Here is a 57,671-nt window from a genome sequence, read left to right as displayed (position 1 = left end):
CTCCTCAAAGCTTCCGTAGCATCTTTCCTGAGGAAGGAATAGTGCTTCCCCCGATCTTTTAGATTTTTCGGGAGTACTGCTGAAGGCTCCACAGACCAATTCGATCATTCCATCGATGGAAGCCGCCTTGCGGTGCACATCGCCTATAAAAGAGCCGATACCGCCACCGACCATGCCCATTCTTAGTTTTCTCATTTTTAAGTATTGAGTAGTGAGACCTTAGTAATGAGTATAAAGTTACGCTTTGTACTCGACTTTTTCGTTCTTAAACAATAAGGCAAATAACAGCATCACACCAACAGCGAATACCGCGGGATACAACCATATCTTGTCCCAAAGATGGGTGCCGTCTGGGCGGGTAAACTCATCGGTGATCTTTCCCGCCACCCAAAATCCGATAAGCATCCCAACTCCGTAGGTTGCCAATGTAATGAGTCCTTGGGCAGCACTCTTGTATTTCTCCCCGGCTTTGCTATCTGTATATATCTGCCCAGACACAAAGAAGAAATCATAACAGATTCCGTGAAGCGCGATTCCAAGGATGAGCATGTAGGCAAGCTCTCCGGCATTTCCATAGGCAAAAAGTACATATCTTAATGCCCAAGCGATCATTCCAACGAGCAAGGTCATCTTGAAACCAAACCTTTTGAAAAAGAAGGGTAGGAGAAGCATAAAGCCTACTTCAGAAAATTGACCTATGGACATTTTAGCGGCAGGTTTTGAGACTCCTATTTCACCCAAAAACTGTCCGGCGTGTTGATAATAAAACGCCAATGGAATACAAATGAGGACAGAAGCCAAAAAGAAAATCAAGAAATTTCTATTTTTTAACAATCCTAAGGCATCTAACCCTAAAATATCCGAAATAGTGACCTTTTCTCCTTTTTTGGGAGGGGTCTTTGGCAAGGTAAAGCTAAATATCCCCAGCACGGCAGAAGCAACAGCGGTCATCAAAAATGTATTTCTTAAAAGTCCACTAGCTATTCCTTCTTCGGAGTCCCATGCAAAGACCAGACTAATTACAAGTCCGGCTACGATCCAACCTCCTGTGCCCCATACCCTGATAAAGGGAAACTGTTTCGAGGGGTCTGATAATTGATTGAAGCTTACCGAATTTACTAAGGCCAAGGTTGGCATGTAGGCGATCATATAGCCCAACACATAGGGGTAGAAAACTGTAAAATTTTCAGCATTCGCCAACTGATACATCAAAAAAGCCCCTATTATATGTAATACGCCCAAAATTCGTTCGGCATTAAAAAATCGATCTGCAATGAGACCAATAATAAAAGGAGCGATGATGGCTCCCCATGATTGTGTAGAATAGGCCATGGCAATTTCCCCTCCATCGGAATTCAACGAATTCGGTAAATAGATTCCCATAGTAACAAACCAACCTCCCCAAATAAAGAATTGCAAAAACATCATTAGGGAAAGTTGTAAATAAGTGGTGGTTTTCATGTAGTTCGTTTGTTGGTTAGTTATGAAATATCTTCTGCTGCTTTCAGCAATAAATTTTTGGTCGCCAGTATTCCTTGCTCTTCGTTCAATTGGTCTCCTTCATATTCTACTCCGATATAGCCATCGTACCCGGCATCCTTCACCATTTGGAGCATTCTGGCATAGTCGATCGTGGTCTCGTTTCCAGATTCATCAAAATCATAGGACTTCGCACTGATGGCTTTGGCGTATGGTAATATCTCCTTCATGCCCTGATAACGGTCATACTCTTCCTCACATTCGCCCCATCGTGCTCCATCCTTTCTTTTCACACAGAAATTTCCAAAATCTGGTAATGTGCCACAATTTTGCATGTTGATCTCTTCCATTACCTCGGCCAGCAATTTCCCGTTAGATGACAACCACCCATGGTTTTCGACCAATACATTTACACCTAAAGGAGCGGCATAGGCTGAAAGCTTTTTTAAAGAATCTACCGAATATTGCTTCCAAGTTTCTGGGTCGGTAACCCCAAAAAGATTTACCCTGATCGAATGACATCCCAAATCCTTCGCGGCTTTTACCCATTTCTTATGTTTCTCAACCGCTAGGTTACGTTCCAAATCATCCGCAACAGCAAAATCACCTTCGCCGTCCACCATGATGATAAGGTTTTTCAATTCGTATTTGTCACTTTCAGCTTTTAATTTGGCAACCAAGGCATCCATTCCTTCGGCTTCGTTCTCATATCCTTCAAGAAACTTGGAATACAGTTGACTCACATACTCTAACCCTCCAAACCCCCATTGCTTTGCTTTTTTGGCAAAGTCAAACGGATCGAGACCCTCTTCCATGATCATTTTATGGATCGACCACTGCGCTAGTGATAATTGGAAGAAAGGTTCTATTTTTTCTTGTGTCTTGGGTTGTTGCTTTTCACTTTTTTTTGAGTCGGCACAAGAAAATATTCCAAATGCGGATACTGCCAACCCAAATTGAGCTGTGTTCTGAATGAAATTTCTGCGGTTCATAGTTGGTTTGGTTAAAATTTTAACAATTCTTTAATAACGAAAACGGTTTCGAAAGGAATTCTTAAAAAATGACTTGTTTAAATGTAGAAAATTAATTTTAGATTTTATAAATTCATACAAATTCAACCAAATTCCTAATGAAATCGATCAATTATAAAACTTCATCCGAAAATTACGACGCAATCGTTGTAGGAACTGGGGTCAGCGGCGGTTGGGCTGCAAAAGAGCTATGTGAAAAAGGACTGAAGACCTTGGTTCTAGAACGCGGTCGTATGATCAAACATATTGAAGACTATAAAAACATGCATGCCGACCCGTGGGATCTGCCGAATGGAGGAGAACCGACGCTTGAAGATATCAAAAGGCAAGAGAAGCAGCATAGAACAGGCTATACGACAAACAAAGCGCACAGTCATTATTTTGTAGATGACATCGAACATCCGTACAACGAAGAAAAACGTTTCGACTGGATGCGTGGCTATCATGTGGGTGGCCGGTCTTTGATGTGGGGACGTCAAAGTTATCGATTGGGAGATATCGATTTTGAAGCAAATGCCAAAGAGGGTATCGCTGTCGACTGGCCCATCCGCTATAAAGACCTGGCGCCATGGTATGACTACGTTGAAGAGTATATTGGTGTCAGTGGTGAAAATCTAGGATTACCACAACTTCCAGATGGGAAGTTCTTAAAACCCATGGAACTCAATTGTGTCGAAGATCATTTAAAGAAGAACATCGCTAAGAATTATAATGATCGATTACTTACGATCGGACGAACGGCACATATCACTGAGGGTACCAAACCTGGCATGGGCCGAAGTACCTGTCAATACCGTAATCGCTGTATGCGTGGCTGTCCGTTTGGGGCCTATTTTAGCAGCAATTCCTCTACACTTCCTGCCGCAGAAGCTACTGGAAATATGACCTTACGCCCCAACTCTATTGTATATGAAGTTACCTATGATAAAGATAAGAAGCGAGCAACAGGTGTAAAGATTATCGATGCAGAGACGAACGAGACCTATGAATTCAAAGCAAAGGTGATCTTCCTTTGTGCGTCTGCAATCGCCTCCACCAGTATTCTGCTGCAATCGAAAAGCGACCGTTTTCCAAACGGGATGGGCAACGACTCGGGAGAGCTGGGACATAATATAATGGACCATCATTTTAAGGCAGGTGCCTTTGCAAAGTTTGACGGTCACAATGATAAATACTACACAGGTAGAAGACCCAACGGCATCTATATCCCACGCTTTAGGAATCTCGGTGGCGATACCGACCAGAAAGATTTCCTAAGAGGTTATGGTTATCAAGGTGGTGCCAGCAGGCAGGATTGGACCGAAATGATACGTGAGTTAGGATACGGAAAAGAGCTGAAGAAGGCCATTTTAGAGCCTGGTGGTTGGCAAATAGGCCTTATGGGATTTGGGGAAACCTTACCTTATCATGAAAATCGAATGTTCTTGGATTACGACAAGAAGGATAAATGGGGGTTACCAACAGTTACTTTTGATGCGGAATTCAAGCAGAATGAACTGAACATGCGGAAGGATATGGTAGCACAAGCAATGCAAATGCTAGATAAAGCAGGGTTTAAAGACATTCAACCATGGGATGATATCGGGGCGCCAGGGCTTGGTATTCACGAAATGGGAACAGCGCGCATGGGCCGCGACCCCAAAACATCAGTACTTAACAAGCACAATCAATTACACTCGGTGCCCAATGTGTATGTTACCGATGGCGCCGCCATGACCTCGGCAGCATGTCAAAATCCATCACTGACCTATATGGCACTCACCGCGAGAGCAGCAAACCATGCTGTAGAAGAACTAAAAAAAATGAACCTATAATTTTTAAGTTATGAAGAGAAGAGATGCATTGAGAAATATAGGTCTTTCATTTGGGGCCTTGGTCGCCACTCCCACAGCATTCAGCATTTTGCAAAGCTGTAAGACCGAGCCCATTTGGTCGCCACAATTCTTTAGCGAGGCTGAAGGCAGTGTCGTTAAAAAGGTTATGGATATCATCATCCCCAGCTCGGAGGAGTTGCCAGGCGCCTTGGACCTGAACATTCATATGTTCGTGGACCAATTTATATTAGAGGTCGTAGAACCTGAAGAAAAAGAAATTGGCAAAGCAGGACTGGACGCCTTCATAAAAAAATTACTGGCCTCCTCTCAAAAAACCGAGATCGAAAAACTAAGATCGGAAGATATTGAACCCGTACTTGCTGAGGCTCTGAAGAAAACGAAAGAAGAGGAAATCGCACAATTTATTGCCATTGGCAACTATATAGAAGCTACCAAAAAGGGAGAAACCGCCGTCCTAGACGAAGACACTTCTATCTTTTCATTTTTGAATAGCTTACGTAGTCTCACCATCTGGGGATATAAATCCAGTGAATATATCGGTGAAAATGTGCTAGCCTACACCTCGATCCCTGGGCAACAGAAAGGATGTGTGAGCGTTGAAGAGGCTACCGGAGGCAAAGCTTGGGCTTTATAGATAAACATGAACAGAAGACAGTTCATAGAAAAAACAGCGTTTTCCGGTGCCTTCGCATTGGGAAGCGCTTCTTTGTTTAGTTTTAGCAATTTCAATGTTCCGCTAAAGAACATCTTCAAGCTAAAATATGCCCCTCATATCGGAATGTTTAGGCATCATGCAGGAGAAAATGTCATAGATCAATTGCATTTTATTGCCGATCAGGGATTCGCTGCTTTTGAAGATAACGAAATGAAAGCGCGTCCTGTAGCCCTTCAAAAAGAAATGGCAGCAGTTATGGAAAAACGAGGACTTCAAATGGGAGTTTTTGTAGCGCATAAGATCTACTGGAAGGAGCCAAACCTAGCGAGTGGAAAACAAGATTGGCGTGAGGAATTCCTTCAGCATATCAAAGAATCTGTCGAGGTTGCGAAACGTATCAATGCCAAATGGATGACAGTCGTTCCGGGTCATGTTGACCCTCGCAAGGACATGGGATACCAAATGGCCAATGTGATCGAATGCCTGAAGCAAGCCTCGGCCATTTTAGAGCCTCACGATTTGGTGATGGTCCTGGAGCCTTTGAACTTCAGGGATCATCCTGGCCTATTCCTCACAAAAGCTGCACAGGCATATGAGATCTGCAAAGCTGTGGATTCGCCGTCTTGCAAGATATTGTTTGACATCTATCATCAACAGATTCAAGAAGGAAATTTGATCCCAAATATCGAAACTTGCTGGAAAGAGATCGCCTATTTCCAGATCGGAGATAATCCTGGGCGTAACGAGCCCACTACAGGGGAGATCAATTATAAAAATATCTTCGAATACATCCACCAAAGAGGTTTTGATGGAATACTAGGCATGGAACACGGTAATTCAGGTGAAGGTAAAAAAGGCGAATTGGCGGTAATCAAAGCCTATAAAAATGTTGATGTACTTTGAGTTTTTATCATCTTAAAATTTTCAGTATTTATTAAGACCGCACCTAGTGTGGTTTGTTTATTTTAGCGATTAAATTCATTCCTAATGAAAATCATCTCCTATAACGTAAATGGCATTCGTGCAGCTTTAAATAAAGGATTCATCGACTGGCTACAAAGTGCCAACCCTGATATTATCTGCCTTCAAGAGACCAAAGCCCATAAAGAGCAATTGGAGCTTTTGATATTTGAAGAAGCTGGGTACCCATTTCATTATTGGTATAGCGCACAGAAAAAAGGCTATTCTGGTGTTGCCATACTTTGTAAAGAACAACCCGACTATATCGAATACGGCACGGGCATCGACTACATGGACAACGAGGGTCGCAACCTTCGTGTCGACTTTGGAGATCTCTCGGTGATGAGCATGTATCTACCCTCTGGCACCAATTTGGACCGACTAGAGTTCAAACTCACCTATATGGCGGATATGCAAAAATATGCCGATGAGTTGCGAAAGACGCGTCCCAATCTCATTATTTGTGGAGATTACAATATTTGCCACAAGGCCATTGACATTCACGATCCCGTCAGAAATAAAAATGTCTCAGGATTCCTCCCTGTAGAGCGCGAGTGGATCGGTAATTTTATCGATAGCGGCTTTATCGATTCGTTCAGGCATTTTAACAAAGAGCCGCATAATTATTCTTGGTGGAGCTATCGTGCTAACGCTAGGGCCAATAACAAAGGATGGCGCTTGGATTATGCGATGGTAGCAGATTCTTTACAAGAAAAATTAAAAAGAGGCGTTATCCTATCGGAGGCTAAACACAGTGATCACTGTCCGATCATGGTAGAGCTTGACGTTTAGTTTTCCGACCGATCAAAAACAACGAACGTACATAATAATAACAACACTAAAGCACTTGAACATGATCAAAAAAGCATTGGCAGCAGGACTTGTCCTTACCTTAGCAACCTCTTGCGTATCCTCTAAAGTTTATAAGGACCTTGAAGATCGATATGCCCAAGTAAAAAAGGAGCGAAATGACCTTCGAGATGAAAACGATGCCTTGAGTAGTGCCAAAGAAAAGCTAGAAAGCGATTTAGCAAACCTTCAGCAGCAATATGATGAAGCAGTTGCCGCCAGGGACAAATACCAACGCGATTATGATGCGGCGAAGAAGAATCTCGAAAATCTTCAAGCGTCCTACAATGCCCTAGAAAAGAACAGCAGCGCCGCTATTGCAGCCAATTCTAAGAAGAATAGAGAACTGCTGGCCCAGCTTGAAGCAAAACAAGAAGCCTTGAAAGCTGAAAACGCTCGTTTGGCGCAACTTCAAAGAGAATTGGACGCACGTTCCAAACGTGTAAATGAGTTGGAAGGTGCCTTGGCTGCTAAAGAAGCTGCTATGAAAAAATTGAAGGATGCCATCTCTAAAGCATTGCTAGATTTTGAAGGCAAAGGACTTACGGTTGAACAGCGCGACGGAAAGGTCTATGTCTCCATGGAAAATAAATTGCTCTTCGAATCTGGAAGCTGGTACGTTGGCGCCGAAGGAAGGAAAGCCGTGATGCAGTTGGGAAAGGTCTTGGCACAGAATCCAGATATCGCTGTACTGATCGAAGGACATACCGATGATGACCCATACAAGGGAAGTGATCAACTCACTGGGAATTGGGACCTTTCGGCAAAACGCGCTACGGCCATCGTAAACATTTTGATGGAGAATCCTAATATCAAACCCAACAATTTAACGGCTGCAGGTAGAAGCGAGTACGAACCTGTGAGCACCAATGAGACCAAGGAGGGTAAAGCCAGAAATCGCCGTATAGAGGTGATCCTTACCCCAAAACTGGATGAGGTTACCAAGATCTTGAATCAGATATAAAGCCCTCACCCCCAGCCCCTCTCCCAGAAGGAGATGGTAGCTTTCGTCTTGCCCATGACAACGCAAAAAATCGTATCTTTATAAACCTCGTAAGCATATAAAAAAGCTTACGAGGTTTTTATTGCCTAACTAAAAAATTGCAAAAAAAAAGAAACCAACACACACATGAAGTACACTACGTTACCACATACCGATATTAAGGTGAGTAAGATATGCCTGGGCACCATGACCTGGGGGGAGCAGAATACCGAAGCTGAGGGTCATGAGCAGATGGACTATGCCGTAGACCAAGGCATCAATTTCTTTGACACTGCAGAATTGTATTCGGTACCCGCAAGACCTGAGACCTCTGGGTCTACCGAGACCATCATCGGTAATTGGTTTAAGAAGACTGGAAAACGCGACCAGATCGTTTTGGCGACCAAGATCGCAGGTCCTGGACCGTATACAGCGCATATCCGAACCGATGGATATGCAAAACATGAGATCGAGGACGCTATCGATAAGAGTTTGAAGCGGCTTCAAACCGATTATATTGATCTCTACCAATTGCATTGGCCGGAGCGCAATACCAATTATTTTGGGAAGCGTGATTATCAACATGACAAAAGCGAACAATGGGAAGACAATTTCAACGAAGTGCTTCGCACATTGGACGAAGCCGTAAAAAGCGGAAAAATCCGTCATGTAGGCTTATCTAACGAAGTGCCATGGGGCGTGATGCGCTTTTTAGAGGAGAGCAAAAATCACAACCTGCCACGAATGATCACCATTCAAAATCCATATTCCTTGCTTAATCGCACTTTTGAGGGAGGCAATGCCGAGGTTTCCATGCGTGAAGGCATTGGCCTCTTGCCCTATTCACCACTTGGTGGCGGCACCTTAAGCGGAAAATATTTGGGTGGAAAGAAGCCCCCAAAAGCTAGAGGTACATTGTTCCCTAATTTTATTGCACGTTACAAAAGCGATGCAACTGTTTTGGCCATTGAGCGCTATGCTGCATTGGCCTCAACGCATGGGTTGTCCCTTGCTCAAATGGCCTTGGCCTTTGTCAATGACCGTCCCTTCACGACCAGTAATATCATTGGTGCGACCACCATGGAACAGCTAAAGGAGAATATCGACAGCATCAATATAACACTGAGCGAGGAAGTGATGAAAGGCATTGAGAAGATACATTCGGAGATCCCGAATCCTGCACCTTGATTCGGTTGTCAGTTATCCGTTTTTGATTTAAAGTTTAATATTTTATCGACGGTTGTCACTTCGAGTGTTTTCTTTCGATAGAATTGAAAAAGAAAATGTATCGAGAAGCGACATGACGCTCGAACTGGTTTCCTGATCAGAACTACAGGAAAACCGCAGTATGGTTTTAGGGAAATAATGGTATTTTCGGCGAAATGATTCGATCGACCAGCAGAAAGGTATAAAGTGGATTTAAAAAATGGAAAAAACCAAACTTTGGAAATTATCTGAGTCGAGATCTGATAAGATCATAGCACTCAAGGACAATTATATTTATAAAGGGACGCCTAAAAACGATCGGCAACTGAATATTACAGAAGAGACCGATTTCAATACAGTTGAAGGATTATTCCCGATACCGTATTCTTATATCAAAAAAGTCATCAATCAAGAGGGGATTCGTCACATAAAGATCCTTTTCGGCAATGATTCGGAGGAAGAGCTAAACATCGAAAATGAAGTTCTCAAAAATGAGATATTTGAATCTCTTCAGGACGAACTCCCAAATCTGAATTATAAATCGGAAGTGCCAAGTATTTTTAAATATGCGAAGCCTCAAATTTTTGCACTGCTGATTACCACGGGAATTTTTTTATGGGCATTATACTATGCTGTTCAGATCTCCGACGGAGCTAGGTATGAATTAGTTGGCGGACGCCCTGGATTGGCAGGAATCGTTTTGAGTATCGCTAGTGTTGGAATGCCCAAGTTGATTATCGGATATTGTGTCATGGCAGGAGTCACGGCTATAGCACTCGTAAGAAGACTAAAAACAAGAACAGCAATGCAAATCCTTTATCGATAAGTAAAATAAAAGCTGGCATTGAATCCAAAACAACTCTTTTTAATCGACGGTTTGGGAGCGCTGCTCTCCGCTTTTCTATTGGGGGTGGTGTTGGTTCGCTATGAAGAATTCTTTGGGATTCCGCATCAAACACTTTATTTCTTGGCGCTCTTTCCGTGTCTTTTCGCTCTCTACGATCTTTACTGCTACCGAGGCAAAAGGAAAGATTTAGGACCATTTTTACGAGGGATAGGAATAGCCAATATTTTATATTGCGGACTGTCTCTTGGACTTGCCTTTTATCACGGTGAAGCACTAACTTATTTCGGTTGGACTTATATTATCATTGAAATTATGGTCGTTATTACACTGGCTGTTTTAGAACTCAAGGTGGCGCGTAAAGCGATTCGATCAATCTAATTCAAAGCCCTTGCCTAATTGAAAAGGAGCAATCGCACGCTAAATCGGTTACTATACTCGTTATAAGTTATCTTAGTCATTTTCCATTGTTACCTTCGTGATGAACCACTAATACTGAAGAAATGAAAAGAGCTCTGTTACTAGTCTTGTTATTAGGTTTCTCATACAGTTTTGCCGAAACCTATCCTATTTCACCAAGACCTCTGCGAAAACTGATCAAAGAATCCGAATACATTGTCATCGCGAAAGTCTCAGAGATCAGCAGTGTTGAAGAAAGCGATATTTGGGCCAGCGCCAATGCTCATCTGAAAATTTCTGAAACGCTTCAAGGAACTATCGATTCGGAAATCATCCAAGTATCCTTTAATCCAGGTCTGGTGTGTCCAGCGCCAGCAAACTATCCCAAAGGGAAGACTGTAATCGCCTTTCTCGATAAGGATAAAGAAGGTGGATATACCACACATGCCCTAAGCTATGGGACAAAGGTCGTGGACGAAACTGGGATTGCCATATATAGGGCAAGAATACTCGAAATGCAAGAGATTCAAAAAATTAAGAACAAAAGAATGCGCCGCGAAGCAACGCTAGATTGGTTGGTTTCTTGTATTGTTGAACCTGTAACGCGTTGGGAAGGAACCTATGAGCTCTCACCGGAAAGTGACTTCATGTCTTTTTATGACAGAAGTAAAGATGATGGGGAAATATTTTATCTGCTCAGTAAAGACCAACAAAAGAAGATAAAAAAAGCCCTCTACGAGACCGAAGTACTAGAATATTCGGACATTGGGCTTATCGATATGGTAATGACACAGCAAGATGAAGAATTGGACCGATTCTTGGTGACCAAATTTAAAGCGATGTTTGAAAAGAATGACGATAGCGATCAGATCTGGATGGCGGGATTCTTTATGTATCGCATCGCATACCTGAAGGATGATTCAAACCTTGAAAAAATCGCGGAAGAATTTGAAGAATATGGGGGTGTCGATTATAAGAAAGATCAGAAAAGAAAAAGAAAGCTATTAGAAGACTTTTTGTCGCACTTATAGATTTGGAATTACGACCAAGTCTAAGGCTTATAAATATGGATACTACCCAAATAAATAACTCACCAGATCCTCGATCTTGGCTATTTTTTGAACGGTGATGCCGGTATTCTTTAAAGAGATCTTGTTGTATTTGGAGACCAGGATCGTGGAAAATCCTAACTTCTCGGCTTCTAGGATGCGCTGGTCGATACGATTCACAGGACGGATCTCCCCAGAGAGCCCTACTTCCCCCGCAAAACAAAAATCCTTTTCCACAGGGATGTCCCCATTGCTCGATAAGATGGCCGCCACCACCGCCAGATCTATCGCCGTATCATCTACCGAAATTCCGCCAGTGATATTCAAAAAGACATCCTTGGCTCCTAAACGAAATCCTGCACGCTTTTCAAGCACGGCCAAGAGCATGTTCAACCGTTTGGCGTTGTAGCCCGTAGTACTGCGCTGTGGTGTTCCATAAACTGCCGTACTTACCAACGCCTGTACCTCGATCATCAAAGGTCGCATTCCTTCGAGGGTAGCACCGATGGCATTGCCGCTAAGTTCTTCATCCTTTTTGGAGATCAATATCTCGCTTGGATTGCTTACTTCTCTTAAACCGCTGCCCTGCATTTCATAAATACCCAATTCGGCTGTTGAGCCAAAACGGTTCTTTTGTGCGCGAAGGATGCGATAGACATGGTTACGGTCACCTTCAAACTGAAGGACGGTATCTACCATATGCTCCATGATCTTTGGTCCAGCAATATTACCGTCTTTGGTGATATGACCGATCAACATCACAGGTGTATTCGTTTCTTTGGCAAATTTGATCAGCTCGGTGGTGCACTCCCGAATCTGTGAGATGCTTCCAGCACTGCTTTCTATATGATCGGAATGTAAGGTTTGAATGGAATCGATGATCACCATATCGGGCTCCAAGGCCTCGATCTGCTTAAAGATATGCTGCGTTTTGGTCTCTGTAAGGATATAGCAGTTATTCTCATTAGGACTGATGCGCTCTGCACGCATCTTTATCTGTTTCTGACTTTCTTCTCCCGAAACATAGAGTACTTTATAAGGCAACTTCAAACTTATTTGAAGCAGTAACGTACTTTTTCCAATTCCGGGCTCTCCTCCGAGCAAGGTCAGAGACCCGGGCACAATACCTCCTCCAAGGACACGGTCCAGCTCCCCATCCAAGGTCTTCATCCGTGTCTCCTGGGCACTGTCGATCTCTTGGATCTTTAATGGTTTGGCCACTTTTTTGGCGCCTCCCTTTTCCGAGGCCCATGGCTTTTTCTCTTCCTTCTGAATGACCTCTTCTACAATGGTGTTCCATGCTTTGCAGGACGAACATTGCCCTTGCCATTTGGCAAACTGACTGCCACAATTTTGACAGAAAAAAGAAGTCTTGGTCTTCGCCATTATAATTCGTAGAAGTTTTAGATTGAAGTCATAAAAATAGGCATTAACTAATTAGATAGCTAATGCCTATTCGTATTAAAATTCTTTAATTTTTACCAGCCGAAGTCCGCCTTTAGGGCATCCATTCGCTGTAGCGCGAGGTCTTTGGTAATGAAGTCGATCTCTTTGAAGTTGAACGCCTTCTCATATGCTTTGAGCGCTTGTTTAGGTTCTCCAGACAATTCCAAGAACTCTGCCATAAAGAAGAATCCAAGCATGGTCTCTGGATATTCCTTCTTTCCTAAATTTCCTAAAAATTCTAAAGCCTCTAGATCATCCTTCTTTTTTGCTGCGGCATAGATCGCCATGATATCGTTGAGATTGTAAGGTTTTCTAAAACCAAAAAGTTGCTCGATCGTATTATACTTTTCAACCAGATACTCGTGTACAGGACCTTCTTGAGGCAATACTTTTTCCTTGAACTCAGCTGGGCTGATCAGTTTGTAGACATCAAAGATGTTATCAAACGCCTTGGGAATTGCATAGGAAGGCATCGAATTGTGATCGGCGCCTTCGAAAATATCAAATTTATAGACAACGTTCTCGTTCTCTACCGCACTTGCCAATTTGTTCAATTCCTTGGCGCGCTTCTTATTGTCTCTATCATCGTTTTCGGCCGTGGCCAAATAGTAGAACGTTTTGGTATCCGCCAGTTTTAACATTTCCGCTACGCGTTCTTCCATATAGGGCGCCATATCCGGGCTCAATGAGATCACACTGCTAAATACCGGTTTCTCATAGAACATGTAGTAGTTGGCGAAGTTTCCTGTAAAACCGTGCCCGATGAGCATCTTAAAAGAAGCGATCTTATATTGCTGCGCCATATAGTTCACCAATTCTTCCCCAACAAACTCAAAGAAGTCAGATCCCTTTTCGTGCGGAAGACCGTCTTCATCACTATAGTCACAGTCATCGAAACGCTCGTCTTTTGCATTTTGGTCGATCCCTACCACAATGGCATTTGGCATCTTCTTCCAATAGCTATAATACTTGACCGCTGAAACTACCGGGTCAAATAGATATTCGGCATCCATGACCACGATAAGTGGATAAGGAGTTGGTTCTTCATCAGAATAATCCTCGGGAATGTAAATACGAAGTTGACGCTCTTCGGTAAGTTTGTAGGACTCGAAAGATTCGGTGCGAACTTGGGCAATTAGGCCTGTGACCATGAAGCAGCCCAAAAGAAATAATACTCTTTTCATTTTTAGCAGTTTAGTAGGGTGATTTGGAGTGGCAATATAGAAAAATATTTAATGTGTCCATTCATAAACACACGTTAAAGTAACAGTCAACCCGTGCGATTATTGTGTTCTTATGCCTTTTTTCTATTGTATATTGGTAAAAAGAAGAACGCTAAGGCCCCAAAGACTATGACCATGGCTGTTTGAGCGGTCCACATGATCCAACCAAAGGCATCCGCTGAATCTGCATTGACCCCAAAAGCAACGAAAATACCTGAAACGGCAATTGGATAGACCCCAATTCCACCGTTGGTGGTTGTCATGGCAAATGCCCCTGCGATAAAGCCGCAGAGTATCGTTCCAATGGATAATTCGTCGATGCCGCTGATAGAAAATTTGATCACATAGAACATGGCGATATACATGGACCAAATGAAGAGCGTATGAAAAACGAAGGCACTTCGCTTTTTCATTTTAACAATGCTAGACAGACCATCGAGCAAACCGCTCAGAAACCCGCGGATCTTAATGACAATAGATGAGGTAGATCTTCTTATCAATCGTACAAATATGGCCAAGCCGGCGATACCGGCAATTAAGAAGATAATGAGATAGGTTGGGTTGAAGTTGTTTTCCTTTAGAATTTCAAGGAGTATCTCGGCTTGAAATAAAAATGCCAATGCCACAACGAGCAATAACATGATAAGGTCGATGACGCGCTCTACGACAATGGTTCCGAAGGCCTTTTCAAAAGGAATATCTTCATAGGCGGAGATCGCTGTCGCCCTAAATACTTCGCCAGACCTAGGAATTCCCAGATTGGCAAAATAGGCGATCAAAACGGTCATCACATTGTTCGCAAATTTTGGCTTATATCCGATGGGCTCAAGTAAAAAGTTCCATCGATAGGCACGCGAAAAGTGACTGAGCACACCACAGAAAAGCGAGAGTGCTACCCACCAGTAATTCGCATTCTTTATATGGTAGACCACCTGTTGTTGGTGCTCTTTGGTCATACTGCTTAGCGAGTACCAAACCAAAAAAACTCCCACGGCAAGCGGGAGAATTATCTTAAGTGATCTTTTTAGTGTTTTGCTCAAACTTTGAATGTTAGTTGAGTAGATTGGTCTCCTCGTTTGGAAAGACCAATTTGGGCTTGAACTGCTTCGCTTCTTCGATATCCATCATAGCATAGCAGATAAGGATAAGTACATCTCCTTTGGCAACTTTACGAGCCGCAGCACCGTTAAGTGTGATCTCGCCACTAGCTCTCGGACCAGGGATGGCATAAGTTTCTAGGCGCTCACCATTATTATTGTTCACGATCTGCACTTTCTCTCCTTGGATAATATTTGCAGCATCCATAAGGTCCTCGTCAATGGTAATGCTTCCGATGTAATTAAGATCGGCACCAGTTACTTTAACTCTATGGATCTTCGATTTTACAACTGTTATTTGCATGGGGCAAAGGTAATTAATTTAGGGGGATATTATCTATCAATCTAATCGCATTTGCATATGCTGCAATAAAGGCTCTGTATCGTTTTTTACTGGATTTTCGCTTCACTGTTTTCAAGGTTTCTGCGTCTGCGATCTCAAAATACTCTAGCTTTAGAAACTCGTGGCCAGCAAACTGTTTATCAACCCATTCCGATACTTCATTAGCACTTTCCGTGCCAAACTTTTCCTTCGCCTTTTTCAAGGTATCATATATAAATGAGGCATTTTCTTTATGCTCTGGCAGCAGCAGTTCGTTGCGCGAACTCATGGCCAGTCCGTTCGATTCACGAAATATGTCACATCCCACAATATTAACAGGGATCTCATATTTAGAGACCAATTTCTTAATGATCAGCAATTGTTGATAGTCTTTCTGCCCAAAATACGCGTTGTCTGGTTGTACGATCTCAAACAGTTTTGAAATCACTGTACCGACTCCGTCAAAGTGCCCTGCCCGAAACTTGCCTTCCATTTCAAACTCCAAACCATCAAAATCGAATTCAGAAGAGGTGATGTGATCGTCGTAGATGTCCTCGGCTGTTGGCGCAAAAACATGAATAACACCTTCAATCGTCCTCAGGGCCTCCAGATCTTTCGCTAGCGTGCGTGGGTAGTTAGCAAGGTCATTTTGGTTATTGAACTGAGTTGGGTTCACAAAAATACTGACAAACACCTCGTCATTTTCAGTCAATGCCTTATTAACCAATGACAGATGCCCCTTATGTAAGGCCCCCATCGTAGGCACAAAACCAATGATCCTACCTCTCGCTTTTAAGCTTGAGGTAAATTCTCGCACTGAAGCTTTTGAATCAAAAACCCTCATTCGTAAAAAATTATCAGGCTGCAAACTTAATATATTACGGTAAATCTGCATAATTTTTGTAATTTTGCATGTTTTTTTATTGCAAATAATTCAGAAACAATTTTTATGACGAATAAAAGGATCTTGTACGTATCCTCTGAAGTGATACCGTATTTGCCAGAAACCGAAATCTCATCGATGTCTTTTGAAGCACCTAGGATGGTGAACAACAAGGGCGGCCAAATACGGATCTTTATGCCAAGGTTTGGAAACATCAATGAACGACGACATCAACTGCACGAAGTGATCCGTCTTTCAGGAATGAACTTAGTGATCAACGATATGGATATGCCGTTGATCATCAAAGTAGCTTCGATCCCGAAAGAACGCATGCAGGTATACTTTATAGACAATGAGGAGTATTTTAAGCGAAAGGCTACTCTGACCGATGAGGACGGAAATCTTTTCCCTGACAACGACGAACGTGCGATCTTCTTTGCGAAGGGTGTCGTTGAAACTGTGAAGAAACTAAATTGGGCGCCAGATATTATTCACGTCCATGGCTGGATGGCATCACTATTGCCTCTTTATCTAAAAAAATACTACGGTGACGAACCACTCTTCGCAGAGAGTAAGATCGTCACCTCGGTATATGAAAGCGATTTTGAGGATACTCTAGACAAAGAGATGCACAATAAAATACTCTTTGACAAGATCGACGAAGAAAGTGTGGCTATCTTGGATAAACCTACGTATGACAACATCATGAAAGTAGCTATTGACCACTCCGATGGCGTTATTGTGGCTACTGAAAATCTTACAAAAGAGTTAAAAGAGCATGTTGCTAATACTGAAAAACCTACCTTGCCGTTTGTTCCTAAAGAAGAGTTTGCCGAGGCATATCTCGACTTTTACAACGAATTGATCTCTGAGTAGTATTCAAACCAAAAATTATCTGATGAACATAACAAAGCGTAGCCCATTTTTATACGTATTGATATTTCTATTTGTCACTGTATTTATAGCTTGCGAAAAAGATTTTAATAACCTTGCCGTAGAAGGGGTCACCAATCAGAACTTTGTGACTGACACCCTTTTTATCGACGTTTCTACATTTAACAGACAATTGCAGGCAATAAGAACTGATGTGCTTCCTGTCTATAAATTGGGAAAGATCAGTGATCCGATCTACAATAGTTCAAATACCTCCATTGCCGCTCAACTTTCTCTTCCAACATCCTTTACCAGCACTATTACACGTAGATTTGGTGAATTGACGCAAGAACAGGAAGAAGAGAATTTGGCATTCTTCAATTCGCTAACTCCACAACAGCAGATGGACACGGTGATCGTGACTGACGAACGTGAACGTATCACCGAGGTATATCTCGAAATTCCTTATTTCAGCAATGCAAAAGGGGATGCAGACAATGACGGAGCTCCTGATGAGATTGAGGAAAATGCTGGATTGTCAGACCCGAGTGTTGCAGACCCGGACAGTGACGGGGATGGTGTGATCGATCCTTTGGATGATGTTTCTCCTTTCGGTGATGATTTTGATGGCGACGGAGTTCCCAACGGCGAGGAAGAAGCTGGCGAAAGTCCTTATCTGGCAGATTCTGACGGTGACGGTATTCTCGATGGCGTTGACGATATCAATAATGTGAGTCGTGTTCCACAGAAATATACGCTCGACTCCGTATTTGGAAATCGAAATGCCAATGTAACCTTTAGGGTGAACAAATTGGAGACCTATTTAAGAGACCTGGACCCAAATTCGGATTTTCAAACAGCCCAAGAATATTTTTCCACCTTTCAGCCCCTGGAAGGCACAAATTATTTTAACGATCTATTACCTGACCCTGCCATTAGCGACTTTGATATCGTAACGGTCACTACCGAAGACGATATGATGACCGAAGAGGACGAGACCGTCGTAGAGCGACTTACTCCGAGACTACGCGTAAAGCTAAACGTGGATGCGGTCTCGGCTGGGAATATATTTACTTCTACCAATGATTTTCAAAACGATATCATTAATTTGGAAGGCGGCGATGAGTTGTTTAACAACAATAACTTTAGAGAACACTTTAGGGGCATCACTTTTGGTTTTGACACCCCAGAGGATATTCTGGTTTATTTTAACATCACCCAGGCGAGAGTCGTTATCAAGTATGAATATGACAATGCGGAAATAAACGACAACAATACCCCAGACGACGACACAGATGATTTCCTGGAGCCTGTTACAAAGGACGGAGAGGCTATATTTCCACTCAGCGGAAAAGTAGTGAATCTATATAACAATGACGCTTACACAGGATTGAACCTGCAAGAAGGCACATCTGCCCAAAGACTATATCTTAGAGGAGGAGAAGGAATCTTTACAGAGATCCAACTATTTGATCCCATTGATTCTAATCCCTTGAGTTTGCAATCTATCCGAGATAGCTTGGCAACAAATAATTGGGTCATCAATGAGGCAAGGCTCATCGCTTATGTCGATCAGGATGAAATTGCTACATTTCTTACCGGCACTCAAACTTTTGACGAAGCCAATAGAATCTATTTATACAATTTGCAAACTGGCGGCCCGTTGTTTGATTATTTTACAGACACCTCTTTTGGAGGAAGTGATGGAGACATTAAAAGTGTTTATGGCGGAGTGCTAGAGAGAGATGACAATGAACTTGGGGTAAAGTATCAAATACGACTTACAGATCACGTTAAGAATATAGTCGATAACGACTCTACCAATGTTCATTTAGGACTGGCGATCACTTCTAGTATCAATGAGGCGCGCTCGGCAAGCGCTATGTCAGGGCCCGATATGAGCACCACCACTCAAGAAAGACTTGCGATAGGAAGTATCATTAGTCGCAAGGGTACCATTCTATTTGGTGGAACAGAAGTGCCTGGACAAGAAGATAAAAAAATGCAATTGCGCATTATCTATACAGACCCCAACAAACAGGACAATTAAAAATCATACCTTTATACTATGTGCGGAATTGTAGGATACATTGGACACCGAGATGCATACCCTATCCTTATCAAAGGATTGAAGCGTCTGGAATATCGTGGCTACGATAGTGCTGGGATTGCATTATTTGATGGTAGCGATATTCAGCTTTCTAAGACCAAAGGCAAAGTTTCGGATTTGGAGGAAAGAGCCAATGCTGAAATCTCTAAGAACGGTTCTTTAGGTATTGGACATACGCGATGGGCCACACACGGTGTTCCCAACGATATCAATTCGCACCCACATTATTCTAGCTCTGGAGATCTCGTGATCATTCACAATGGCATCATAGAAAACTATGACTCCATTAAAAAAGAATTGATCAACAGAGGCTACACCTTTAAATCTGATACCGATACCGAAGTATTGGTCAACCTTATCGAGGATGTAAAGAAAAATGAAGGCGTAAAGCTTGGCAAGGCCGTACAGATCGCTCTCAATCAGGTCATCGGGGCGTATGCCATTGCCGTATTTGACAAGAGCAAACCAGACGAGATCGTCGTTGCTCGACTTGGCAGCCCGTTGGCCATAGGAATTGGTGAGGATGAATTCTTTATCGCCTCTGATGCAACACCCTTTATAGAATACACCAATAAGACCATTTATTTGGAAGACGAGGAAATGGCCATTGTTCGTATCGGTAAAAAAGTAAAGATCCGTAAGATCCACGATGATTCACTGGTTGATCCCTATATTCAGGAATTACAACTGAATCTAGAACAAATTGAAAAGGGTGGCTATGATCATTTTATGCTCAAGGAAATATACGAACAACCCGATGCCATTGTCGACACCTATCGAGGACGTTTACTGGTTGATGAAGGTATTATACGCATGGCCGGTGTTGATGATAATATTGAGAAATTTCTGAACGCCAACCGCATCATTATTGTTGCATGCGGAACATCTTGGCACGCAGGTCTGGTGGCAGAGTATATTTTCGAAGAATTTGCACGAATACCCGTTGAGGTAGAATACGCCTCCGAATTTAGATATAGAAACCCGGTCATTAACGAGAAAGATGTCGTCATCGCCATTTCACAATCTGGAGAGACCGCAGATACCCTCGCGGCTATTAAGCTGGCCAAAGAAAACGGTGCGTTTGTATTCGGGGTCTGTAATGTAGTTGGTTCCTCTATTGCTAGGGAAACCGATGCAGGAGCCTATACCCATGCTGGTCCAGAAATAGGTGTCGCCTCTACAAAGGCATTCACGACACAAATAACAGTGCTATCGTTGATCGCCCTTACCTTGGCCAAAGCCAAAGGCAAACTCAGCAAATCCGATTATCACCTCTATCTCAACGAGCTCGAATTAATTCCGAAAAAAGTGCTGAAGGCCCTTACTGCCAATGAGCATATCATAAAAATTTCGGAAACCTATAAGGACGCAAGTAATTTTCTGTATTTAGGAAGGGGGTTCAACTTCCCTGTTGCGCTGGAAGGTGCCTTAAAGCTTAAAGAGATCTCTTATATTCATGCCGAAGGATATCCCGCTGCGGAAATGAAGCATGGCCCCATTGCGCTGATCGACGAACAAATGCCCGTAGTGGTGATCGCAACCAAAAAAGGCCATTATGAAAAAGTAGTGAGCAATATCCAAGAGATCAAATCGAGGCATGGTAAGATCATCGCCGTAGTTACCGAAGGTGATATCATGGTGAGTGAGCTTGCCGATCATGTGATCGAAGTACCTGAAACGGTCGAAGCATTCACTCCTTTGTTAACTACAATTCCTTTGCAACTTTTATCATATCACATCGCTGTGATGCGCAATTGTAATGTGGACCAACCAAGAAATTTGGCAAAGTCTGTTACAGTAGAATAAGAAATCTTCATTTTTCCTATGGTCTTTGTAGGGAATCGGCAAAAAAGTGTATATTGTTGGCGTTATTTAACCAAATGAACAATGAGAACAATTTTATGCCTTTTTTCCATGCTTTTGAGCATGAGCGCCTTTGCGCAGACTACAATCACCGGAAAAGTCATAGACGATAACAACAACCCCATTCCAGGAGCCAATATAGTGGTGAAAGGAACTGCTACAGGTGCTGTTACTGACTTTGATGGAGAGTTTACATTAACAACCGATCAGTCACCTCCTTTTACGGTCGTGGTCTCAAGTATCGGTTTTGCTTCTACGGAAGCCTCGGTCTCTTCAAACAACGAACGTATCGAAGTTCAATTGAATGAGGAAGAGACCCTTTTAGAGGAAATCGTTATTTCTGCCTCTAGAACCCCAGAGCGTATTTTTGAATCCCCAGTGACCGTAGAACGTTTCGGTATCAAGGATATTAAAAATACTGCCTCTTCAGACTTCTATGACGGTCTGGAAAATTTGAAAGGTGTTGATATCAACACGAACAGTTTGACCTTTAAGTCGATCAACACCAGAGGATTTGCCACATTTGCAAACACCCGTTTTATGCAGTTGGTAGACGGAATGGACAATTCTTCACCCGCCTTGAACTTCCCGCTAGGAAACCTTTTAGGAATGACGGATGTGGATGTTCAAAGTATCGAGTTACTGCCTGGTGCCGCTTCTGCCCTTTACGGTGCAAACGCATTTAACGGAATTCTCTTTATGAGAAGTAAGGATCCGTTCACCTACCAAGGCTTAAGTGGCTATGTGAAAACAGGAATCACCTCGCAAGATGCTGCTGGAGAAAATGATTATATCGATTTTGGTATAAGAGCAGCACGCGCGTTTAGTGATAAATTTGCCCTGAAGTTAAACTTTGGCTACTTGAGAGGTACCGATTGGTGGGCAGATAACCAAGCCGATAAAACTGGCCGTGGTGAAAGCAGAGCAGCTTTAGAAGCTAACGGTATCTATAACTTTGATGGAACCAATATCTATGGTGATGAGGTTGCAACCAATATCAGGGCTGCATCTGGCGGACTTGGTATTATCCCAGACATTGAGGTAAGTAGAACAGGTTATGCAGAAAAGGACCTAACCAACTACAATGCAGAAAGCGTTAAGTTTGATTATGCTCTTCATTACAAGCCATGGGCCAACGATCTTGAGTTGATCTACCAAGGGAAGGTCGGTACTGGTACCACCATCTATCAAGGAGCCAACCGTTATTCGGTGAAGGATTTCTTCCAGCAACAACACAAACTCGAAGTAAGAAACGATAATTTCTTTGTTAGAGGTTATTTGGTAGCTGACAAAGCTGGAAATTCTTATGACATGGTATTCACCGGTATCAATATTAACAGACAATGGAAATCAGATCAGCAATGGTTTGGAGAATATATCGGGACCTATGCGGCGCAAACTTTCGCTGGGGCCACAGAAGCCGAAGCACATGCTGCCGCAAGAGCGGTCGCAGACACCGGAAGGTTTGAGCCTGGCTCTCCTGAGTTTCAGTCAGCATTTAACCGGGTGACCAATGATCCAGACCTTACCACTGGTTCAAAGTTCCAGGATCAATCCAAATTCTATCATGCTGATGTCAACTATAACTTCTCTCATATCACAAGCGAGTTTGCAGACATTCAGGTAGGTGGGTCTTTCAGAAGATACGAACTGAATTCTGAAGGAACTATTTATACCGATGCGGATGGTCCAATCTCCTATTCAGAGTTCGGTGCCTACACGCAGATCCAAAAGAAATTGGCTGATGAGCGTTTAAAGTTGACCGGGTCTGTTCGTTTCGATAAATCAGAGCTTTTTGACGGCTTTTTCTCACCAAGACTATCGGTGGGTTATACCGCTGGCGAGAACAGAAACCACAATATTCGCGGGTCTGTTCAAACAGGTTTCAGAAACCCGACAACACAAGATCTTTATATCGGCCTAGATGTAGGTAGAGCCATTTTGATCGGTTCAGCAGAAGACAATCTAGATAGAGACGTTAGAACCTATGATGTTAGCAGTGTTGCTCAATTGACCTTAGGTCAGCCAGCTACCGTAGATATCGCAGGTAGAGCGGCTTATGAAAATTCCTTCGATGCAGCTTCTGTATCAAATGGAACCTTCCAAGCCTCTAGTGTGGATATTGTGAAGCCCGAACAAGTGACCTCTTATGAAGTTGGATATCGTGGTAAGTTCGAAAATTTTGTCGTGGACCTAAGTGCCTATTATAACCAGTACACCGATTTCATCTCTAATGAAAATGTGGTAGTACCTTTATATGGACAGGTGGGAGATAATTCGCTTTCCTTGGCGGCACTACAGAATGGAGATTTTCAGGTGTATCAAACGTATACGAACTCGGATGCTGATATTAACTCTTATGGAGGTTCGGTATCCGTCAATGCTAAAGTACTGGGAGATTTCGACCTTGGTTTGAACTATACCTATGCAAAACTTGATTTTGACCAAGCTTCAGACCCTGGTTTTAGACCAAACTTCAACACCCCAGAGCATAAGTTCAAGGCGTCTTTTGGGAATACCGACCTTTTCCAGAACTTTGGATTCAATGTCGCATGGAGATGGAGTGATGCTTACTTCTGGCAAGCAACCTTTGGCGATGGAGACATTCCGGCATACCATGTCCTCGATGCGCAGATCAACTTGAGAGTTCCTAAACTAAAGTCGACCTTCAAAGCTGGAGCCTCTAACCTATTGGGCGATGATTATTTCACTGCCTTCGGAACAGGTTTCATCGGTTCGCAGTATTATCTTTCTTGGACCATTAATAATCTATAAGATATTTTTACAACAATTTAGAATTAACTATGATGAAAAACTCAAAATATATATTGCTTGCATTGATGTCTTTGGGCTTCATTGCATGCGAGTCTGATGATGATGCTGGGACGACAGCAGAAGTCGAACTAACGGCTGGGGAAGCTGATTTTTCCAACTATGTCTCGCTGGGTAACTCGCTTACCGCCGGGTTTACCGATGGCGCATTGTTCATCGCGGGTCAAGAGGCTTCCTTCCCAAATATCATGGCAGAGCAATTTGCTAAAGTAGGTGGTGGATCTTTTACGCAACCGCTAATGAGTGATAATAGCGGTATAATCTTAGCAGCTGGAACACTAGTAGGTGGGCCAAGACTAATTTTTAATGGTACCGCACCTGTGCCACTTCCTGGAGCCATGGGGAGCACAGATGTTGCATTCAACAACCCTACAGGTCCATTTAACAATATGGGAATCCCTGGAGCGAAAAGCTTTCACTTAATAGCTCCTGGCTATGGTAACATCGCAGGATTATCTGCGATGCCTCCAACGGCCAATCCTTACTACGTGAGAATGACTGGGAGTACGCCCGATGCAAGAGTGATTGATTTGGCCGTAGGACAGAGTCCTTCATTCTTTTCGCTGTGGATCGGTAACAACGATGTGTTGGGTTATGCATTAAGCGGTGGCGACGGTACTGATCCTATTACTGATCAAGCAACTTTTGAGTTGGCCTACAATGCCACTATAGGTGCCCTTGTTGGGACAGGCGCGAAAGGTGTTGTGGCAAATATTCCAGATGTAACCGCCATTCCTCATTTCACTACGGTACCCCATAATCCTGTGCCACTAGATGCTGCGACCGCGACACAGCTAAACGGTGCTTACGCCGTATATAATGGAGGTTTGCAACAGGCGTTTGCAGCCTTGGCAGGAACAGGATTGTTTACTCAAGAAGAGTTGGATAGACGTACAATAAGCTTTGAGGCGGGCTCGAGTAATGCAGTGGTGATCATCGATGAAGATTTAACAGACCTAGGTGCTATTAACCCTGCGTTTGCGGCATTACCTCAAATTCGACAAGCGACTGCAGACGACCTTCTTGTGCTGCCCGCAAGCAGATTCATCGGAACCGAAGCAGTACCAGGAAATCCGCTTACCGTCAATGGTGTTGCGCTTCCCTTGGAAGACAAATGGGTGCTAACCCCAGAAGAACAAGAGGCAATCGCTACAGCCACTGCCGGATTCAATTCGACCATTAGTAGTGCCGCTTCGACCAATGGGCTTGCATTTGTTGATGCAAATACCCTATTGAATGAAATTGCTACAAATGGTTTTTCATTCGGCAATTTCACCTTTACATCAGATCTTGTAACTGGAGGGGCCTTCTCTCTTGATGGGGTTCATCCTACATCTAGAGGGTACTCGTTGATCGCAGCAGAGGCCTTAAAGGCTATTGATGTTGCATACGGATCAAACTTTGAAGAAGCTGGAGCTATTCCTAATCCGGGAGACTATCCTGTATTCTATTCTCCTGCGTTGCAGTAGACCAAAATAAAATATGATATAAGAAACCACGTCTAGTCGACGTGGTTTTTTGATTTTCTAAAAGCCCGAATGAATTCCGCTAGACCATTCAAAAATTTGTGTTCCCAACTTTAAAGATCAATTATCTCTCTAAGCTCGTATTTGATTCAAAAGAAAGCTTTATATACATACAGCGCAGCGACCAAAAAAATAAACTGAATAGGCTTTGTAATTTTAGGCAAAAGCCTATCTTTGCACCGCGAAAAAAGAGGATTTTTTCGTGCATACATTTTGATAAACATTAATATCCTTAAGTAATGTCAAAAGTTACAGGTAAAGTTGCTCAGATCATCGGCCCCGTTGTGGACGTTGAATTTGCTAGCGGAAGCGAGCTTCCAAAAATCTATGATTCATTAGAAATTGCTAAAAAAGATGGTTCTTTATTGGTATTAGAAGTACAGTCTCATATAGGTGAGAGTACGGTGCGCACCATCTCAATGGACTCTACTGATGGATTGAGCAGAGGTGTTGAAGTACTGGCAACTGGTAACCCAATACAAATGCCTATCGGAGATGATGTCTATGGACGTCTCTTCAATGTAATAGGTGACGCTATCGATGGATTAGGAGATTTGCCAAAAGAAGGTGCAGATGGGCTTCCTATTCACAGAGAGGCTCCAAAATTTGAAGATCTTTCAACTTCTACAGAAGTTTTGTTTACCGGTATTAAAGTGATCGACCTTATCGAGCCTTATGCAAAAGGTGGTAAGATCGGATTGTTTGGTGGTGCTGGTGTAGGTAAAACAGTATTGATCCAGGAGTTGATCAACAATATTGCAAAAGGACACGGTGGCCTTTCGGTTTTTGCCGGAGTTGGTGAAAGAACACGTGAAGGAAACGACCTCTTGAGAGAGATGTTAGAGTCGGGTATCATCAAATATGGTGACGACTTCCTACATTCTATGGAAGAAGGCGGATGGGACCTGCAAAAGGTTGACAAAGCCGCAATGAAAGAGTCAAAAGCGACTTTCGTATTCGGACAGATGAACGAACCTCCAGGGGCTCGTGCTCGAGTGGCACTTTCTGGTTTGACCATTGCTGAATATTTCCGTGATGGAGCTGGAGATGGACAAGGAAAAGATGTACTTTTCTTCGTAGATAATATCTTCCGTTTCACACAAGCAGGTTCTGAGGTATCTGCACTTCTTGGACGTATGCCATCGGCGGTAGGTTATCAGCCAACGCTAGCAACAGAGATGGGTGCGATGCAAGAACGTATCACCTCAACCAAAAAAGGATCTATTACTTCCGTTCAGGCGGTATATGTACCTGCGGATGACCTTACCGACCCTGCTCCTGCAACTACTTTTGCTCACTTGGACGCTACTACGGTATTGTCTCGTAAGATCGCCGAACTTGGTATCTATCCAGCGGTAGACCCGCTAGATTCTACTTCGCGTATACTTACTGCAGACATTCTTGGAAAAGACCACTATGAGTGTGCGCAACGAGTAAAGGAGCTATTACAGCGTTATAAAGAGCTTCAAGATATTATCGCTATCCTTGGTATGGAAGAATTGAGCGAAGAGGATAAGCTAGCCGTAGGACGTGCTCGTAGAGTACAACGTTTCCTATCTCAGCCTTTCCACGTAGCGGAGCAGTTTACAGGTATCCCTGGGGTATTGGTAGACATCAAAGAGACCATAAAAGGTTTCAATATGATCATGGACGGTGAGTTGGATCACTTGCCAGAAGCGGCCTTTAACCTTAAAGGTTCTATCGAGGAAGCTATCGAAGCGGGTGAGAAAATGCTTGCTGAGGCTTAATAAAAATCTGATTTGTCATTTCTGCGAAGGCAGGAATCCAATGATAATCTAGTAAATTTATAAAGATTCCCGCTTATGCGGGAATAATACTAACATATTGTTATATGTATTTAGAAATTGTAACACCAGAAGCTACCTTATTTAGTGGCGACGTTGAGTCGGTAGCAGTTCCTGGCACCAACGGCGAGTTCCAGATGCTGAATAACCACGCGCCTGTCGTCTCAACCCTTGGGAAAGGAACTGTAAAGATCTATGGTGACATTAAATTACATAAGGACGTTGCTGCAAAATTCACCAAAGGTGATAAGGACGCAACGCTTCTAGAAATCAACAGTGGAACTGTTGAGATGAAAGACAATAAAGTGATCGTACTTGCGGATTGAACCCTGTTTTCGACTTCCATACAATAAAACCTGTACAAAACGTACAGGTTTTATTGTTTACAGCCACGATCTAACATTGGAATTTAATTCCCAAACTATTTTGGTTAGTTTTGTAAAATGAATGGAAAGAATTTCATAATTTCTCAGGGAAATAGACCTTGGTGGCAGCTTATCATAGCTGCATTTTTTTTCACTGGTTCGCTCATCATTCTATATTATATTCTTAGCCATGTTCCCTTGAACAAGACAAGTGAGCAGCGCCACCTATTGGATGGATTTAAAATCTTAGTGCTCTGTTTGACCCTTGGGATTGGCTTTTCGGTCGTGAAAGATGTTCATATTGACCTAGATAAAGGATATTACAGGAACCTATACTCAGTTGGCCCTTTCAAATATGGAACGTGGAAACCTATCAAAAGAATTGAATATATTTCGGTCTTTAATCAAATAAAAGAGGATGGGAATTATGATCTGGAAGTGAACCTCTGGTACGACACCAACAAACATCTCAACCTATTTGTAATGTATGATATATACGAAGCATTGACTTTAGGAAAGGAATTGGCAGCAAAACTCAATACAAAATTACTTGACGCCACGATACCCAATGATTACAAGTGGGTAGAAGATTGACCTTATTTCCAATCCCAAGCTATAACCAGCCAATCATCTGAGGTTGAAAGTATTTCAAAACCAATCGCCTTATGAGCATTTAAGGAGCGTGTATTCTTTTTGTTCACCTCGGTGATAAGCATCTCAAAGTCCTTGCTCAAGGCTGCCCTCATATACTTGTACAAGTCTCTAAATATTCCCTTTCCACGATATTGCCGATCAATACACACCTGTCCCATTACCAAGTAGTCGGTGCTGGGCAATGCCTTTTCAATTTTTTGAAACATCGGGATGAGCAGTGGGATATCATCCCTAAAATACCGGGTCATGGAGAGCGCATACCCTACTACTTTAAAACCATCTTTGGCTATGATATGGCCACAGGCATCGTTCATTTGTTTTAGCGTCTCAAAATCATGGCGCAATGTTATGAAACCTTCCTTTTTTTGAATTTCAATAGACAAATCATCACGATGATTCTCTTGTTGAAGTGCTAGAATCTGACGGAGTTCATCATCTGAAGAGGCCTGCTTGTATGTGATCTCATTCTTCAACATATTCGAGAATATCCCCAGGTTGACAGTCCAGTTCTTTACAGATAGCTTCGAGTGTAGAAAATCGCACGGCCTTTGCCTTCCCCGATTTCAATATGGAAAGGTTGGCCGTTGTGATCCCGATTCGCTCGGCCAACTCTTTGCTTCGCATCTTTCGTTTGGCCAGCATTACGTCTAAATTTACGACAATTGGCATAATTATATGGTTAGTTCGTTTTCTTGTTCTAGCTCTCTGGCCCGAGAAAATACGTGACCGAAAAATATGAACAGCAGGCCGATGATGATCAAGAAGGCATAACTAAAATGATGTCCAATAATTAGATTAACGGTAGGTCTTCCCAAAATCGCCATGCCAATCATATGCTGAACTATCATGAGTACACTTGCCACTAGGAAAAGTATTCCAGCATTTCTAAAATTCCTGGTGACCGTGACCGAAAAGAACTCCTTTCTTACAAATGCTGCTACGATATTTCGAGCAAATAGAATTCCTAAGGCAAAAGGGATATAGGGAATGGTTTCGAAGAGCAAATGGAGTTGTACCAAGCGTACTGAGCTTTCAGTTTGGCCATAAGCCTCCAGCATCCAAAAATTACTCATTTCTTCTGGTGATTGAATCATAAAGATCAATCCTTCCCAAATATTATATGCCAGAAGCAATAAGAAAAATCCAAAGAATATATTGATCAATATTTTCAAAAGTGCTATTGTTTTCATGTTTTTATATTGTTAGGTCATTTTCATTTTTTAGTGCCCTCGCGCGTTTAAAAATTTCGGCGAGTAGATAGAATGCCAGCCCGGCGGGTATCAAATAGGTGAGTTCCTCTTTAAGCTCAAATAGCATCTTAAAACTATACGATCCCACAACGGCTAGCAACGTCTTGAGAACAAATGTTCCAATGGTATAAGAAATGAAGATATCTCCTATTTTCTTAAAGTCGGAAATCACTCTTTTTCCAAAGTAATTTTGCTTTTCTATTTCGGAAATGATACTGATGAACTTGGTAAAGCCATAGATGAGATATCCTCGCCAAAAGAAGAGCGCCCCACTTATTACATAATAGCTCCACTCTATAAGATTACTTCGTGAAAACCACGAACTATTCCTATCTGCAGCACTTGCCCAACTACTAAATGACCTAAATCGCTCATAATTGAACTCTCTGATATCGTTTAATAGAACCGAGACCGCCAAAAATACAATGGCATAGGCAAAAAAATGGAGCAAGGTTATCTTATTTTTTATATCCATAATCTTAAATTATTGTTGTTTAACGATAACAAATATAAAATTAATTATTGATAAACAATAATTTTTTTATTTTTTTTGATAATTTCTATTGTAAAAATATGATCATTGCTCAAACAAAGATGCCGAGGATTGTAGTATTTTAGCTTTATGGGCCAACTTCCAGAAAAGCTTTTGCGAAAGTTAGAATTACGAAAAGAAAACAATGCTTTTCGTCAGCTTCCTAACAACAACAGTTTGGTAGATCTCTCGTCGAATGATTATCTGGGACTTGCCAAAAATGAAGCTCTCTATGACAGTGCCCATAAGCTATTGGTCGACCAATCGATGAAATTAAATGGTGCCACAGGTTCAAGATTGCTTTCAGGGAATCATCCTTTATATGATAGGGCCGAGTTGATGATAAGCAAATTCCACCAAGCTGAAGCTGCCCTCATCTTTAACAGTGGCTATGATGCTAACATTGGGCTTTTCTCCTCAGTGCCCCAACGTGGGGATATCATTCTATATGACGAATTGATCCATGCGAGTATCAGGGATGGTATTAAGATGAGCAATGCCAAGGCTTACAAGTTTAGGCATAACGATATTGCCGATATAGGTGAGATATTGAAAAAATTGCAACAAGCCGAAGCAATATATGTCGTCACCGAGTCTGTTTTTTCTATGGATGGAGATACTCCGGACCTAAAAAAGCTAGCAGCATTTTGTCATGCCAATAACTTGAAACTCATTGTCGATGAAGCACATGCTGTAGGAGTATTTGGCTTTGGTCTAACACAAGAAAATGGTATAGCACAACACATCTTCGCTACTGTGATCACTTTTGGGAAGGCACTTGGATGCCACGGAGCTGCTATTTTGGGTAGCACAGCGCTCAAAGACTATCTCGTCAACTTTTCAAGAAGTCTCATCTATACTACAGGACTTCCGCCACATTCACTTGCTACGATCCTGTCGGCTTATGAGATCCTAGAGCAGGATATACGTATTGTAGAAAGACTCAGGGAAAACATTGAGTTCTTCAATATGCAGATCGAAGAATTACAAATACGGCCTCTTTTCATTCCTAGTGAATCTTCCATTCATTGCGCCATTATACCAGGCAACAAAAAGGTGAAAGAGATTGCTAAAAAAATTCAGGAAAAGGGGTTTGACGTCCGCGCCATTTTATCACCAACCGTTCCAGAGGGTGCGGAGCGTCTTCGATTCTGCCTTCATAGTTATAATAGTAAAGAAGACATCTCTGGCGTTTTACAGCTACTTATCGATCTCATTTAAGGTTATCGCTTTATATTAGCTCTTGAAGAAACTTTATTTTTCATAACCTAGGTGAAGACTCTATCAAAAAATTTTAGCATATTTTCATGCTTCTTTGCAAAATCTATAATTCTGAAAACTAAGTGTTTAATTTTATCAACTATTCTCTAGCTTTGTAACATTATTGCTATACTTGATCTGATGCTTGTGGATTCCCTATGAAAAAGAAAATATTTGTTACCGGTATTTCAACTGACGTCGGAAAGACCATCGCCTCAGCAATTATCGTAGAGGCGTTGGAGGCGGATTATTGGAAGCCGATTCAGGCTGGCGAGTTGGAGAACTCTGATTCTCACAAGGTAAAAAACCTGATTTCCAATGGAAATTCGGTCATCCACCCAAACAGCTATGCGCTTCGAACACCTATGAGCCCTCATGCAGCGGCTCATATTGAGGGTGTTGAAATTTCTATAGATAAGATCACAGAACCTCGAACCAAAAATAATTTGGTCATTGAAGGGGCGGGTGGTTTGCTTGTTCCTTTGAACGACAAACACACCATTTTAGACCTCATGCAACCAACCGACAAAGTGATCGTGGTCTCTAGACACTATTTGGGAAGTATTAACCACACCCTATTAACGGTGGGATTACTGAAAGATATTGGTCGAGATGTACACATACTTTTTAGCGGGAAAGAAAATACGTACACCGAAAGCATCATCAAGAAGATGTCGGGTGTGCCCGTTATCGGGCGCATCGATGAAGAACAGACGTTCAATAAAGAAGTCATCGCTTCCTATGCCGAAAAGTTTAAGCACACCTTGATCAGTATTTAATCATCGATGGGTTTTCTTTTAAAAACATACCCCTGTCCAATAGTGTCGGTCAATTCATAATCGTTATCTAGGAAATATTTGAAATAGACGTCCTCAGGGTCTTCTTTATCCAAGAAAAAATGATATCGATACTTTGTGATCACAAACGTAGGTCGCAATTTCTTCATTATATGATCGATCTCCTCCATCGCATTCTTTCGAGGATTATTCATAAAAGGATATAGATCGTCCCTCACTATATTTGATGGATGCGTCACGGCCATGGTTATTGGTTCTGTATCAAGTAACCAATATCCGATATGATAATTGATAAAATAGACACTTTCGACATCGCCATATTTTTCTGTTAGATGAACAGGAATCTCTATCCCTTCTCCATTATACAAAGACTTGCCAGCTACCGCTCTTTTTCCGATCAACATATATTCTTTGACAGCTTCCGCTTGTACTCCCAATAAAAATATGATCAACAGTGGCCTATAATTAAATTTAGGCATTCGTGTACAGGCGATGCAAACGAATATCACCAGAATGGCATGTGCCTGGATCAAGTAGTGCCCATTTAGTTTGCCGATCTTCACAAAAGAAAACAGTATTCCCGCGAGTGCCAATAGCAACATGAACAGATACTTTCGCTGGGTAGCCATGACCTTCCAACGTTCACTTTTCAACACAAAGAAAGCAGAAAGCAGGAGCATCGGTACGACGATCATCAGGGTCTTGAGGAAATTCCCATCTTTGGCAGCGTTATATTGAAGGGATGCTGCTATCACCGAATTCCACCAGATCTCTGAAATGTTATTTAGGTGGTAGGGAAGATAGGTGCTCCCTATAGGAATGGCGATTCCAAGAGAAAAGTACAACGAACTAATGATCAGCCCTTTTCCTCTCTTGTCTTTATAGGCTAAGTAAAGGGCATACGTACCGACCAGCAAAACGGCATATGCAAGATTGATCTTCATCATCAAGGCGGCGCCGAACAACAAGCCCGACCACAAAAAACGAAGGGTGTTATCGTTACGGATCAACACCCAGATAGCGGGAACAAAGAAGATCATTGATAAATGTTCAGACATCACGCCCTGCAAACTTCCGAAGGCACTAGAAAAGATGACATAGAGAATTCCAGACCAAAGGCCGACACGGCAGCTATGAACTTTACTTCCGATCCTTTCGACAAAGAAGGACGTGATCGCGACGACTAGGACGCCTGCCAATCGTATCGCGAAAAAGCTCTTTCCAAAGAAGTAAATGATTGCTGCAAAGAAAGCAAAAACCAATGGGGGCTTTAGATCCCAAAGCATTGTGTAAGGCAAATTTCCATCGACCCAGGCCTGCCCCATCAAAATGAAGGTGCTCTCATCTTTGTCGATATAATCCCTGAAGAAAAAGGGAAAGCGCATTACAAGTGCCAACAACGCAAACACCGTAAAAAGAATTCTACCACTTATTTTTTTCTTGGGAAGAAGATGGGTGAAAAGGTTTTTCAGCATGCCAGTAACTAATTATTTCCGCATCTTTGTAAAAGTAACTAAAATGACGTTGATGGCAACAAAAAACCTTTCTGAAAGAGACCAAAAACACCTGTGGCATCCACTCACCCAACACAAGTTACATTCAAAGATGCTGGCCATCACCAAGGCAAAAGGAGCTGTGCTTTGGGACGAAAACGGCAAGGAATATGTCGACGGCATTGCTTCGTGGTATACCAGCATGTATGGTCATTGTAACCCGTATATCACTGGCAAGGTTACCGAGCAAATGCAAACGCTTGATCAAGTAGTGTTCAGTGGTTTTACCCATGAGCCAGCCGTGCAGCTTTCAGAGGCTTTGATAGAGATACTTCCAAAAAATCAGCAAAAACTTTTCTTTTCAGACAATGGGTCCACTGCCACGGAGATCGGTCTTAAGATGGCGTTGCAATATCATTTTAATAAAGGCGAAAAACGAAATACCCTAGTCGCCTTTGAAGAAGGGTTTCATGGCGACACCTTTGGTGCGATGTCGGTCTCTGGACTTTCGGTATATAACGGTCCCTTTGAAGAATTTTTCATTCAGGTAGCACGAATTCCAGTACCCGATGGCTCCAACGATCAAGAAGTGTATGAGCAATTAGAATCACTGATCGAAAAAGAAAATATCGCCGGTTTTATCTATGAGCCTTTGGTACAGGGAGCAGCAGCCATGAAGATGCATCATGCCAAAGGGCTCTGCCGACTTTTGAGGCTTTGTAGCGAACATGATGTGATCACCATCGCAGATGAGGTGATGACGGGATTTGGCAAAACAGGGAGTTACTTTGCTAGCGACCATATGTTAAACAAACCAGATGTGATCTGCATGAGCAAGGCCTTGACAGCCGGTTTGGTGCCTATGGCCATTACAAGTTGTACCCAAAAGGTGTATGATGCCTTTTATAGTGATGATATAGCGAAAGGGCTTTTTCATGGCCACACCTATACCGCAAATCCGTTGGCTTGCTCCGCGGCCTTGGCTGGGATAGAGCTCTTGAGGTCGAAAGAGATTCAAGATAATATTACGCGCATCATCAGATCGCACCAGGCCTTTGACGAACAGATCAAACACCACAAGAAAGTAGCCTCAACAAGGCAATGCGGCATCATTTACGCTCTGGACCTGAATGTGAAGATGGATCGCTACGGTAACCTTCGAGACCGGTTATTCGATCACTTTATGAAACATGGCGTCTTTTTGCGGCCTTTGGGAAATACCATTTATATCTTGGCACCTTATATAATTACAGACCAACAATTAAGGCATATCTATGACGCTATCGAGGCCGCTTTGGAGCTGGTTTAGGCATGGTAGTTGATATTATACCTTCCAAAACCATAAAATATGAGGATAATTACTCTTTTACTAATCATTGCCACTCTCTTTACCAGCTGTAAAAAAGACCCTTCAGAAAAACTACTCTTTGAAGTTCTTAAAGAAAATGAAGTTACTGCCCAAAATTTTACAGTCCCTTCGAACGGCACCCAGTTGGTTGTAGGAGATAGAGGAACTAGAATCTATGTAAATCCTGAAAATCTCATCTCGGAGAACGGAGAAATTGGTGACAGCATTACTGTTTCATTGACAGAGCTCACTACCAAAGAAGAGCTACTCAAAGCGAATGCTCAGACCGTTTCTAATGGAAGATGGTTAATATCTGGTGGTGCCTATCGCATAGCAATGTATTCAAACGGAGAGGCTCTAAAAATCAAAGAAGGGAAAAGTATTAAGGTGGAATTTCCTCGAATCGCTGAGGAGCCTATGCAACTATTTTATGGGGAGCGTGAAAACAACGAATATATGAATTGGAAGGAGTCTGACGTATCACTGCAAGACAAAAAATATCCTGTTATTCTTCATAGAGACTTTTCATATTTGGCATTCGACGAAGCCTACGCAATATACAGACTAATAGATTCCGTAAATATTGACACCTTAAAGCGGCAATCAATCAGTGAATTTAGAACGTCTTATAAAAATGCTGATTCATTGGTTGTGATCAACGACACTTTGCATGCGTATACAAGCGTCGCTTTGCGAACCATCCAAATAGATCGATCCATTCAACTTATAGATCAACTATATGAGGTGGTATATCTCAAAAAACTGGATTGGATCAACGTGGATAGGTTTTACCCTAAAAATTTAGAGCGTGTGACACTGGAGATTGAAGTCGAAAAGGATGCCTTTTTTTCGCAGCTTTATTTATTGGATAAAACCCAAAACACCGTTTTAAATTTATTTGAGAATACCGAAGGAAAGATCATCGTTGACATCCCTATCAATGTATCATTCGACCTGATAATTCTTGCTATAAAAGATGAGAAGATTTTCGGCTCGAGAGAAACAATCTCCATAAGCTCCTCTCAAAAGTACCGCCCTTCGCTCAAAAAAATGACAAAGGAAGAATTGAACAAACTCTTTGATTTGAATCAATAGTTATCAGGGGCGATTTCCCGCTCAACATTCTCCATCAAATCGATCACCTCAGCGGTCTTATCAAGCGATAGTTTCATCTCGGTATAAGTCCACTCTTCATCCTCACCGGTAGCATTCACATACAGCAGGCCACTCCCCTTGGGTCCCGCGACAGGCACTTTTATCTCTGCAGATTTTTGACCGTTGTTCCATCGGTAATTGCCTTGGATCACTCCATCCTTTTTTATGGGTGTCCCCAACTGTTCTGTGATATATCCATCTGCGTTCGCCTTCTCTAATGCCACTTGGTAGGGCTCTGATTTCTCTAAAGCATTGGTAACGCCAAAGAATACACTGCCGATAAAAACCACAAATAGAATGATCATTGTTAAACAGCCTCCAAGTGGCACAAACCATTTCCAATTGCGTTTCCACCAACTTTCCTCTTTGATCAATTCGTTATCCATAATTAGGTCATTTTGTTTAATATGTAGGTCACATTCGAACTTTGTTACAAAGTAAGAGAATTCGATTTTTATTAAATTACCATTCAAGCGTTTTATTTCCGATATTTGTAAGACATGAAAAGTATTTGGCAAGGACTTTTATCGCATTTGAACTACCTGATCAAACGCAATCCTGAGTGAGGTTCGTAGAAATTTGACATAATTGAAATGATGTCAGTTAAATTTTTTGACAAACCCACCATTTTCAAATTTTCTAATCTTGTAACTTTCAAATTAACACTATGCCATTCTATCATCAACTAGGAAACATTCCACCCAAAAGACATACCATCTTTCGCAAACCAAATGGCGACCTGTATTATGAACAATTGTTTGGCACGATCGGTTTTGACGGGATGTCGTCAAATATATATCACGAGCATCGACCTACACAGGTCAAAGAAATAAGGGCCCAATATAGCGTTGCTCCAAAGGTGGCAAAGGCCAACAATATGCAATCCTATCGTTTCCGAGGATTTCAAGTCCCGCCAGAAAACGATTATTTAAAGAGCCGCAAGGTGGTTTTGACCAATAGTGACTGCAACATCATCCTTGCTGCACCAAAGCATAGCACCAAAGATTACTTTTACAAGAACACCGACGCTGACGAACTCATCTTTATCCACAAGGGAACTGGAAAACTTCGCACTTTTTTAGGAAACTTGGATTTCAAATATGGCGACTATCTTCTGGTGCCAAGAGGTGTCATCTATAAGTTAGATTTTGATACCGAAGACAATCGTCTATTCATCGTGGAATCGTATCGACCCATCTACACGCCTAAGCGATACCGTAATTGGTTTGGGCAATTATTAGAACATTCACCATTCTGCGAACGCGATATTCGAAGACCTCAAGAGTTAGAGACCTACGATGAAAAAGGGGAATTCTTGATCAAAGTAAAAAAGCAAGATGATATCTTTGATATGGTCTATGCAACACATCCATTCGATGTGGTGGGCTATGATGGTTTCAATTATCCCTACGCCTTCAGCATACACGATTTTGAACCCATTACCGGACGAATTCACCAACCACCACCAGTGCATCAGACCTTTGAGACCGATGCCTTTGTAGTATGTAGTTTTGTACCGCGCCTCTATGATTACCATCCGCAAAGCATTCCAGCGCCATATAACCATAGCAACATCGATAGTGATGAAGTATTGTATTATGTAGATGGGGACTTTATGAGCAGAAATGATATCGAGGCTGGCCATATTTCCTTACATCCTGCAGGAATTCCGCATGGGCCACATCCAGGTGCTGTGGAGCGAAGCATTGGGCAAACCGAAACCGAGGAACTCGCCGTGATGGTCGACACCTTTAAACCGTTGAAGGTCACGGAGGAAGCACTGAAAATTGCGGACGATACATATTTTAGATCGTGGTTGGAATAATCGCTTGAAAAATAAAAGTTTGGATTCTTTTGAGATTGGCTATTTTTGATCTTTCAATCTAATCGTTTAAGATGAACAATCAAAAATTACCTGCAGATTCAACTTCCTTAGTTCTTTCTATAATCGCAGCCGTCATTGTTTTTGTTGGTTGTTGCTGCGGAATTGGCCCGGTGATCGCCCTTACGCTGGCCATAATCGCCTTGTCGATGGCCAACAAGAGCCTGAAACTCTTTAGAGAGGCCCCAGAAAACTTTAGTCCTCAGAGCAGAGGTAATGTAAATGCCTCTAGGATCATCAGCATCACCGCCATCATCATCTCAGGGGTCCAGTTGCTTTTTTGGATCGGCTATTTCATCTTCTACGGTACTATCGTGGGCACAGCCCTTTACGATGCTGCTCAGCGTGATGCCTTTGAGGATGATTACAACTATGAAGAGTACAATGATTCATTGGATAACGACAATGATTGGGAATACTACGAATCCGAAACCCTTGAAAAAGATACTTTGAAGATAGATACCATTGAAATCGAAGTAATCGAGGAAAACTAAAAAAGAGTTGGTATCTTTATAAGGAGATAAGAACTCGTTATTTTGAAACATCTTTTAGATGCTAAATTTTAGAGTAGACATAACGCCTCATCTTAGAGCCATGTGGTAATTTGAATGTGCCTTTTCAATCATTCAGATCATTTATTTTTTAATCTATCAAACAAAAGAACAATGGCAACAGATACAACATCACAACAACTTGAAAAGATAGTTCCGGAAGCGGAAGATTTTCTCCCACTTTTGGGCACCGATTATGTAGAACTTTATGTGGGCAATGCAAAACAGGCTGCACACTATTATCAATCTGCCTGGGGATTTCAACCAGTAGCGTATGCGGGGCTTGAAACAGGAGTTAAAGACCGGGTGAGTTATGTTTTACAACAAGATAAGATCCGTTTGGTATTGACTTCTCCTCTGCAATCTGGAGGAGAGATCAATCAACATATAGACGCGCATGGCGATGGCGTAAAGGTCGTGGCCCTTTGGGTCGATGATGCCACCAAAAGTTACCAAGAGACCACCAAAAGAGGTGCCAAATCCTATATGGAGCCAAAGACCGTAAGCGATGAAAACGGTTCTGTGACGCTTTCGGGCATACATACCTATGGGGAAACCTTACACATCTTTGTAGAAAGAAAAAACTATAAAGGCGTATTTATGCCAGGATTCAAGCCTTGGAATCCAGATTATAAGACCGAAGAAGTAGGTCTCAAGTATATCGACCATATGGTCGGCAATGTGGGCTGGAACGAGATGAACAAATGGTGCGAGTTCTATGCCAAGGTGATGGGGTTTGCACAATTGATCTCTTTCGACGACGACGATATCTCTACAGAATACACGGCCTTGATGAGCAAAGTAATGAGCAATGGCAATGGCCGAATCAAATTTCCTATCAACGAACCGGCCGAAGGTCGCAAAAAATCACAGATCGAAGAATACATCGATTTTTACAACGGTGCCGGAGTGCAACACATCGCCTTGGCTACAGATAATATCATTGAAACTGTAACTCAACTCAAGAATAGAGGGGTAGAATTCTTGTACGTCCCAGAAAACTATTATGACGACGTGCTGGACAGGGTGGGAAAGATCGATGAGGACCTGGCTCCATTAAAGGAGTTAGGAATTTTGATCGACCGCGACGAGGAAGGCTATTTGCTACAATTGTTTACTAAGCCCGTCCTGGACCGTCCAACGATGTTCTTCGAGATCATTCAAAGAAAAGGGGCGCAATCCTTCGGAAAGGGTAATTTCAAAGCTTTATTTGAAGCGATAGAGCGTGAACAAGAGATGCGAGGAACGTTATAAAAACTTCATTTTCTTGAAAACTTCTCAATAAATGCCTTCTCAGCATGCATTACTGATAAAAGTATGTTAAAGTTCATTTACTATGCGTACATAATAAAATTCGTGTCGTAAATTTGCAGCCGCAAAAGCGGGTGGTTCCCTTTTGCAAACTTTAAGTGAAGTTTTCATAATTTAAAGTTTTGGTTGGTTAATGAAAGGCCTGGTCGTAGCACCGGGCCTTTCTATTTTATCTCCCTTTCTACCCGTCGAACGCACTTCCCATATTTGAGCCTTCCCTCAATAATTTGAATTTTTGGAACAATCCTTGTTAATGCTTTAACACACATATAAGATTATGTGCTTGATTTTATTATTTTTACACCTACTTATTCTATTATGAAAAGGATTTTTGTCATATTATCAATCGTCTTAATTGCCTCAGCACATGGACAATCGCAAGTGACCAGCAACAAACTGGCGCCTTTGAGATTGAAGGAAAGTGCCTTTCAATCCGGAGAGTGGTTTCAGTTTAGAATTCACTATGGAATATTCAACGCAAGCTATGCGACTTTAGAGGTAAAAGAAAAGAACTTGGATGGAAAAGATGTTTTCCATGTAAAAGGTTATGGACGCACTACTGGTCTCGCCCGACTTTTCTTTAGGGTCGAGGATCATTACGAGAGCTATTTCGATAAGGCAACCGGCCGGCCGTATAAATTTGTCAGGAATATAGACGAGGGCGGATATACCAAAGATATTGAGATCAACTTTGATCAGTCCACCAATACAGCACACGTAAATGATAAGAAGCACAAGCAGAAGACTTCTCATGCCGTTGGCCGGGACGTGCAAGATCTGCTATCTGCATTCTATTACTTGAGGAACAACTACGATATAAGCGACATCAAAGTTGGTGAATCTATTGAGTTGGATATGTTCTTTGATAAGGAAACCTTTAAGTTCAAGCTAAAATATTTAGGAAAGGAGACCATCAGAACTAAATTTGGGAAGGTCGAGTCGCTAAAATTTAGACCGTATGTCCAAGCTGGAAGGGTCTTTAAAGAACAGGAGAGTTTGACACTTTGGGTCTCTAATGATAAGAATAAAATTCCATTACGAATCAAAGCCGATATCGCGGTAGGCTCTATAAAGGCAGACCTGAACGCCTTTAAAGGACTTAAGCATTCTTTTAAAATAAAGGTCAAAAAATAGACATAACATGGAGATTACACCAGAGATCGCCAAAAAGATTGAAAAGCTACAAGAAAAATTTGCGAATTCTGGTCAGGATATGGGCTCCTATTTAGATGGCCTATTACATCAACGCTATCTGACCTATTGGGATTATATTCATCTAGATACCTTATTAAGCCTACAGATTCCGCGTACCTATTTTCCTGATGAAGAGATCTTTATCATGTATCATCAGATCACAGAGCTTTACTTTAAACTTATCATTCACGAGCAAAAACAGATCATCGACGACAAGCTCCAACGCGCCGAGTTCTTCATCAACCGAATAGGTCGTATCAACAATTATTTCAAGGCCTTGATCTCTTCCTTCGAAATTATGATCACTGGCATGGAGCGAGAGCAATTTTTGCATTACCGCATGTCGCTCTTGCCCGCAAGCGGATTTCAATCGGCCCAATATAGAATGATCGAATTCTATTCCACCCCGATTATCAATTTGGTACATCACACGCAAAGAGCCAGCTCTTCTTCTAAAAGCAGTTTGGAAGAACTCTACGAGGACATCTATTGGAAAAAAGGAGCGACCGACTTGAAAACAGGGGAAAAGACGCTCACGCTGAAACAATTTGAATATCGCTACACGCCGCGTTTTATGCGAATAGCCAAAGCGGTCAAGGACACCACTATCTACGATAAATACCTGCAACTACCCGAAGAGATCAAACAAAACGAACATCTTATAAAAGCATTGAGGGAACTCGATCTGAATGCCAATGTGAATTGGCCATTGATGCATATGGGATCGGCCTACAGATATTTGCGGAAGGATAAAAAAACCATCGATGCCACTGGAGGAACGAACTGGAAAGACTTTTTACCTCCTAGTTTTCAGAAGATCATCTTTTTTCCAGATATTTGGACCGAAAATGAGAAGGAGGATTGGGGAAAACAATGGGTAGAACATGTTTTTAATCCTGATAAATAAATTTAAAGCATTGAAAAAGGTAGTATGGAGCTTGCTAATGATACTTTCATTGGCTGCATGTAAGAAGGAGACAAAAGTAACAGCCCCTGTTGCGGTTGAAGAAGCGCCCGTGGTTGAGCCCGTTAAAGTGATGGAGTTTGGTTTTGATCTGAACAACTACGTAGTAAAACGAGACACCATAAGGTCTGGCGATAGTTTTGGAGAGATCCTGGAACGAAATAATATTGGCTATCCCAAAATCTTTCAAATAGCAGAAAACGCTAAAGACACTTTCGACATCCGAAGACTTCAAGTAGGCAAACCCTATACGCTATTATGCTCTAAAGGCGATTCCCTTCAGCGTCCACAATGTTTTATCTATCAACCCAATCGCGTGGAATACGTGGTGATCGACTTCCAAGATTCTATCAAAACCTATATCGACAGAAAACCGATAAGGATCGAAGAGAAAACCGCCTCTGGTATCATATCGGGATCTTTGTATCAAACGATGGTAGATCAAGGATTAAGTCCGATCCTAGCCTATGACATGAGCGATATCTATGCATGGACGATCGATTTCTTTCGCATACAAGAAGGCGATAAATTCAAGGTGATCTATACCGAAAAGTTTATCAATGACTCGATCAGTGTAGGAATTGACGATATCAAAGCTTGTTATTTTGAACACGTAGGAGAACCGATATATGCATTTCGCTTTCAAACGGATAGCATCAAAGGGATCGTGGACTATTTTGACGAGAATGCGAAGAATTTGAGAAGAGCATTCTTAAAAGCACCTGTGCAATTCAGTCGAATTTCGTCAAGATATAATCTTAAGAGAAGGATCCGTTACTACGGAAACAGAATACGGCCGCATCGTGGAACAGATTTCGCTGCGCCTGTTGGTTCTCAGATCCTAGCGACCGCCAGCGGAACAGTCATCAAATCTGAAAGAAGAGGTGGAAACGGCAACTATGTAAAAATCAAACACAACAATACCTACAGCACCCAATACCTTCATATGAAGAAACGCAAAGTGAAGGTCGGAGACTTTGTAAAACAAGGGGATGTCATTGGCTGGGTAGGGATGACCGGTAATACAAGTGGGCCGCATGTCTGTTATCGCTTCTGGAAAAATGGCCGAGAGGTCGATCCTTTCAAGCAAAAGCTACCAGATGCAGACCCGATCAGTGATTCACTAAAAACACGGTACCTAGAGTTTATTGAAGGCATCAAAATACAATTAGACGGTATCTCCTATCCAGAAATAGAAGAATTAAAAGACAACGAAGAACTAATCATCGACACCATACAACAACAAAATGCCATTACAAAGCCATAACCCTACCGCACTCAACCACTGGAACGCTCTTAAAGACCACTTTGAAGATATAAAAGATATTGAAATGAAAAAGCTCTTTGCTAGTGATCCTGGTAGAGCAGAAGAATTCAGTATCAAATGGGAAGATTTTTATGTCGATTATTCAAAAAATAGAATCACCGGCAAAACCCTAGAACTACTGTTAAAACTTGCAGAGGAAGCGTCGCTGAAAGACGCCATCTCCAAGTATTTTGCGGGAGACAAGATCAACGAAACAGAAGGTAGGGCTGTACTGCATACCGCACTTAGAGCGAAGAAAGAGGCTTCCATATCAATAGATGGCACCAATGTGGTTCCTGAAATCTATGAAGTAAAGCAAAAGATCAAAGCCTTCTCAGACGCTGTTATTTCAGGAGCCAAAAAAGGACACACCGGAAAAGCTTTTACAGACATCGTAAATATCGGTATTGGCGGTTCTGACCTTGGTCCAGCGATGGTCACAGAGGCATTGAAGTTCTACAAGAACCACCTTCATGTTCATTTTGTGTCTAATGTCGATGGAGATCATGTCCAAGAGGTCATTAAGAATTTAAATCCAGAGACCACCTTGTTCGTGATCGTCTCAAAGACCTTTACCACTCAAGAAACATTAAGCAATGCTACCACCATTCGCAATTGGTTCCTACGATCTGCGGATGAGAAAGCCATTTCATCGCATTTTGCCGCAGTTTCCACCAACCTTCCAAAGATCGCCGAATTTGGTATTGACAAAGAAAATGTCTTCCCCATGTGGGATTGGGTAGGCGGTCGTTTCTCTCTTTGGAGCGCTGTCGGACTCTCCATTAGCTTAGCCGTCGGTTACGATAATTTTGATCGCCTGCTTCAAGGAGCCAATGCCATGGATGAGCATTTCAAAAATGAGGATTTCGATAAAAATATACCTGTTATCCTAGCCTTGTTGAGTATTTGGTATAACAATTTTTTTGATGCCGAAAGCGAAGCGATCATTCCTTATACACAATACCTCAATCGTTTTTCTGCCTACCTCCAGCAGGGAATTATGGAGAGCAATGGAAAAAGTGTGGACAGAAACGGACATCGCGTCAATTATGAGACCGGCACCCTAATTTGGGGAGAACCAGGCACCAATTCGCAACATGCTTTCTTTCAATTGATCCATCAAGGAACAAAATTGATTCCTGCGGATTTTATCGGCTTTATTAACTCATTGCACGGAGACAGAGATCACCACAACAAACTAATGGCGAATTTCTTTGCGCAGACCGAGGCACTGCTCAACGGAAAGACCAAAGCAGAGGTCTTGGAAGAGCTAAATGCCAAAGATATGGATGACGCCTCCATAGAAAAATTACTTCCTTACAAGGTCTTCGAAGGCAATAAGCCTACCAATACCATTCTTATCGACCGACTAACTCCGAATAACCTTGGAGCGTTGATCGCCCTTTACGAACACAAGATCTTCGTTCAAGGTGTCATTTGGAATATTTTTAGCTACGATCAATGGGGCGTCGAACTCGGAAAACAGCTCGCCAACAATATTTTAGTAGACATCGAAAGCGATGAGATTGCGAAACATGACTCCTCTACATTAAATCTTCTAAAATTCTTCAAGAAAAATCAAAAATAGCTGTTGATAATTTACCTGATAAATTGAAGTCAGCTACTAATCAGGCTGTTAGATTTACCCCTATTTTTGTGGATAAATGTTAAGATATTTAACATTTACTTAATATGCAAAATCGCAATTAGTAAGACTTTTGCGGTGGAAAATAAACTAAACACAAATGAGATTATTTAAACAGTTCTTTTCGTTTGCAGCGCTTGTTCTTATGGCGTCCGCAACGTTCGCACAAGGAGTGATTTCGGGTACGGTCGTAGATGGTGACCTTCGCGAACCGCTTCCAGGTGCGACAGTAATGGTAAAGGGTACCAACAATGGTACCACTACCGATTTTGATGGTAAGTTCCAGTTAGAGGTGAGTAGCGCTAGCGGAACTATCGTTGTTTCTTATGTAGGGTTTACGGCGAAAAACGTTGCCTTCTCGGCAGCTGGTAACTTGGGAACAATTACACTCCAACCAGGCAATGAACTCGAAGAGGTTGTTGTTATCGGATCTGGTATTATTGACTTGGCAGAGGATAGACAAACGCCGATCGCGGTATCTACCGTTACAGCAGATGTAATTCAAGAGAAGATCGGAACTCAAGACATCACCATGACCTTGGTAAACACACCTTCTGTTTACGTATCTGGTCAAACAGGTGGTTTCGGAGATTCTAGAATTAGCGTTCGAGGTTTTGGTCAGGACAACACGGCTTACCTTTTGAATGGACAACCGATCAACTCTATGGAAGATGGAAGAATGTTCTGGTCCAACTGGTCTGGAATGTCAGATATCGCTAACGCGATCCAAATTCAAAGAGGTCTTGGATCTTCCAAATTGGCTATTTCTTCTGTTGGTGGTACGGTCAACTTCGTTACTAAAACGACTTCTATGAGAGAAGGCGGTTTTGCACAAACCGGTATTGCCAACGACAACTATTTGAAGACCACAGCTGCTTATAACACTGGTATTTCTGAAAGTGGATGGGGCTTTAGCACCTTGCTTACTCACTGGCAAGGAGATGGATATAACGACGGTACTTTTGGAGAAGGACAAGTTTATTTCTTCTCTGTTGGATATCAGCCAAATGACAGACACAGTTTTAACTTCTTGATCACAGGTGCTCCACAAAAGCACGATCAAGCATTTAGAGAGCGTATCTCTACCTACTTAGAAAGAGGAAGAAGATACAATGGTAACTGGGGATTCTTAGACGGACAGTATAAAACTGAACGTGCAAACTATTACCACAAACCAGTAGCCAACCTTAACTGGGATTTCAATATCGATGAGACTACCAGCTTATCTTCTGTGTTGTACGCATCTTGGGGTAGAGGTGGTTCTGTTGGACCAAGAGGAAACTTCATCCCACGAGTTAATGGCCAGAAAGACTTTGATGCAGCAGTTGCTCAGAATGAGGCTATCTCAACTGGTGTTGGTGGCTTCGGCGTGGCATCCATCTTAAGAAACTCTGTTAACAACCACAACTGGTATGGTATCGTTTCTAACTTGAACAAAGAGCTTACCGAAAATATTGATTTGAACGTAGGTGTCGATCTAAGAACATATAAAGGAGATCACTACAGACAAGTACATGACTTTTTAGGTCTTAACACTTGGACTGAAGATAGAGAGATCCTTGAAGAGAACAGTGTGATCCCTACGGGACAGACCATTCCTGTATTCGCAACTAGAGCTGGTAAAGCCAACCCATATTGGGCTACTTTCAACACCGTTGACGAAGAACACAGAATCAACTATGATTATAGCGAAAGAATTTCTTATGGAGGTCTATTTACACAGATAGAATACGCCAATGACAGTTTTTCTGCTTTCTTCCAAGGTTCTGTATCCAACCAATGGCACCAGCGTTGGGATAGATATCAGTACCTAGATGGTCAAGAAGAATCTGAAAAGGTTTCAAACTTTGGATTTAACGTTAAGGCAGGTGGTAGTTACAAGTTAAATGAAAACAACAGTTTTTATGTGAATGCTGGTTACTACTCTAGACAGCCTTATCACGATAACATCTACTTGAACTTTACCAACTTTGTGAATCCATTGACAGAGAATGAAAAAATTCTAGGTCTCGAAGCTGGATATGCATACAGCAGCCAGTTCTTTAGTGCCAACTTGAACCTTTATAGAACAAGCTGGGAAGATCGTGTTACTACGGATAGTACCGTGGACAATGTAACCAATATGATCTCATTCTTCACCAATCAAGGCGTAAAGCAGTTGCACACTGGGGTAGAATTCGATTTCGTTGCACGCCCAACGAGTATGCTAGACCTTAGAGGTTTTGCTTCTTTTGGTAATTGGGAGTATGTAGACAACATCATCGTTTTCGAAAGAGATGAAGATCAAAATGTAGTAAGCGAAACGGTTACGGACGTTGACGGCGGTAAAGTTGGTGACGCAGCACAGGTATCGGCTGGTCTTGGTCTAGTATTCAAGCCTGTCCAAGGATTGAGCTTCGATGCAGATTATAGATATTACGATAAGCTTTATGCAAACAGAACATTGAAGGAAAATCTCGAATTGCCTTCATATGATATTCTTGATGTTGGAGCAGCGTACAGATGGTCTGTTGGAAAAGAAAAGGACAAGTCTGTCAGCCTACGATTGAATGTCAACAACGCTCTGCATGAGATCTATCTTGTGGAATTAAGTGATGCTAGACAAGCAAATCCTGGTGATGACACCTACAAAGGAATCAACACGAGCAACAGGGGACAGTTTGGATGGGGTAGAACTTGGAACTTCACAGTTAGATATAAATTCTAAATCATTAGAATAGTCCATAAAAGATGCCCGGCCAATTTGGCCGGGTTTTTTTATACGTCATAAATAGTATCTTTGTTTAACTAAAAAACTAAACCACTATGCACGAAGCTGTACTCTTTCTTCATTCTTATTGGGCCTATCTAGTATTATTGATACTTATCATTGCTACCATTAATGCCATCGCAAAGTTTTCAAACAAAAAGGAATTTAACGCCAAAGACCTGCGTATTTCGCTTTTTGCTTTGATCGTTTCACATATTCAACTGCTTATCGGAATTGTTCTGTATTTTGTGTCTCCCAGATTTAGTCTTTGGACTGATCCCAATGTCAACGTGATGAAAGACAGTCTTACCAGATTGTATCTTGTAGAACATCCTTTTACGAATATACTAGCAATCGTATTTATCACTATGGGATGGTCCAAGCATAAAAAGAAGGTCAATTCGACTCAGAAGTTCAAGGTCATCAGCATCTTCTATGGTCTAGGCCTTATTCTTTTGCTCTCTAGAATTCCTTGGGATAGCTGGATTTAAGCAACTTCGGAATCATCAAAATATTTGCCTATCGTACTTGCGCGCTAAGCAATCACCGTAAGAATATCATAGATCTTTCTAAGAAAGTAATGTAAATAACCGTTAGCACATTACTTAGACTATGTGCTCCCCTCTCCAATGGAGAGGGGTTTGGGGGTGAGGCTCGCTCTCTAGAATTCCTTGGGATAGCTGGATTTAAGCAACTTCGGAATCATCAAAATATTTGCCTATCGTACTTGCGCGCTAAGCAATCACCGTAAGAATATCATAGATCTTTCTAAGAAAGTAATGTAAATAACCGTTAGCACATTACTTAGGCTATGTGCTCCCCTCTCCAATGGAGAGGGGTTTGGGGGTGAGGCTAGCTCTCTAGAATTCCTTGGGATAGCTGGATTTAAATCATACCTCGGATAACAATACAGGCCTAGGGTTTAAACCCTAGGCCACAAAATATTGATATTCAATCCTCAGTAAAACGCGGATCCACTGGCATTACCTCACCACATTGGTCGCAGGTTCGTAATTCTTCGGACGAATAGAAATCCTTAAAATGCTGTAAAAAATCCTTTTCGATATCATGCAACGGGAAATAGACCGCATGTAATTGGTTATTGCAATGGTCGCAAAACCAAAGCAGTCCATCCTCACCTTCGAGATTGTCTCGTTTTCGTTCTATTACCAAGCCGATCGAGCCCGCTTTTCTCTCTGGAGAATGCGGTACTTTGGCAGGATGCAGATACATATCCCCTGGCCCTAGCTTCATGGTTCTCTTCTGCCCGTCTTCTTGTATATGTACTTCAATATTTCCCTCTAACTGATAAAAAAGCTCTTCGGTCTCATTGTAATGATAGTCTTTACGAGCATTAGGCCCTGCAACCACCATCACAATATAGTCTCCAGCATCCTTGTAAAGATTTTTGTTCCCCACGGGTGGTTTTAGGCTATCCCGATGCTCCTCGATCCATTCATTAAGGTTAAATGGTTTTCTTATGCGCATAACTACAATTTTTTGTAGCCTAAAAGTACAAGAATATTTGTATTTATTTCCGAAGAAAGAGTTGGGTGTAATAGTAGACCCCTTGATCATTCTTTATCGCACTGATGCCGATATGGGTATAATTACCTTCGATATTGGCCTTATGTCCACTACTGTTTAACCATGCCGTCATCACACTTTGAGCCGAAGGCTGCCCTGCCGCCACATTTTCCCCAACGCCATAGGCATTGGCCTCTCGCTGCAGTTGTTCGGCTCTCTGATCAAAATATTCATGGCTGATATCGTTTTGTGATATCATATATAAGGTGTGATCTCTGGCGAGCTCTTCCGCCAAGTTATTTTTGGTTAACACAGATTTTCCAATTGATTGTCTATGCTGATTGACCAACTGCAAAATTTCGGATTCTACCGTATTCGCAGATGGCAACTGTTGAAGTTGTATTTCCTCTTCGGTGCTTTCGGAGGAACACGACGCAAACATCAATATGAGCAAGATGTATTTAAATAGATGTGCAGGAGATCTCATAGCTTTAAAATGATTTGGGTGTTTTTCTTAAAACAGATTCTCATTCAATTTAGTACACATTTACGAAAAAAGTATACGCTTACAAAGTTATACGCACTGCATAGGACTTTTGGTCGTCGAATTTCTTAACTTTATTGCAAGCAGCAAATCCAAAAAAACCCAACCAGTAAATACTTACAAATGAAAAAAACACTCTTATTATGTTCTTTTCTTCTTCTGGCGATGTCCTGTAAACAAGAGAAAGCAACCACTAAAGATATTGCCGAATCCTCGGTAAAACCAAACATGGAAAATTTTGGGATCGTCATTCATGGGGGAGCCGGAACCATCTTGAGAAAAAACATGACCCCAGAAAAAGAGGCTGCCTATAAGGCAAAACTCGAAGAGGCCATCAAAGTTGGGTACGATATTCTGAAAAAAGGCGGCAGTAGCCTCGACGCTGTTGAAAAAACTATCAATGTATTGGAGGATTCTCCCTTATTCAATGCAGGTAAAGGTTCGGTATTTACCAATGAAGGAAAAAATGAGCTCGACGCGTCGATCATGGATGGTCAGACCCTAAATGCGGGTGCAGTTGCTGGCGTGACCACGGTAAAGAATCCGATCAATTTGGCCCGCGCTGTAATGGAAAGATCAGAACATGTGATGTTCGCTAGAAAAGGGGCAGAACAGTTTGCCAAAGAACAAGGCCTGGAACTGGTTGCTCCTGAATATTTCTATACTGAAGAACGTATGAAATCATTGAAACGCGCTCAAGAACGCGAAAAAGTAGCGCTCGATCATGATGATCAGACCGCCTTTTACGACCCTGCAATCAAAGATTCAAAATTCGGAACCGTAGGCTGTGCAGCCTTAGATAAAAATGGGAATCTCGCCGCTGGAACCTCAACCGGAGGGATGACCAATAAAAGATGGGGACGTGTAGGCGATGCTCCCATTATCGGTGCCGGAACATATGCGAATAATGCCTCCTGTGCCGTTTCCTCTACGGGATGGGGAGAATTTTACATTCGAGGTGTGGTTGCCTATGATATTTCCGCAATGATGGAATATAAGGGGATCTCGCTTCAGGAAGCTGCCAAAGAGGTCATCCAAAAAAAACAACCCGAATTGGGTGGTAGCGGTGGTATCATCGCCATTGACCATAATGGAAATGTGGCCATGGAATTTAACACCGCCGGGATGTACCGAGCATCCATGAACTCGGCAGGCGACCTCTATGTCGGCATCTATCAAGAATAACTCAACTCCCCTAATAATAACGAAGCAAATCCTAAAATTCTGAGAACAAACATGCGCATCACAAAATTCCTAATGCTGAGCATACTCTCGCTGAGCATATTTTCCTGCAAGAAAAAAACCGAAGAGGATCAAAATCGATCAAAGCTCTACGAATACAGTGAATATGTCTCGGATGTCTCCTCGGGGCTGGTTTCCACTGCCAAACCGATAAAGGTGGTATTGGTCAAACCCGTTGAAAGCTGGAGCCCAGATACAACGTTGGATAACTCCTTGTTAGCAATATCACCAAAGGCCGATGGAAAAGTGATGGCGTTGAACAATAGAACCATCGCCTTTGTCCCAGAAACTCCATTAAAACCAGACACAGAATATACGCTTAGCCTAAATCTTGGTAAGATCCAAGATGTGCCCAAAGATTTTAAGCGATTTGATTTCGTGGTAAAAACCATCAAACAACAATTCAACGTGGTCACCGAAACGCTTCAATCCTATAGCAAAGACTGGCAATATATCAATGGGGCTATCAAGACCAGTGATGTAATGGATGGTAATGACGCCAAGAAACTGCTTGAAGTCACACAGGATGGTAGAGAACTACCATTAAAGTTTGATGCCGGCGTTTCGACAGAGCGCGAATTTCAGTTTACCATTGATAGCATCCAACGATTTGTTGATGACTCAGAAATCGTGGTCCGCTGGTCTGGAAAATCGTTGAATATTGATAACGAAGGGGAGGCAGTCATTGAAATTCCTGGGAAAAGCAACTTCAAGATCCTAGACGTCGAGGTCTTTGACAACGGCCAGCAGTCGGTGGAGATCAACTTTTCCGACCCCGTAAAAAAGAGTCAGAATTTCAATGGTCTTGTGGCCATCCAAGGTGCTAAAAACCTCAAATACTCAGTAGATGGAAATGTGCTTAAAGTGTTTTCAAACAAGGATATCAAAGGAAGTGCTAAACTAGAGGTCTTCTCAAGTATTCAAAGTACCGATGGATATCGTTTGAAACAAGATTATTCCGAACTAATTTCTTTCGAACAATTAAAACCCGAACTAAGCCTCTTGCAGAGTGGTACCATTTTGCCAGGATCGGACAATCTTAAGGTCAACTTCTCGGCCACCAATCTCAAGGCTGTTGATGTGATGGTGTATCGCATCTTTCAGAACAACGTTCTACAATTTCTACAGCAAAACAACTTAACTGGTCGAAATAATCTGCGTATGGTTGCCAGACCTATCGCACAAAAAACGCTCAATCTGCAAGATGGCGGGCTTAATCTGGGTAAAAAGAATGCTTTTGCCGTAGATATTTCCAAATTGATTCAGCCAGAACCCGGAGCTATTTATAGAGTTGAATTCAATTACAAAAAAGCCTATTCCGCGTATAAATGTGATGAGGTCAGTGAAGAAGATGAGGAAGCGTTCGCCGCCATTGATTTTGATAATGAAGAGCCCGAAACCTCATTTTGGGATGACAACAATTATTACGAAAGCTATTATGGATACAATTGGAATGAGCGCGAGAACCCGTGTCATACCACCTATTACTACGATAAAAAAGTTGGTGTCAATGTGCTAGCCACCAATCTTGGGGCCGTCGTAAAGAAAGGTGTGAACAACGCTTACTTTATCGTGGTCACCAACCTGATCACAGCCCAACCCGAGACGAATGCCCAGGTTGAATTTTTCAATCTCCAGCAGCAATCGTTGGGGGTTCAAACTACAGATGAGGAAGGAAAGACCATCTTAGATGCCGAAACTCCAGCCTACTTCGCAGTTGTATCCAAAGGCAACGAAAGGACCTATGTAAAACTCAGTGATGGCAATGCATTGTCTTTAAGTAAATTCAACGTTTCTGGTGCGCGCCTTCAAAAAGGTCTTAAGGGATACCTCTATGGGGAACGCGGTGTTTGGCGACCAGGCGACACGCTTTTTTTATCTTTTATGCTCAATGATAACGCGAACAAACTTCCTGCAAATCATCCCGTAAAGTTTGAGCTCAAAAATCCCTACGGAAAAGTGACGCATCGAGAGGTACAAACAAATGGTGTTAATAATTTCTACAAATTTGTCATACAGACCGATCAAGAGGCGCCCACAGGGAATTGGCAAGCAACGGCCAGAGTGGGAGGAGCAACCTTTACCGAGAATATCAAGATCGAGACCATTAAGCCAAATCGCCTTAAGATCAAAGCTGGTTTTGAGAATGACGTCATCTATTCGGGAGAGGCTGTGGATGGAACGCTCGAAGTGACTTGGCTCCATGGAGCCGTTGCTAGGAATCTCAAGGCAGACATCAACGCACGTTTTTCACAAACCGCTACAAGTTTTGAAAATTTTCCTGGCTATACCTTCGATGATCCTGCTAGACGCTTTAATACAGAAGATTTTACCGTCTTTGACGGAAAGATAGGCAATGATGGGAAGGCAACTTTTAATTTAAAACCACAACTCCGCGCAAAGGCGCCTGGAATGCTACGTGCCTCCTTTATTACCAAGGTCTATGAGAATGGTGGGGATTTTAGCACCGATGTTTTTAGCAGTACCTATTCTCCATACAGCACCTATGTTGGAATCAATGCTCCCAAAGGAGATAAGGCCCGCGGGATGCTACTCACCGATCAAGATCACACTTTCGAGATAGCGACTGTGACCGAAAAAGGAACTGCTACGGCTGTAAAGGATCTTACGGTAAAGGTCTACAGAGTTAATTGGCGTTGGTGGTGGAATTATTCCGACGAAAATCTTTCAACCTATGCGCAAAGCAATTACCATACAGCTTATAAAACCCTAAAGGTTAGTACAAACGCCAACGGGAAAGCTTCTTTTGATCTTAAGATCTCAGAGCACGATTGGGGCAGATATCTTATCAGGGTCGAAGATCCAAAAGGAAAGCATGCCACAGGAAAAGTAGTTTATTTCGATTGGCCAGGATGGGCCGGTAAAGCACGAAAGAATGATCCTTCATCCGCCACTATGCTGGTATTTTCTGCGGACAAAGACACCTATAATGTTGGCGAAACGGCTACAGTTTCTTTTCCAAGCGGTGGCACTGGGAGAGCTTTGGTGACTGTAGAAAATGGTACCGAGGTGCTAGACGCTATGTGGGTGACACCAAAGAAAGGCGAAACCAAGTTTACCATTCCAATTGATGAGTCCTACACCCCTAATGTGTATATCAACATCACGCTGTTGCAACCACATTCTGAGACCGGTAACGACCTTCCCATAAGAATGTATGGTGTTATCCCTATTTCGGTAGAGGACCCTAACACACGCTTATCTCCAACATTGACCATGCCAGAGGTTCTAAGGCCTGAGGAAACCATCAAGTTAAAAGTGGCAGAGGAAAATGGAAAAGCTATGACATATTCTATCGCCATTGTTGATGAAGGATTGTTAGACCTCACACGTTTTAAGACCCCAAACCCTTGGGATCGATTCTATGCGCGGGAAGCTTTGGGAGTGAAAACTTGGGATATCTACGATGACGTTGTTGGTGCCTACGGTGGTCGCATTGATCAAATATTCAGTATTGGTGGTGATGGCGAGGCAGCAGGAAGTAAAAATAAAAAGGCCAATCGCTTTAAGCCGATGGTAGTATATAAAGGTCCTTTCACTTTAGACAAAGGCGAAACAAAAGAGCACCAAATAAAGATTCCAAAATATGTGGGCTCGGTACGGACGATGGTGGTTGCTGGAAATGCAACAAATGCCGCCTATGGAAATGTTGAAAAGACAACTCCTGTGAAAAAACCATTGATGGTCCTTGCTTCCCTTCCAAGGAAGATCACTCCGGGAGAAAAAGTGACACTACCTGTGACCGTTTTTGCAGGCGAGAAGAAAGTGAAGAATGTCACGGTGAAAGTAAGACCACACCCGTCCTTTAAGGTGCTTGGTGAAAATTCGCAAGCGATCTCATTCTCAGAACCCGATGAGAAGATGGCCTATTTCGATTTGGATATCGCTGAATATGGCGGCATAGGAAAAGTCATAGTCGAAGCTTCTGGTAATGGTGAAAAGGCCAGTTTTGAGGTGGAGATCGATGTTGTAAATCCCAATCCTGTAAGCACGGAATATGTGGATGTGCTATTGGAGCCGAATAGCTCGAAAGTAATCGATATAGAGACTTTTGGAACCCTTGGAAGCAACAAGGCCGCCATCGAACTATCTTCATTGCCGCCGATGAACTTCACGGGTCGTTTGAATTATTTGATACGATATCCCCACGGTTGTGTCGAGCAAACGACTTCGGGTGTATTCCCGCAATTATTTTTGACGGATATCTTTGAGCTTCCTTCAAATAAGAAAAGGGAACTGCAAAAAAATATTGAAGCCGGTATAAAACGTTTAGCGCGTTTCCAAACAGGAAATGGTGGTTTCGCCTACTGGCCAGGACAGAGTACCGATGATGATTGGAGTAGCTCCTATGCAGGTCACTTCTTGCTAGAGGCCGAGAAAAAAGGATACGTACTTCCGATAGCTTTCAAACAAAATTGGATCCGATATCAAAAACAGGCCGCAAAACGCTGGAGAAAAAAGACCGGCCTCTACTATCGCGATGACCTAGCCCAAGCATATCGACTGTATACGTTGGCATTGGCCGGGAGTCCGGACTTATCATCGATGAACAGAATGAGAGAGACCAACGGCATCAATAATGAGTCAAAGATCCGTTTGGCGGCAGCTTATGCGCTGGCCGGACAAAAATCTGCTGCAGAAAAGATCCTTGCTACTGCTAACTTCAGCTTTACACCTTCCAGATATTATTATGGCTATGGTTCCTTGGATCGCAACAGGGCAATGGCACTAGAGACCCTTACCGTGGTAGAAAACAAAAGCGAGGCTTTTGAACAAGCTAAAAAGATCGCAGAAAATCTATCTAGCAGCAGGTGGATGAGCACACAATCTTGTGCATATAGCCTATTGGCCATGTCTAAATTTGCTGAAACCTTTGGTGGAGGAAAAGGCATCGATGTCTCATATACCCTGAACAGTAATGCTTCTAACAGCATCAACACTTCAAAGACATTGTCTAGCAGAGATCTTGATGTTAAACAAGGCGCAAATACGGTAACACTCAAAAACAATAAGGACAATACCATTTTTGTGAGAGTGTTGACCAGTGGCATTCTTCCTGTGGGTCAAGAAAAGATCGCAAAGCGAAATCTAAGCACCAGTATACGCTTTAAAGCAAAAGATGGCAGTCTTTTGAATGTCGACCAGCTTTCTCAAGGAACCGATTTTGTGGCAGAGGTCACCATTAGTAACCAATCTGACGAACGAGTAGAAGAAGTAGCGTTATCGCAGATCTTACCCTCGGGCTGGGAGATCGTCAATACCCGTTTCACCGACTTCGGAAGCTTTGCTGAGAATAAAGCCGAGTACATAGACATAAGAGATGACCGTACTAATTTTTACTTTGATCTAAAAAGAGGTGAGTCCAGGACCTTTCGAATGTTATTGAACGCTTCTTATTTAGGCAAATACTATTTGCCAGGCGTTCAGGCAGAGGCCATGTACGACAATGAATATTTTGTGCGTACCGCCGGAAAGTGGATCGAGGTGACAAAATAATATTTTTGATGGGAATAGGGGCTATCGCTTTAGGCTGAAATGCCCCTTGAACTCATTGCCATCAATAGTGATACGATACCAATAGTCTCCCGATGGTAGCGGTTGATTTAGCACAGTTCCGTCCCAATTAAAATTAGTGCCTGGCCCGCTTTTTAGAAGTTTTCCAAAGCGGTCGAAGATATGAATGGTGCTGTTTCCGAAAAATGATAGGTCGCGAATAGAAAAACTATCGTTATAACCATCATTATTCGGAGTGAAGAATTCAGGGATCCGTAAATGAAAGAATTGTATGGTCGCAGGATCGCAACCTTCTTTATTCCGAGCATACGCCGTATAAATTCCTCCTTCGATATAGGGGAAGATATTAGAATCTTGATAGTTGATCCCATCCAATGAAAATTCAAAATCGCCAGTATTCGTTGTTTCTAAAACAACAGATGCCCCAACTGTGAAAGGAGGAGTTCCAAAAACAGGCGGGTCAATTCCAGAAACGCTAAAGGTTCTGCTAACATCGCAGCGTGTCATAGGGTCGATGATCGTTACGGTATATGTACCTGGAGCGGAAATTTCAATCACTTCACTTTCTTCTCCCGTACTCCATACATATTCCTGTCCGGTCGTGCCCGCACTTAAAAATTTGGTTTCTTGGCCCGTGCAAAGAGTAGCGTCAATAACATCTGGTAAAACCGTGGGAGTGGGGTTGATCGTCAAAGAAACCGCCGTTCTATCTTGGCTTACACAATTTATTCCGGGGATGAAGGCTTCCGCATAATATGTTCCTGCTGTAGATGATAAAAAGGTCGTGCCATTAGCGATAGGGGTTCCACCAGTAGGAAAACGAAACCAACGCACGGATTCCTCGGCAGCAGCATCAACCATTAGCGAGGGGATCGATTCGTCTATACATATAACCTTATCTCCTCTACTGACGGGTTTCGTAGGCACTGGAAAAATTTCTATCTGAAAGGGTTCCGACAACGATGAACAAAAAGGGCTTCCGAGATTTATTGGGTCTGAGGCAACATTTACCCTGAAATATCTCGATGCTGAAAGTGGCGGAGTCGTATAGCTAGAAGTCGTTTCTCCCACGATATCGGTATAGCTAATTCCGTCAAT

Annotated in this window: 49 protein-coding genes (2 of these 49 cut by a window edge); 32 read left to right on the top strand and 17 right to left on the bottom strand. The window is 42.3% G+C overall.

Annotated elements, in window-relative coordinates:
- The 3 genes in view from ACFQ1M_RS14200 to ACFQ1M_RS14190 are tightly spaced (at most 42 nt apart) and all read right to left on the bottom strand, a layout consistent with a single transcriptional unit that may run on beyond the window.
- Positions 1–195, bottom strand: the 5' portion of a protein-coding gene (locus ACFQ1M_RS14200) for a Gfo/Idh/MocA family protein (protein ID WP_386409334.1). Its footprint begins 948 nt before the window's first position; 195 of the gene's 1,143 nt are visible here — the first part of the coding sequence; it begins with the start codon at positions 193–195; the stop codon falls past the left edge of the window.
- 42 nt (positions 196–237) lie between these two features.
- Positions 238–1,461 carry a nucleoside permease gene (locus tag ACFQ1M_RS14195; protein ID WP_386409332.1) on the bottom strand — a complete coding sequence of 408 codons (1,224 nt, stop codon included), beginning with the start codon at positions 1,459–1,461 and terminating at the stop codon, positions 238–240.
- 20 nt (positions 1,462–1,481) lie between these two features.
- On the bottom strand, positions 1,482–2,471 hold the full coding sequence (locus ACFQ1M_RS14190) for a sugar phosphate isomerase/epimerase family protein (protein ID WP_386409330.1): 990 nt from the start codon (positions 2,469–2,471) through the stop codon (positions 1,482–1,484).
- Positions 2,472–2,608: 137 nt separating this feature from the next.
- Between ACFQ1M_RS14190 and ACFQ1M_RS14185 the strand changes: the two genes are divergently transcribed.
- The 9 genes from ACFQ1M_RS14185 (at position 2,609) to ACFQ1M_RS14145 (ending at position 11,271) form a co-directional block, all read left to right on the top strand.
- Positions 2,609–4,324: a GMC oxidoreductase gene (locus tag ACFQ1M_RS14185; protein WP_386409328.1), complete on the top strand. Its 1,716-nt coding sequence runs from the start codon at positions 2,609–2,611 to the stop codon at positions 4,322–4,324.
- Positions 4,325–4,334: 10 nt separating this feature from the next.
- Positions 4,335–4,979 carry a gluconate 2-dehydrogenase subunit 3 family protein gene (locus ACFQ1M_RS14180; RefSeq protein ID WP_386409326.1) on the top strand — a complete coding sequence of 215 codons (645 nt, stop codon included), beginning with the start codon at positions 4,335–4,337 and terminating at the stop codon, positions 4,977–4,979.
- Between the two features lie 6 nt (positions 4,980–4,985).
- Positions 4,986–5,903, top strand: a complete 918-nt coding sequence (locus tag ACFQ1M_RS14175) for a hydroxypyruvate isomerase family protein (protein ID WP_386409323.1) — start codon at positions 4,986–4,988, stop codon at positions 5,901–5,903.
- Positions 5,904–5,987: 84 nt separating this feature from the next.
- Positions 5,988–6,752 carry an exodeoxyribonuclease III gene (locus ACFQ1M_RS14170; protein WP_386409321.1) on the top strand — a complete coding sequence of 255 codons (765 nt, stop codon included), beginning with the start codon at positions 5,988–5,990 and terminating at the stop codon, positions 6,750–6,752.
- A 61-nt stretch (positions 6,753–6,813) separates the two neighbouring features.
- The gene (locus ACFQ1M_RS14165; RefSeq protein WP_386409319.1) at positions 6,814–7,773 is read left to right on the top strand and encodes an OmpA family protein; all 960 of its coding nucleotides are present in this window, start codon (positions 6,814–6,816) and stop codon (positions 7,771–7,773) included.
- A 165-nt stretch (positions 7,774–7,938) separates the two neighbouring features.
- Positions 7,939–8,979 carry an NADP(H)-dependent aldo-keto reductase gene (locus ACFQ1M_RS14160; RefSeq protein WP_386409317.1) on the top strand — a complete coding sequence of 347 codons (1,041 nt, stop codon included), beginning with the start codon at positions 7,939–7,941 and terminating at the stop codon, positions 8,977–8,979.
- Between the two features lie 238 nt (positions 8,980–9,217).
- Complete coding sequence (locus ACFQ1M_RS14155; protein WP_386409315.1) at positions 9,218–9,823, top strand: hypothetical protein; 606 nt, start codon at positions 9,218–9,220, stop codon at positions 9,821–9,823.
- A gap of 18 nt (positions 9,824–9,841) precedes the next feature.
- Complete coding sequence (locus ACFQ1M_RS14150; protein ID WP_386409313.1) at positions 9,842–10,222, top strand: hypothetical protein; 381 nt, start codon at positions 9,842–9,844, stop codon at positions 10,220–10,222.
- Between the two features lie 122 nt (positions 10,223–10,344).
- Positions 10,345–11,271, top strand: coding sequence for a hypothetical protein (locus ACFQ1M_RS14145; protein ID WP_386409311.1), 927 nt, complete (start codon positions 10,345–10,347; stop codon positions 11,269–11,271).
- Positions 11,272–11,313: 42 nt separating this feature from the next.
- On the opposite strand, the gene radA is transcribed toward ACFQ1M_RS14145, so the two are convergent.
- From radA to panC, 5 genes are all read right to left on the bottom strand, one after another.
- Positions 11,314–12,675 (bottom strand): DNA repair protein RadA, encoded by a 1,362-nt coding sequence (gene radA / locus ACFQ1M_RS14140; RefSeq protein WP_386409309.1) that lies wholly within the window; start codon positions 12,673–12,675, stop codon positions 11,314–11,316.
- Positions 12,676–12,767: 92 nt separating this feature from the next.
- Positions 12,768–13,919, bottom strand: coding sequence for an alpha/beta hydrolase (locus tag ACFQ1M_RS14135; RefSeq protein WP_386409307.1), 1,152 nt, complete (start codon positions 13,917–13,919; stop codon positions 12,768–12,770).
- 110 nt (positions 13,920–14,029) lie between these two features.
- Positions 14,030–14,998 (bottom strand): lysylphosphatidylglycerol synthase transmembrane domain-containing protein, encoded by a 969-nt coding sequence (locus tag ACFQ1M_RS14130; protein WP_386409305.1) that lies wholly within the window; start codon positions 14,996–14,998, stop codon positions 14,030–14,032.
- A 10-nt stretch (positions 14,999–15,008) separates the two neighbouring features.
- Positions 15,009–15,359 carry an aspartate 1-decarboxylase gene (panD, locus tag ACFQ1M_RS14125; protein WP_386409303.1) on the bottom strand — a complete coding sequence of 117 codons (351 nt, stop codon included), beginning with the start codon at positions 15,357–15,359 and terminating at the stop codon, positions 15,009–15,011.
- A gap of 13 nt (positions 15,360–15,372) precedes the next feature.
- On the bottom strand, positions 15,373–16,221 hold the full coding sequence (panC, locus tag ACFQ1M_RS14120) for a pantoate--beta-alanine ligase (RefSeq protein WP_386409302.1): 849 nt from the start codon (positions 16,219–16,221) through the stop codon (positions 15,373–15,375).
- 105 nt (positions 16,222–16,326) lie between these two features.
- Between panC and ACFQ1M_RS14115 the strand changes: the two genes are divergently transcribed.
- From ACFQ1M_RS14115 to ACFQ1M_RS14080, 8 genes are all read left to right on the top strand, one after another.
- Entirely contained in the window at positions 16,327–17,136 is an 810-nt protein-coding gene (locus ACFQ1M_RS14115; protein WP_386409300.1) for a glycogen/starch synthase, read from the top strand.
- Positions 17,137–17,158: 22 nt separating this feature from the next.
- A complete protein-coding gene (locus tag ACFQ1M_RS14110; RefSeq protein ID WP_386409298.1) occupies positions 17,159–19,183 on the top strand; it encodes a DUF4270 family protein in 2,025 nt (674 codons plus the stop codon).
- 18 nt (positions 19,184–19,201) lie between these two features.
- Positions 19,202–21,049 (top strand): glutamine--fructose-6-phosphate transaminase (isomerizing), encoded by a 1,848-nt coding sequence (glmS, locus tag ACFQ1M_RS14105; RefSeq protein WP_386409296.1) that lies wholly within the window; start codon positions 19,202–19,204, stop codon positions 21,047–21,049.
- 81 nt (positions 21,050–21,130) lie between these two features.
- The gene (locus ACFQ1M_RS14100) at positions 21,131–23,881 is read left to right on the top strand and encodes a TonB-dependent receptor (protein ID WP_386409294.1); all 2,751 of its coding nucleotides are present in this window, start codon (positions 21,131–21,133) and stop codon (positions 23,879–23,881) included.
- 29 nt (positions 23,882–23,910) lie between these two features.
- Positions 23,911–25,407 carry a G-D-S-L family lipolytic protein gene (locus ACFQ1M_RS14095; RefSeq protein WP_386409292.1) on the top strand — a complete coding sequence of 499 codons (1,497 nt, stop codon included), beginning with the start codon at positions 23,911–23,913 and terminating at the stop codon, positions 25,405–25,407.
- Positions 25,408–25,703: 296 nt separating this feature from the next.
- Positions 25,704–27,212, top strand: a complete 1,509-nt coding sequence (gene atpD, locus ACFQ1M_RS14090) for a F0F1 ATP synthase subunit beta (RefSeq protein ID WP_386409291.1) — start codon at positions 25,704–25,706, stop codon at positions 27,210–27,212.
- 104 nt (positions 27,213–27,316) lie between these two features.
- Positions 27,317–27,595 (top strand): F0F1 ATP synthase subunit epsilon, encoded by a 279-nt coding sequence (locus ACFQ1M_RS14085; protein WP_386409289.1) that lies wholly within the window; start codon positions 27,317–27,319, stop codon positions 27,593–27,595.
- Positions 27,596–27,712: 117 nt separating this feature from the next.
- Complete coding sequence (locus tag ACFQ1M_RS14080; RefSeq protein ID WP_386409287.1) at positions 27,713–28,228, top strand: hypothetical protein; 516 nt, start codon at positions 27,713–27,715, stop codon at positions 28,226–28,228.
- Positions 28,229–28,230: 2 nt separating this feature from the next.
- On the opposite strand, the gene ACFQ1M_RS14075 is transcribed toward ACFQ1M_RS14080, so the two are convergent.
- The 4 genes from ACFQ1M_RS14075 to ACFQ1M_RS14060 are packed head-to-tail and all read right to left on the bottom strand — an operon-like array spanning position 28,231 to position 30,013.
- The gene (locus ACFQ1M_RS14075; RefSeq protein WP_386409285.1) at positions 28,231–28,764 is read right to left on the bottom strand and encodes a GNAT family N-acetyltransferase; all 534 of its coding nucleotides are present in this window, start codon (positions 28,762–28,764) and stop codon (positions 28,231–28,233) included.
- Entirely contained in the window at positions 28,751–28,957 is a 207-nt protein-coding gene (locus ACFQ1M_RS14070; protein WP_386409283.1) for a helix-turn-helix domain-containing protein, read from the bottom strand. Before ACFQ1M_RS14070 ends, ACFQ1M_RS14075 begins: the two co-directional genes overlap by 14 nt.
- Before the next feature lie 2 nt (positions 28,958–28,959).
- Positions 28,960–29,478: a DUF2975 domain-containing protein gene (locus ACFQ1M_RS14065; protein WP_386409281.1), complete on the bottom strand. Its 519-nt coding sequence runs from the start codon at positions 29,476–29,478 to the stop codon at positions 28,960–28,962.
- A gap of 4 nt (positions 29,479–29,482) precedes the next feature.
- The gene (locus ACFQ1M_RS14060) at positions 29,483–30,013 is read right to left on the bottom strand and encodes a DUF2975 domain-containing protein (protein ID WP_386409279.1); all 531 of its coding nucleotides are present in this window, start codon (positions 30,011–30,013) and stop codon (positions 29,483–29,485) included.
- 147 nt (positions 30,014–30,160) lie between these two features.
- On the opposite strand from ACFQ1M_RS14060, the gene ACFQ1M_RS14055 reads away from it, so the two are divergent.
- On the top strand, positions 30,161–31,291 hold the full coding sequence (locus ACFQ1M_RS14055) for an aminotransferase class I/II-fold pyridoxal phosphate-dependent enzyme (RefSeq protein WP_386409277.1): 1,131 nt from the start codon (positions 30,161–30,163) through the stop codon (positions 31,289–31,291).
- Between the two features lie 197 nt (positions 31,292–31,488).
- Positions 31,489–32,109 (top strand): dethiobiotin synthase, encoded by a 621-nt coding sequence (bioD, locus tag ACFQ1M_RS14050; protein WP_386409275.1) that lies wholly within the window; start codon positions 31,489–31,491, stop codon positions 32,107–32,109.
- Here the strand turns inward: bioD and ACFQ1M_RS14045 are convergent.
- Positions 32,106–33,602 (bottom strand): ArnT family glycosyltransferase, encoded by a 1,497-nt coding sequence (locus ACFQ1M_RS14045; protein ID WP_386409273.1) that lies wholly within the window; start codon positions 33,600–33,602, stop codon positions 32,106–32,108. The genes bioD and ACFQ1M_RS14045 overlap by 4 nt on opposite strands.
- Before the next feature lie 52 nt (positions 33,603–33,654).
- On the opposite strand from ACFQ1M_RS14045, the gene bioA reads away from it, so the two are divergent.
- Positions 33,655–34,929: an adenosylmethionine--8-amino-7-oxononanoate transaminase gene (bioA, locus tag ACFQ1M_RS14040; protein ID WP_386409271.1), complete on the top strand. Its 1,275-nt coding sequence runs from the start codon at positions 33,655–33,657 to the stop codon at positions 34,927–34,929.
- A 39-nt stretch (positions 34,930–34,968) separates the two neighbouring features.
- Positions 34,969–36,063 (top strand): hypothetical protein, encoded by a 1,095-nt coding sequence (locus ACFQ1M_RS14035; protein WP_386409269.1) that lies wholly within the window; start codon positions 34,969–34,971, stop codon positions 36,061–36,063.
- Here the strand turns inward: ACFQ1M_RS14035 and ACFQ1M_RS14030 are convergent.
- Complete coding sequence (locus ACFQ1M_RS14030) at positions 36,057–36,509, bottom strand: cytochrome c oxidase assembly factor Coa1 family protein (RefSeq protein ID WP_386409267.1); 453 nt, start codon at positions 36,507–36,509, stop codon at positions 36,057–36,059. The two genes, ACFQ1M_RS14035 and ACFQ1M_RS14030, sit on opposite strands and share 7 nt — an antisense overlap.
- 281 nt (positions 36,510–36,790) lie before the next feature.
- Here ACFQ1M_RS14030 and ACFQ1M_RS14025 point away from each other — a divergent pair, with 281 nt between their 5' ends.
- The 9 genes from ACFQ1M_RS14025 to ACFQ1M_RS13985 all read left to right on the top strand — a co-directional run bounded on the left by ACFQ1M_RS14025 (position 36,791) and on the right by ACFQ1M_RS13985 (position 48,216).
- Positions 36,791–37,948 carry a homogentisate 1,2-dioxygenase gene (locus tag ACFQ1M_RS14025; protein WP_386409265.1) on the top strand — a complete coding sequence of 386 codons (1,158 nt, stop codon included), beginning with the start codon at positions 36,791–36,793 and terminating at the stop codon, positions 37,946–37,948.
- Between the two features lie 71 nt (positions 37,949–38,019).
- On the top strand, positions 38,020–38,499 hold the full coding sequence (locus tag ACFQ1M_RS14020; protein ID WP_386409263.1) for a CCC motif membrane protein: 480 nt from the start codon (positions 38,020–38,022) through the stop codon (positions 38,497–38,499).
- A 171-nt stretch (positions 38,500–38,670) separates the two neighbouring features.
- Complete coding sequence (hppD, locus tag ACFQ1M_RS14015; RefSeq protein ID WP_386409259.1) at positions 38,671–39,810, top strand: 4-hydroxyphenylpyruvate dioxygenase; 1,140 nt, start codon at positions 38,671–38,673, stop codon at positions 39,808–39,810.
- A gap of 375 nt (positions 39,811–40,185) precedes the next feature.
- A complete protein-coding gene (locus ACFQ1M_RS14010; protein WP_386409257.1) occupies positions 40,186–41,001 on the top strand; it encodes a DUF3108 domain-containing protein in 816 nt (271 codons plus the stop codon).
- A gap of 7 nt (positions 41,002–41,008) precedes the next feature.
- The gene (locus ACFQ1M_RS14005) at positions 41,009–41,968 is read left to right on the top strand and encodes a tryptophan 2,3-dioxygenase family protein (protein WP_386409255.1); all 960 of its coding nucleotides are present in this window, start codon (positions 41,009–41,011) and stop codon (positions 41,966–41,968) included.
- Positions 41,969–42,005: 37 nt separating this feature from the next.
- Positions 42,006–43,292, top strand: a complete 1,287-nt coding sequence (locus tag ACFQ1M_RS14000; RefSeq protein WP_386410878.1) for a peptidoglycan DD-metalloendopeptidase family protein — start codon at positions 42,006–42,008, stop codon at positions 43,290–43,292.
- The gene (gene pgi / locus ACFQ1M_RS13995; RefSeq protein WP_386409253.1) at positions 43,273–44,919 is read left to right on the top strand and encodes a glucose-6-phosphate isomerase; all 1,647 of its coding nucleotides are present in this window, start codon (positions 43,273–43,275) and stop codon (positions 44,917–44,919) included. The genes ACFQ1M_RS14000 and pgi overlap by 20 nt, the downstream gene beginning before the upstream one ends.
- Positions 44,920–45,076: 157 nt before the next feature.
- On the top strand, positions 45,077–47,683 hold the full coding sequence (locus ACFQ1M_RS13990; protein WP_386409251.1) for a TonB-dependent receptor: 2,607 nt from the start codon (positions 45,077–45,079) through the stop codon (positions 47,681–47,683).
- 98 nt (positions 47,684–47,781) lie between these two features.
- The gene (locus ACFQ1M_RS13985) at positions 47,782–48,216 is read left to right on the top strand and encodes a hypothetical protein (RefSeq protein ID WP_386409249.1); all 435 of its coding nucleotides are present in this window, start codon (positions 47,782–47,784) and stop codon (positions 48,214–48,216) included.
- Positions 48,217–48,676: 460 nt separating this feature from the next.
- Here the strand turns inward: ACFQ1M_RS13985 and ACFQ1M_RS13980 are convergent, their stop codons facing one another.
- Positions 48,677–49,213, bottom strand: a complete 537-nt coding sequence (locus ACFQ1M_RS13980) for a 3-hydroxyanthranilate 3,4-dioxygenase (protein ID WP_386409247.1) — start codon at positions 49,211–49,213, stop codon at positions 48,677–48,679.
- A gap of 43 nt (positions 49,214–49,256) precedes the next feature.
- Positions 49,257–49,739 carry a CAP domain-containing protein gene (locus ACFQ1M_RS13975; RefSeq protein ID WP_386409245.1) on the bottom strand — a complete coding sequence of 161 codons (483 nt, stop codon included), beginning with the start codon at positions 49,737–49,739 and terminating at the stop codon, positions 49,257–49,259.
- Between the two features lie 180 nt (positions 49,740–49,919).
- Here ACFQ1M_RS13975 and ACFQ1M_RS13970 point away from each other — a divergent pair, with 180 nt between their 5' ends.
- Both ACFQ1M_RS13970 and ACFQ1M_RS13965 read left to right on the top strand, forming a co-directional pair.
- Complete coding sequence (locus tag ACFQ1M_RS13970) at positions 49,920–50,981, top strand: isoaspartyl peptidase/L-asparaginase family protein (RefSeq protein ID WP_386409243.1); 1,062 nt, start codon at positions 49,920–49,922, stop codon at positions 50,979–50,981.
- 51 nt (positions 50,982–51,032) lie between these two features.
- On the top strand, positions 51,033–56,555 hold the full coding sequence (locus tag ACFQ1M_RS13965) for an alpha-2-macroglobulin family protein (protein ID WP_386409241.1): 5,523 nt from the start codon (positions 51,033–51,035) through the stop codon (positions 56,553–56,555).
- Positions 56,556–56,576: 21 nt separating this feature from the next.
- Here ACFQ1M_RS13965 and ACFQ1M_RS13960 read toward each other — a convergent pair whose 3' ends face one another.
- Positions 56,577–57,671 carry the 3' portion of a T9SS type B sorting domain-containing protein gene (locus tag ACFQ1M_RS13960; protein ID WP_386409239.1) on the bottom strand. The gene runs 825 nt beyond the window's last position, so 1,095 of the gene's 1,920 nt are visible here — the last part of the coding sequence; its start codon lies off the right edge, out of view; its stop codon occupies positions 56,577–56,579.

This window comes from Sungkyunkwania multivorans, from assembly GCF_042675645.1.
Classification (GTDB): domain Bacteria; phylum Bacteroidota; class Bacteroidia; order Flavobacteriales; family Flavobacteriaceae; genus Sungkyunkwania; species Sungkyunkwania multivorans.
This window is presented reverse-complemented; position numbering and strand designations above follow the sequence as displayed.

Coding starts and splice junctions, on each gene's coding strand:
- ACFQ1M_RS13975 (WP_386409245.1), bottom strand. CDS start 49,739: ATGAGATCTCCTGCACATCTATTTAAATACATCTTGCTCATATTGATG.
- ACFQ1M_RS14070 (WP_386409283.1), bottom strand. CDS start 28,957: ATGCCAATTGTCGTAAATTTAGACGTAATGCTGGCCAAACGAAAGATG.
- atpD (WP_386409291.1), top strand. CDS start 25,704: ATGTCAAAAGTTACAGGTAAAGTTGCTCAGATCATCGGCCCCGTTGTG.
- ACFQ1M_RS14135 (WP_386409307.1), bottom strand. CDS start 13,919: ATGAAAAGAGTATTATTTCTTTTGGGCTGCTTCATGGTCACAGGCCTA.
- panD (WP_386409303.1), bottom strand. CDS start 15,359: ATGCAAATAACAGTTGTAAAATCGAAGATCCATAGAGTTAAAGTAACT.
- ACFQ1M_RS14010 (WP_386409257.1), top strand. CDS start 40,186: ATGAAAAGGATTTTTGTCATATTATCAATCGTCTTAATTGCCTCAGCA.
- ACFQ1M_RS14045 (WP_386409273.1), bottom strand. CDS start 33,602: ATGCTGAAAAACCTTTTCACCCATCTTCTTCCCAAGAAAAAAATAAGT.
- ACFQ1M_RS14005 (WP_386409255.1), top strand. CDS start 41,009: ATGGAGATTACACCAGAGATCGCCAAAAAGATTGAAAAGCTACAAGAA.
- ACFQ1M_RS14190 (WP_386409330.1), bottom strand. CDS start 2,471: ATGAACCGCAGAAATTTCATTCAGAACACAGCTCAATTTGGGTTGGCA.
- ACFQ1M_RS13990 (WP_386409251.1), top strand. CDS start 45,077: ATGAGATTATTTAAACAGTTCTTTTCGTTTGCAGCGCTTGTTCTTATG.
- ACFQ1M_RS14025 (WP_386409265.1), top strand. CDS start 36,791: ATGCCATTCTATCATCAACTAGGAAACATTCCACCCAAAAGACATACC.
- ACFQ1M_RS14195 (WP_386409332.1), bottom strand. CDS start 1,461: ATGAAAACCACCACTTATTTACAACTTTCCCTAATGATGTTTTTGCAA.
- radA (WP_386409309.1), bottom strand. CDS start 12,675: ATGGCGAAGACCAAGACTTCTTTTTTCTGTCAAAATTGTGGCAGTCAG.
- ACFQ1M_RS14170 (WP_386409321.1), top strand. CDS start 5,988: ATGAAAATCATCTCCTATAACGTAAATGGCATTCGTGCAGCTTTAAAT.
- glmS (WP_386409296.1), top strand. CDS start 19,202: ATGTGCGGAATTGTAGGATACATTGGACACCGAGATGCATACCCTATC.
- ACFQ1M_RS14160 (WP_386409317.1), top strand. CDS start 7,939: ATGAAGTACACTACGTTACCACATACCGATATTAAGGTGAGTAAGATA.
- ACFQ1M_RS14175 (WP_386409323.1), top strand. CDS start 4,986: ATGAACAGAAGACAGTTCATAGAAAAAACAGCGTTTTCCGGTGCCTTC.
- ACFQ1M_RS14155 (WP_386409315.1), top strand. CDS start 9,218: ATGGAAAAAACCAAACTTTGGAAATTATCTGAGTCGAGATCTGATAAG.
- ACFQ1M_RS14060 (WP_386409279.1), bottom strand. CDS start 30,013: ATGGATATAAAAAATAAGATAACCTTGCTCCATTTTTTTGCCTATGCC.
- ACFQ1M_RS14110 (WP_386409298.1), top strand. CDS start 17,159: ATGAACATAACAAAGCGTAGCCCATTTTTATACGTATTGATATTTCTA.
- ACFQ1M_RS13980 (WP_386409247.1), bottom strand. CDS start 49,213: ATGCGCATAAGAAAACCATTTAACCTTAATGAATGGATCGAGGAGCAT.
- ACFQ1M_RS14180 (WP_386409326.1), top strand. CDS start 4,335: ATGAAGAGAAGAGATGCATTGAGAAATATAGGTCTTTCATTTGGGGCC.
- ACFQ1M_RS14020 (WP_386409263.1), top strand. CDS start 38,020: ATGAACAATCAAAAATTACCTGCAGATTCAACTTCCTTAGTTCTTTCT.
- ACFQ1M_RS14115 (WP_386409300.1), top strand. CDS start 16,327: ATGACGAATAAAAGGATCTTGTACGTATCCTCTGAAGTGATACCGTAT.
- ACFQ1M_RS14000 (WP_386410878.1), top strand. CDS start 42,006: ATGATACTTTCATTGGCTGCATGTAAGAAGGAGACAAAAGTAACAGCC.
- ACFQ1M_RS14065 (WP_386409281.1), bottom strand. CDS start 29,478: ATGAAAACAATAGCACTTTTGAAAATATTGATCAATATATTCTTTGGA.
- ACFQ1M_RS14035 (WP_386409269.1), top strand. CDS start 34,969: ATGAGGATAATTACTCTTTTACTAATCATTGCCACTCTCTTTACCAGC.
- ACFQ1M_RS14055 (WP_386409277.1), top strand. CDS start 30,161: ATGGGCCAACTTCCAGAAAAGCTTTTGCGAAAGTTAGAATTACGAAAA.
- ACFQ1M_RS13970 (WP_386409243.1), top strand. CDS start 49,920: ATGAAAAAAACACTCTTATTATGTTCTTTTCTTCTTCTGGCGATGTCC.
- ACFQ1M_RS14085 (WP_386409289.1), top strand. CDS start 27,317: ATGTATTTAGAAATTGTAACACCAGAAGCTACCTTATTTAGTGGCGAC.
- ACFQ1M_RS14030 (WP_386409267.1), bottom strand. CDS start 36,509: ATGGATAACGAATTGATCAAAGAGGAAAGTTGGTGGAAACGCAATTGG.
- ACFQ1M_RS14165 (WP_386409319.1), top strand. CDS start 6,814: ATGATCAAAAAAGCATTGGCAGCAGGACTTGTCCTTACCTTAGCAACC.
- ACFQ1M_RS13985 (WP_386409249.1), top strand. CDS start 47,782: ATGCACGAAGCTGTACTCTTTCTTCATTCTTATTGGGCCTATCTAGTA.
- ACFQ1M_RS14145 (WP_386409311.1), top strand. CDS start 10,345: ATGAAAAGAGCTCTGTTACTAGTCTTGTTATTAGGTTTCTCATACAGT.
- ACFQ1M_RS14080 (WP_386409287.1), top strand. CDS start 27,713: ATGAATGGAAAGAATTTCATAATTTCTCAGGGAAATAGACCTTGGTGG.
- hppD (WP_386409259.1), top strand. CDS start 38,671: ATGGCAACAGATACAACATCACAACAACTTGAAAAGATAGTTCCGGAA.
- ACFQ1M_RS14095 (WP_386409292.1), top strand. CDS start 23,911: ATGATGAAAAACTCAAAATATATATTGCTTGCATTGATGTCTTTGGGC.
- bioD (WP_386409275.1), top strand. CDS start 31,489: ATGAAAAAGAAAATATTTGTTACCGGTATTTCAACTGACGTCGGAAAG.
- ACFQ1M_RS13965 (WP_386409241.1), top strand. CDS start 51,033: ATGCGCATCACAAAATTCCTAATGCTGAGCATACTCTCGCTGAGCATA.
- ACFQ1M_RS14185 (WP_386409328.1), top strand. CDS start 2,609: ATGAAATCGATCAATTATAAAACTTCATCCGAAAATTACGACGCAATC.
- ACFQ1M_RS14100 (WP_386409294.1), top strand. CDS start 21,131: ATGAGAACAATTTTATGCCTTTTTTCCATGCTTTTGAGCATGAGCGCC.
- ACFQ1M_RS14075 (WP_386409285.1), bottom strand. CDS start 28,764: ATGTTGAAGAATGAGATCACATACAAGCAGGCCTCTTCAGATGATGAA.
- pgi (WP_386409253.1), top strand. CDS start 43,273: ATGCCATTACAAAGCCATAACCCTACCGCACTCAACCACTGGAACGCT.
- bioA (WP_386409271.1), top strand. CDS start 33,655: ATGGCAACAAAAAACCTTTCTGAAAGAGACCAAAAACACCTGTGGCAT.
- panC (WP_386409302.1), bottom strand. CDS start 16,221: ATGAGGGTTTTTGATTCAAAAGCTTCAGTGCGAGAATTTACCTCAAGC.